We start from the raw sequence: 57,671 nt of genomic DNA, 5'->3' as shown, positions 1-57,671 counted from the left end.
CAAAGGCAGCCGCCTGACGGCTGAATTTGATATCAGCGCGGTGGTAAAGACCGGTGACAACCTGCTGTGCGTTCGCGTAATGCAATGGGCTGATTCCACTTACGTTGAAGACCAGGACATGTGGTGGTCGGCGGGAATTTTCCGCGACGTCTATCTGGTAGGCAAACAGGCGACCCATATTCAGGATTTTACCGTTCGCACCGAGTTCGATGATGACTATCGCGACGCCATCCTCACCTGCGACATTGCGCTGGAAAACCTGGGTTCCACGCCAGCGATGGCGTCACTCGAATACACCTTGTTTGACGGTGAGCAGGCGCTGCATAGCGGCGTGATTAACAATCTGGCAGTGGATCAACACACCCGCACCGCTTTTAATTTCAAGGTTAGCGCGCCGCAGCAGTGGTCAGCGGAATCGCCGTATCTTTATCATCTGGTGATGACGCTGAAAGATGCCAACGGCAATCTCCTTGAGGTCGTGCCACAGCGGGTCGGATTCCGCGATATCAAAGTTCGCGACGGTCTGTTTTACATCAATAACCGCTACGTGATGCTGCATGGCGTTAACCGTCACGATAACGATCATCTTAAAGGCCGCGCGGTTGGCATGGATCGCGTTGAAAAAGATCTGCTGTTAATGAAGCAGCACAACATCAATTCCGTGCGTACCGCCCATTACCCGAACGATCCGCGCTTCTATGAATTGTGCGATATCTACGGTCTGTTCGTGATGGCCGAAACCGACGTTGAATCTCACGGCTTCGCCAATATCGGCGATATCAGCCGGATAACCGACGATCCGCTGTGGGAAAACGTCTACGTTGAGCGCATCGTGCGCCACATCCATGCACAAAAAAACCACCCGTCGATCGTCATCTGGTCGCTCGGCAACGAATCCGGATACGGCTGTAACATCCGCGCCATGTATCACGCCGCGAAAGCGCTGGATGACACGCGTCTGATCCATTACGAAGAAGATCGTGACGCCGAAGTGGTGGATATCATCTCCACCATGTACACCCGTGTGCCGCTGATGAATGAGTTTGGCGAATATCCACATCCTAAGCCGCGCATCATCTGCGAATATGCTCACGCCATGGGCAACGGTCCCGGCGGGCTTACGGAATATCAGAACGTCTTTTATCAGCATGACTGCATTCAGGGACACTATGTCTGGGAGTGGTGCGATCACGGGATTCAGGCCAAAGATGACGACGGCAACGTCTGGTACAAATATGGCGGCGACTACGGCGACTATCCGAACAACTACAACTTCTGCCTTGATGGCCTGATTTATTCCGATCAAACCCCGGGGCCGGGTCTGCAGGAATACAAGCAGGTGATTGCGCCAGTAAAAGTACGCGCACAGGATCTGGCTCGCGGCGAGCTACGGGTAGAAAACAAACTGTGGTTTACCACGCTTGACGACTACACCTTGCATATTGAGGTTCGCGCCGAGGGAGATACGCTTTCTGCTCAGCAGATAAAACTGCGCGACGTCCCTCCTAACAGCGATACCCTCGTGCAATGCACACTGCCGGAGCTGGATGCGCGCGAAGCGTTCCTCAACGTCATCGTGACGAAGGATTCCCGCACGTTATACAGCGAAGCCGGGCACCACATCGCGACTTATCAGTTCCCGCTGAAGGCCAAAACGGCGGCTGCCGTACCGTTTAGCCTGAAAAACGCTACCCCTCTGACGCTGGAAGACAGCCGCCAGAGCTGCACCATACGCGGTTATAACTTCCTTCTGACCTTCTCAAAACTGAACGGTAAGCCCATTAGCTGGACCCTTAACGGTGAGGAGCTGATTACCCGCGAGCCGAAGATTAATTTCTTCAAACCAACCATTGATAACCACAAACAAGAGTTCGAAGGCCTTTGGCAACCAAATCATTTACAGATTATGCAGGAGCATCTGCGCGATTTTGCCATTGAGCAAACCGATGACGCGCTGTTGATAACCAGCCAGACGATTATCGCCCCGCCGGTATTTGATTTCGGTATGCGCTGTACCTACCGCTGGCGGATTGCCGCAGACGGTCAGTTGAACGTGGAGCTTTCCGGCCAGCCTTACGGCGAGTACCGGGACATTATTCCGTGCATCGGCTTCACGATGGGCATCAACGGCGATTTGGGGCAGGTGGCGTATTACGGACGTGGTCCCGGTGAAAACTATGCCGATAGCCAGCAGGCCAACATCATCGATTTCTGGCGCAGTAGCGTGGATGAGATGTTCGAAAACTATCCGTTCCCGCAAAACAACGGCAATCGTCAGGACGTGCGCTGGGCAACGCTAACCAACCGCCACGGCAACGGTCTGCTGGTGGTTCCGCAGCGCCCTGTCAACCTGAGCGCCTGGCGCTATACGCCAGAAAATATCTTTGCCGCACAGCACTGTAATGCGCTGCAGCGCAGCGATGACATCACCCTGAATCTGGACCACCAGGTGCTGGGCTTAGGCTCCAACTCGTGGGGAAGCGAGGTGCTTGATTCCTGGCGCGTCTGGTTCCGTTCGTTCAGCTACGGCTTCACGTTGTTGCCGGTTTCCGGTAGCGAATCTAGCGCTCAAACCGCCGCCAGCCGCGTCTTTGGTACCGGGTTCTTTTCCACGAATTTGCACAGTGAGAATACAAAATGAGGATCATCGACAACTTAGCGCAGTTCCAACAAATTTACGCATCCGGGAAGAAGTGGCAGCGCTGCGTCGAAGCGATTGAAAATATTGATAATATTCAACCAGGCGTCGCCCACTCTATCGGTGATTCCCTGAGCTATCGCGTGGAGACAGACTCCGCGACCGATGCGCTGTTTACCGGTCATCGTCGTTATTTTGAGATCCATTACTACCTGCAAGGACAGCAAAAAATAGAGTATGCCGCCAAAGAGGATCTCCAGGTGGTTGAATATTATCGCGATGAAACCGATCGCGAATATCTGAAAGGCTGTGGAAAAACCGTAGAAGTGCGCGAAGGACAAATGGTTATTTGTGACAACCATGAAGCCTATCGTTTTATTTGTAATAACGCAGTGAAGAAAGTCGTACTCAAAGTCACCATCGAAGATGGTTATTTTCATAATAAATAAAAACACAGGCGGCGCCGACGTTGCGCCGCCAGTACCCTATAATAATCAGGAATCGGAGATGTGCTATGTCTGATACCAAACGTAATACCATCGGCAAGTTCGGCTTACTTTCACTCACCTTTGCCGCGGTTTATAGTTTTAATAACGTTATCAACAATAATATTGAGCTGGGTCTGGCATCCGCACCGATGTTTTTCCTCGCGACGATCTTCTACTTTATTCCGTTCTGCTTAATCATCGCTGAATTTGTTTCGCTGAATAAAAACTCCGAAGCCGGTGTCTATGCATGGGTGAAAAGTTCGCTGGGCGGACGTTGGGCATTTATTACCGCCTACACCTATTGGTTCGTTAACCTGTTCTTTTTTACCTCGCTGTTACCCCGTGTTATCGCCTACGCCTCATATGCTTTTTTAGGCTACGAATACATTCTGACGCCGTTCGCAACCACTGTATTAAGTATGGTGCTGTTTGCCTTCTCCACCTGGGTTTCGACCAACGGCGCAAAAATGTTAGGACCGATTACTTCGGTCACCTCCACATTGATGCTGCTGCTGACCCTGTCCTACATCCTGCTGGCGGGTACTGCGCTGGTTGGCGGCGTACAGCCTGCTGACCCTATCACCGTAGACGCAATGATCCCGAATTTTAACTGGGCCTTCCTCGGTATCACCACCTGGATCTTTATGGCGGCAGGCGGTGCGGAGTCAGTGGCAGTGTACGTCAACGACGTCAAGGGCGGGTCAAAATCGTTCGTGAAGGTCATTATCATTGCCGGGATTTTTATCGGCGTGCTCTATTCCATCTCCTCGGTACTGATCAACGTCTTCGTGAGCAGCAAAGAGCTGAAATTTACCGGTGGTTCGGTACAGGTATTCCACGGCCTGGCGGCATACTTTGGCCTGCCGGAACTGATCGTTAACCGCTTTGTTGGCCTGGTCTCCTTTACCGCGATGTTCGGCTCTCTGCTGATGTGGACCGCAACGCCGGTGAAAATTTTCTTCTCTGAAATTCCGGCGGGAATTTTCGGTAAAAAAACCGTCGAACTGAATGAAAACGGCGTTCCGGCCCGCGCAGCCTGGATTCAGTTCCTGATTGTTATCCCGCTGATGATTATCCCAACGCTCGGCTCCAATACCGTGCAGGATTTAATGAACACCATCATCAACATGACCGCCGCCGCATCGATGCTGCCGCCGCTGTTTATTATGCTGGCTTACCTGAATCTGCGCGCAAAACTGGACCACTTACCGCGCGACTTCCGTATGGGTTCGCAAAAAACCGGCATTATTGTGGTATCGATGCTGATTGTCCTTTTCACCATCGGGTTTATTGCCTCGACCTTCCCGACCGGTGGTAACATCATGACCATTATTTTCTATAACGTCGGGGGGATTGTTATTTTCCTCGGTTTTGCCTGGTGGAAATACAGTAAATACATCAAAGGGCTAACCAAAGAAGAAAAAGCTATTGAGGCGGCTCCCGCGTCAGATATTAATTAAAATATCAATAACGATTAGAGCTGTCTGTTTTCTTGCTCACCTGAAATACAATGTGAAATTAAATATACAGACTTGCAGGGCATTTATTGCCCTGCAAGTCTGTTGTGTATTTTCATTATTTGCAGCAAAGATTCGTCCACCAGCGGCCGCAACGTGTGAATCGCCCCCCTGCCAGAAGGAGGTTTAGCAACCCAGGACACTCTGCGGCATTTATTTAACCCCCAGATGCCGCCACAGTTTGTCCAGCGGCATTGTCGCCAGCGCCACACACTCATCCGCAGCGCCGTACCAGACGTGCAGCGTCTCATCGCGGATCAGCGCCCCACAGGTGAACACCACATTGCCGAAGAAGCCTTCGCGCTCGTAGGGCGCATCTGGCTCCAGCAACGGTACCGGTGATTTCGCCAAAATATGGGTCGGATCGTTGAGATCCAGCAGCAGCGCGCCAAGGCAGTAGCGCTGATCGGCATCCACACCGTGGTAGATCTCCAGCCAGCCGCGATCGGTTTTTAATACCGGCGCGCCGCCGCCTGATTTACGGCAGTCCCAGGCATCGCCGGACCGTCCCAGCAGGTGGCGATGGTTGCCCCAGTGCAACATATCCGGCGACTCGCAGATCCAGATTTCCGGATGACCGAAGTGGCACGGGGCCGGACGGGTCAGGGCGTGATATTTACCGGCGATCTTTTCCGGGAAAAAGCAGACGTCGCGGTTGTCCGGACAGAGGATCAACCCTTTTTTCTCCACCGTGACAAAATCTTTGGTCACCGCCAGCGCGGTAGAAATCCCCAGCGACGACACCGCCGAGTAGTTGATGTACGCGGTATCATCGATGCGGGTGATCCGCGCATCTTCGCAGCCGAACTCTTCATATTGCGTATCGGCGATGATAAACGGCTGGCTGTCAATCCGGAAGTTCACCCCGTCGCGACTGCGCGCCAGACGCAGATGCGACATGGAGGTCAGCCACACCCGCGCCGGATCGCTTTTCAGCACGATCACCCGCGGATCGCTGAAATCATAGCGTTCATCGCGACGATCGAAACTTGCGGTGGCCTGTACCCAGCCCGCATCGGTTTTTTCCAACAGCGGTACGACACGCTGCTGCGGGTCGGAATTGATCACGCTTTCCGCCACCCGCAGCAGCAAAACGATCTCCCCGTCACACTCCGTTACGCCAGCATTGAAAACACAATCGACCTTCCTGCCGGGCAGTGAAGGCGTCACGTCCGCCGGGGTAATCAACGGGTTTTTACTGTGCCTGTCCATGTACTCTCCTTTTGATCAAACATTGATTCTTACCAATCCATTGCGCGTCCTCTCCGTACAGCACTTCAGCCTCAATCTCCTGCCACGGATTGCGAACGGGCGCACCAAAGTTGATGGCGACCCAGACCTGCTCCGCCGCCGTCGAACGGGTAAACCAGACGCATTCGTCAGTGAGGTTAAGCGAGTCCTGCTGTCCCTGATGCAGCGCCGCAACGCGGCGGCGCAGGGCGATAAGCAGTCGGTACTGATGCCAGAACGATGTCTCATCCTGCTGCTGGCGCTCCGCGTTAATCAGGGCGATATCGCCGCCGACGGGCATCCACGGCGCGACGGTGGAAAATCCGCCAAAGGGGGCGTCGCGCCAGGGCAGCGGCGCGCGCGAACCATCCCGCGAATGTTCAATAGCCAGCGCCAGCGCCTGCTGTGGGCTGCTGCCTGCGGCAAGGGCGGTGCGGTAATGGGTTTTTCCCTGTATATCAAAAAGCTGCTCTGCCGTTTGCGGACGGTAGTCGGTCACCCCCAGCTCTTCGCCCTGGAAGATAAACGGCACGCCGCTCACCGTTAGCTGGAACGCCAACACCGCCAGCGCCCGCCCGGTATCGCGCTCGTTTTCGCCAAAGCGGCTGATCATCCGCGACATATCATGGCTGGAGAAAAACAGCGTCGGTAAACCCGACTGCGCAGCCAGCGTAGTTTTTAACTGGCTGAAAAGACGGGAAACATCAAAGGTTTTCTGGCTGCCGATATTAAAATTAAACACCACGTCCATCAGCTGCGGACTTTGATAGCGGCTGAGCACGTCAGGGTCTTCGCTGCCGATTTCGCCAATCAGGAAATAGTCACCCTGCGCCCGAACATGGGCACATAGCCGTTGCAGCGTCTCCGGGAGTCGCGGCTGATTAACGTCAAATTCATGGCGCTGCTCGCCGTTCTCTTCCGGGTTATCAGGCCCAATGCCGTCGGTAGTAAGAAAGTTGATGACGTCAAAGCGAAAGCCGTCCACCCCCTGCGTAACCCAGAAATCCACTACCCGGTAAATTTCCTGTTCCACCGCCGGGTTGGCCCAGTTGAGATCCACCTGGCCGGGCGCGAATTTATGGTAATAAAACTCGCCGGTGTCTGGCTCAGCGGTCCACGCGCTGCCGGAAAAGAAAGAACGCCAGTTATTCGGCTGGCGGCGAAAAAGGAAATAATCACGATAGCGGCTGTCCGGATTATTCCACGCATCGCAAAACCAGGGATGTTCTGAGGAGACGTGATTGACCACCAGATCGATAATCACCCGAATGCCTCTGGCGTGGCAGCCGTCAACCACCCGGCGAAAATCGTCGAGAGTGCCGAAACGGGCGTCAACGGCGCAGTAATCGCTGATATCGTAGCCGTTATCCACCAGCGGAGAGGGATAAAACGGCGTGATCCACACCGCGCCGATGCCCAGCGCCTGCAAATAATCCAGCCGGGAAATCAGGCCCGGAAAATCGCCCAGCCCGTCGTTATTGCCGTCGCAAAACGAAGGCAGATAAATTTGATAGCAGGTACACGCCTGCCACCACGGTTGCTTTTTCACCGTCACGTTCCTTATTTCAGTGATAACGACATGCCTTCGAGGAAGTATTTTCTGAACAGAATAAACAGGACAACGATTGGCAGCATCTGCACCACCGACCCCGCCAGCACCGGTCCCAGATAGATGCCATAGGATTTGCTGAAGGTGGCGAGCAGCACCGAAAACGGCATTTTGTCCACCTCGCGCATCACGATCAGCGGCCAGAGAAAGTTGTCCCATGAGCTGGAAAAGGTGAACAGCGCGACAATCGCCAGAATGGATTTATTCAGCGGCATCATCACATGCCGCAAGATCCCCCACAGGCTGGCGTGATCGAGCCTTGCGGCGTACAGGTAATCATTCGGCGTGCCTTTAAAGCTCTGCGAAACCATAAAAATGCCCCAGGCGCTCATCGCATACGGCAGGATCATCGCCCCGTAGCTGTTGATCAGCCCCAGTTCACGCATCAGGACAAACTGTGGAATGATGAACATAAAGACCGGGAAAACCATCTGCACAATCAACAGATTGCGAAACGCATTTTTGCCGCGAAACTCGGTTTTCGCGACGGCATATCCCACCAGCATTGAGGTCAGCGTGACGCAGACGGTAATGGTGAGCGACACGAACAGCGAGTTAACCAGGGTGCGCAAAAAAGGTTTGTCCGCCCGGTTGCTGTTATCGAACAGAAAAGCGTAGTTCTCCAGCGTCAGATGACCGGAAAACAGCCCGGTCGTGTAGATTTGCGCCGTCGGTTTCAACGAGGAGATCACCATCCAGATAAAAGGATAGAGCCAGGTGAGCGCCAGCAAAAACATCACGGCGTGAATGAGCAGCGTTAAGGGAGTCAGTTTCTTCATTCACACAATCTCGATATGTTTTTCGAATACTTTGCGGAAGACCCAGATGGCGAGGAAACTGCATGCCGCAACGATAATCGACATGGTCGCCGCCCAGGTTGGCTTCATTTTCTGGAACGCCACTTCATACATCACCACCATCGGACTGGTGGTGCTGTTGAGCGGTCCACCGCCGGTGATAAGATACGGCTCGGTAAAGATGCTGAACGCCACGGTAATCGCCAGCACCATCACCATCACGATTTGCGCGTTCATCATCGGCAGGGTAATCGCCCAACTTTGCTTAAACTTCCCGGTTTTATCCAACTGCGCCGCGCTGTAAATATCCGCGGGGATCGCCACCATCCCGGAATAGAGAATCAGCCCGTAATAACCAACGAATTTCCAGGTAACAATTAACGCAATGGATAACATGGCGCAGTCAGGGTTGGTAAACCAGGGTACAGAGATGCCGAAACTGGTCTGTAAAAATTGATTGACCGGCCCGTATTCGCTGAACAGTTTTGCAAAGACTATGGAATAGGCCACCCCCGAAGAGATATTCGCCAGTAAAAAGCTCAGGGCAATAAAACTTTTCCCGTACTTAATTTTTCGTAATCCCGCGGCAAACAGCAGCGAGGCAAGAAAGACAATCGGGATATACCACATTAAAAAACGGCACACGTTCCACATCGACTGCCAGAATAACGCGTCATGAAACACGCCAATGATATTCTGTAATCCGCTAAACGTCGGCGTGCCAATAAATTGCCAGTTCGTCACGCTAAGCACGACCAGCCAGCACAGCGGATAAAACCAGAACAGCAACGAATAACCGATCCACGTGGAGGCCAACAGGCCTCCGGTGCGGGATTCATATCCAGCCATTTTTTCCCCTTATTTCGCCAGCAATGTGTTAATTTCCTGCGCGGATTTATCGAGGGTGGCTGCCGGATCGGCGTGGTTGAAAATGACCTGCTCCAGCATCTGCGTCATGCTGCGCTGAATCTCCGTGGTTTGCGTAGTGGCCGCTGGCGGCAGCGCGACGTCCACGTAAGATGCGATCGCCTTCTCCAGCGGGTTTTTCTCAAAGTAATTCACAAACAGCGGATTACTCATTAAATCACTGCGTGCTGGCGGCATACCGGTCAACTCCAGCCAGCTCCGGTCGTGCTCGGCGTTGTTAAAGACCCACTGAATAAACGCCCACGCCTGCGCTTTGCGCTTGCTGGAACTGAAGATCACCACCCCTTTGCTGTCGCCGAACGTATACGGGTGCGCGTCGCCTTTCTCGGTGAGCATCGGCCCAATTTGCAGCGTTTTGAGGATCTCCGGATACTGCTTGTGATAGCGAGCGATATCCCACGGACCGCGCGCGGACGCCAGCACCTGCCCGGTCGCTAACGGATCGTCGGCGGCGGTGAAGTCGTAGCTGCTCCACTTGCTGTTAAAGACTTTCCCCATAAAGGTCAGTACCGCCTGTCCGGCAGGATCGGCAAACGTCGCCTGATGACCCGCGAGGTAAGGTTTACCACTGTTTTGTGCATAATAAAGCGGAATAAAATCGAACCAGCGTTCCCACCAGTTTTTCCCGGCGGTCATCTGGATAACATAGCCGTTATTATCCGCCGCCCGGCGCTCTGCCAGCTGATAAAGCTCATCATAACGGGTCGGAACATGATCAAAACCATACTGCTTGAGTAAATCGCCCCGCCACCACCAGACGATAGGATTAATATAGATTGGCAGAACGTGTTGCTCGCCGTTTAATTGCCAGGCAGGAATAATTTTGCCCATCTGTCGGTTATTAACGAGTTCATTAAAACCGCTCATTTTAGACAGGTCTTCAAGCTGACCAATTTCCACCAACTGGCTGGCAAAACCGATAAAGATATTACTGGAAATATCGGGTTCCGTGCCGGAAGCCAGCGCGTTCATTATTGCCTCTTCAGAACTGCTGGCGGCAGGAATGGGCGTAAATTCGACCGGGATATGCGCCGGGTCTTTATTCCATTCTTTAACCATAGTATTCCAGAAGGCTTCTTCATTTTCGTTTGGTGCCACCCACATTTTAATTGGCGTTTTTGCTGTCTCTGCGGATTTTTTATCATCCGGACCGCAGCCAGAAATACAAAATGCGAATAGTACACAGGCTGTTAATTTAGCTAATTTTACAACTCTCACGATAACTCTCCATTTACTTTCAATAAGTATTGATTTACCGCTACCCTGCTATTGAATGGAGCGTAAATTAACACCCCCTTTTTATGTTTAACGTTAAACAAATCACAAAACGATTTTTGTTTAACGTTAAAATTTGCATCAACGTTCAACGCAATGGACGATAGAAATAAATAATTCACGCCAATATATAAACCCAACAAATATATTAAAAATGAAAATAAACGTTAATGATAATAAAGATAAGAAACGTATTACGATAAAATCATTGGCCAAGATTATGGGTATTTCCCATACCACGGTGTCGAACGCATGGAATAATCCGGAAAAATTATCTCCGGAGCTGCGCCAGCGAATTTTGCAATATGCCAGCGAGCTTGGCTTTCAGGGACCGGACAAGCTGGCGCGCGCGCTGCGTACCGGTAAATCTGACACCATCGGCGTGATATTCAACGACTCTATGAGTTACGTGTTTATCGATCCCCACGACATTGCGCTGATGCGGGGGATCGCCGTCCAGTGTGAAGAACAAAACGTCAATCTGGTCTTGATCCCTTTGCGTAAGCGGCAACAGACGCCGCTCAACACCCTGGTTGATGGCTATATTCTCAACGCCACGCATAACAATGCGGCCATGATCCAGCACGCGCTGGCTCATGGGCGTCCGGTGGTCACGCTCGATTTTCAGTTTCCCGACCACAGCAGCGTCTCCATCGATAACGCCTGCGCCATGCGCGATATTGCCCGCTATCTGGCCGATAAAGGTCATCGACATTTCGGCGTCATCGCTTTTCCGTCACAGCCCTCGGCGCAGGGAATGTGCGATCTGACCGCCCCCGTCACCGGCGACAACCTGCTGATGCTCTCCCGCGTGAATGCCTGCCGGGAGGTTTTCCAGCAGCGCGGCTTCGCCCTTGATACGTGCTGGCTGTATCAAACCCGACACGATGAAGAACACGGCGAACAGGCGGCCAAAGCGTTACTGGAAACCCATCCGGAGATCACTGCGCTTATCTGCCTTTCCGATCGCTTCGCCGTCGGCGCGATCCAATACTGCCAACGGCAGCAGCTGGCGGTTCCGCAGCGGGTTGCCGTTACCGGTTTCGATAATCTCGCCGTTGAGGTGGCGGGAATACGCCTGACCACCATCGCGCAAGACGCGGAAAAGAAAGGGGAAATGGCCGTCAAATTGCTGCTCACCAGAGGACCGGTGACCCACTATGAATTGCCTTACCAGCTCATCATTCGGGAGTCAGCCTGACTCATTAATTACAGAAGAGTAGATTATGGATGAACTAACCTGTTTTAAAGCCTACGATATTCGCGGTGAGGTTGGCGTCAACCTGACGCCGGATATCGCCTTTCGCATCGGTCGCGCTTACGCCGCCTGGCGCCATCCGCGCCGGGTAGTGATCGGCGCCGACATTCGCCTTAGCTCGGAATCGTTAAAATCCGCCGTGACCGACGGGCTGATTTCCAGCGGCGTGGATGTTATCGACCTTGGTCTGTCAGGCACCGAAGAGATCTATTTCGCCACCCGGGAACTGCGTGCCGACGGCGGCATTCAGATTACCGCCAGCCATAATCCGGCGCAGTACAATGGTATGAAGCTGGTGCGCGAAGAGGCGCGTCCGATCAGTAACGACAACGGCCTGCTGGAGATAAAAGCGCTGGCGGAGCGCAATGACTTTGCTCCGATCGTCCATCGTGGCAGCCTCATCCCTTATGATAATCGCCCCGCCTGGATTGCCTGCCTGCTGCGCTTCCTTCAGCATCCGCCGACTCGCCCGTTACGTATTGTGACCAACGCCGGACATGGCACCGTCGGGCCTGCGCTTGACGCGATCGCCGACGGACTGGCCCGTGCGGGGGTTCAGATTGAGTTTATTCGCCTGCACCATCAGCCGGACGGTCATTTCCCGGCGGGCGTGCCCAATCCGATGCTGACGGAAAACCGCCTCATCACCCAGCAGGCGGTTATCGAGAATCAGGCTGATTTCGGCATCGCCTGGGACGGCGATTTCGATCGCTGCTTCTTCTTTGATGAGTGTGGCCGCTTTATTGAGAGCTACTACCTGGTTGGCCTGTTCGCCGAACACTTCCTGCAACGCTCCGCAGGCAGTCATATCATTCTGGACCCGCGCCTGACGTGGAATACGCTGGACGTTGTAACTCGCTGCGGCGGAATCCCGGTCATCAGCAAAACCGGGCATGCCTTTATCAAAGCGCGAATGCGCGAAGAGGACGCGGTCTACGGCGGAGAAATGAGCGGCCACCACTACTTCCGCGATTTTGGCTATTGCGACAGCGGGATGATCCCACTGGTATTGCTGCTGCAAATTATCGGCAGCGACAGCCGTCCGCTGTCGGCGTATATCGAACACGCCCAGGTGCGCTTTCCGGTTTCCGGCGAAATCAATCTGACGGTGGCCGATCCGCAATCGGTCATGCAATCCATCGCCGCTCACTATCTGCAAGCCGGCGGCCTGCGTGACGATTGCGATGGGTTGAGCATCGACTTCGTTGACTGGCGCTTCAACTTACGCGCCTCCAACACCGAGCCGCTGCTGCGCCTGAACGTGGAAACCCGCGCGGATACGGCACTGTTGGCGCGCAAAACCGATGAACTTTTAACGCTGATTGCAGCCTGGGATTCTGACAAGGAGAGGTTATGACCGCGCTAAGCCTGAGCAATATTCATAAAGCCTGGGGCAAGAACACCATCATTGAAAATCTGTCGCTGGAGATCGCCTCCGGGGAGTTCATTGTGCTGGTTGGCCCTTCCGGATGCGGGAAATCCACGCTGCTGCGGATCATCGCCGGACTGGAAATCCCCGACGGCGGTAAACTGGTGATGGGGGGAAAAGAGGTCACCAGGCTTGCGGCGGGCAAACGCAACCTGTCGATGGTGTTTCAGTCCTACGCCCTCTACCCGCATATGACCGTGAGGGAAAATCTGTCATTCGGTTTACGTAATATCAACACGCCCGCCGCCGAGATTGATAAGCGGGTCGCTCACGCCGCCAGCATGCTGAAGCTGGAAGAGATGCTGGACAGGCTGCCGCAGAATCTGTCCGGCGGGCAGCGCCAACGTGTGGCGATCGGGCGTTCTATTGTCCAGCAACCGGAACTGTTTCTGTTTGATGAACCGCTGTCTAACCTGGATGCCGCGTTGCGGGTCGGGATGCGCCAGGAGATCCAGCAACTGCATAACACCCTGAAAAACACCATGATTTATGTAACGCACGATCAGGTGGAGGCGATGACGCTGGCCGATCGCATCGTGGTGCTTTACAAGGGAAAAATTGAGCAGGTGGGCACGCCGCTGGAGCTGTATAACACCCCGGCAAACCTGTTTGTCGCTGAGTTTATCGGCACGCCGAAAATCAATGTTCTGCCAGCGGTATGGCGCGAAGGCGCGCTGCATATCGCCGATAACCTCGTCTTCCGCCTCACCCGTCAGCCCGCAGGCGTTAGCGACGGGGACAAACTGTTTGTCGCCATCCGCCCGGAGCATATGCAGTACCAGCAGACCGGGGATTTCACATTGCAAGGGCGTACCCGGCTGTGTGAATTACAGGGCGACTCCACGCTGGTGTGGTTGGATCTGGCCGGCCACCCCGTGTGCCTGAAGTCTTTTCAACAGCTTAGCTTCATGCCGGATACACCGCTTACGCTCACCGTACAAGAGTCGCACCTGCACCTCTTTGACGGCCTGGGTAAACGACTGGCGTTCTGACCCACTTGCCCTTGCGTCCGCAGGGGCATTTTTTGAATCCCATCACAATCACGGCATTCCCCTTTTCCCTTTTACGCGGCGACGGCTAAATTATTAACTCATCCGACCACATAACAATAATTTTACATACTGGACACCTTTATGAGCTATCCGTCGCTGTTCGCCCCGCTCGATTTAGGCTTCACCACGCTTAAAAACCGCGTGCTGATGGGTTCAATGCATACCGGGCTGGAGGAGTATCCCGACGGTGCAGAACGGCTGGCCGCGTTCTACGCCGAACGCGCCCGTCACGGCGTAGCGTTAATTGTGAGCGGAGGTATTGCGCCTGCGCTTTCCGGCGTGGGGATGGAAGGCGGCGCGATGCTGAACGACACCAGCCAGCTTGCACATCATCGCGTCATTACCGACGCGGTGCATGACGAAGGTGGCAAAATCGCCCTGCAAATCCTGCATACCGGGCGTTACAGCTACCAGCCGCATCTGGTGGCACCTTCTGCCATTCAGGCGCCAATCAACCGCTTTACGCCGCATGAGCTGACGCACGATGAGGTACTGCAGTTGATTGAAGATTTTGCCCACTGCGCTCAACTGGCGCGGGAAGCGGGCTATGATGGCGTCGAAGTGATGGGCTCGGAAGGCTATCTCATCAACGAATTCCTGACTCTGCGCACCAATCAGCGCAATGACGAGTGGGGTGGCGAGTATGCCAACCGCATGCGTTTTGCCGTGGAAGTGGTGCGCGCGGTACGCCAGCGTGCCGGTAATGACTTTATTATTATCTTCCGCCTGTCGATGCTCGATCTGGTGGAAAACGGCGGAACCTTCGACGAAACCGTCCAGCTGGCGCAAGCGATAGAAGCCGCAGGGGCGACCATTATTAACACCGGTATTGGCTGGCATGAGGCGCGTATTCCCACTATCGCCACCCCGGTGCCGCGCGGTGCGTTTAGTTGGGTGACACGTAAGCTGAAAGGGCATGTGACGATCCCACTGGTCACCACCAACCGCATTAACGATCCTCAAGTCGCCGATGACATTCTGGCCCGTGGCGATGCCGATATGGTGTCGATGGCCCGTCCGTTCCTCGCCGATGCCGAACTGCTGTCAAAAGCGCAAACCGGGCGAGCGGATGAGATCAATACCTGTATCGGCTGTAACCAGGCCTGCCTGGATAAGATCTTCGTCGGCAAAGTCACCTCTTGCCTGGTGAATCCGCGCGCCTGCCATGAGACCAAAATGCCGATCGTTGCCGCCACTGTGCCGAAAAATCTGGCGGTTGTCGGAGCAGGTCCTGCAGGCCTCGCCTTCGCCATAAATGCCGCCGCACGCGGTCATCACGTGACGTTGTTTGACGCGCATAGCGAGATTGGCGGGCAGTTTAATATCGCTAAGCAGATCCCCGGCAAAGAAGAATTTTATGAAACCCTGCGCTACTACCGCCGGATGATCGATGTGACTGGCGTGTCGCTGAAGCTGAATCACTTTGTCAGCGCACGCGATCTGTACCCCTTCGATGAAGTGATCCTCGCCAGCGGGATCGAGCCACGTATGCCACCGATCGAGGGGATCGCGCATCCTAAAGTGCTGAGCTATCTCGACGTCCTGCGCGATAAAATGCCGGTGGGCAAACGCGTGGCGATCGTTGGCTGCGGCGGGATCGGTTTTGATACCGCCATGTATTTGAGCCAGCCCGGTGAGCCCACCAGCCAAAACATTGCGGAATTCTGCGTGGAATGGGGGATCGACACCAGCCTGCAACAGCCTGGCGGCTTACGCCTGGAAGGCGCGCACTTATCCCGCAGCCCGCGCCAGATAGTGATGTTGCAGCGCAAAGCCAGCAAACCGGGACAAGGTTTAGGGAAAACGACGGGCTGGATCCATCGCGCCACCCTGCTCTCACGCGGCGTGAAAATGATCCCGGCAGTTAGCTATCAGAAAATTGATGATGATGGGTTACACGTCGTGTTGAACGGCGAACCGTTGATCTTTAACGTGGATAACGTGGTGATTTGCGCCGGACAAGAGCCGCGCCGTGAACTGGTTGATCCACTCCACGCAGCAGGTAAAACGGTGCATCTGATCGGCGGCTGCGATGTGGCGATGGAGCTGGATGCCCGACGCGCTATTGCCCAAGGGACGATGCTGGCGCTGGAAATTTAACAGTATGGATTTCGTAGGCCGGATAAGGCGGTCACGCCGCCATCCGGCACACACGATTAGCGGCGGCGACCGGTTTTGACCGCTTTTAGCACCACGAATTTATTATTGGTGGCGATGGTCACGCAGTTGCCGAAAATCTTTTTCAGCTTGTGGAAGTAGTCAAGGTGACGGTTAGCCACAATGTACAGCTCACCGTTGATTTTCAGGCAGCGGCGAGCGTGGTGGAACATCTCCCAAGCAATGTTATCCGTCAGCGCGTGCTTCTGGTGGAACGGTGGGTTACACAGCACGGCGTTAAAGCGGAACGGTTCGACGCCCGACAGCGCGTTGTTGATCATAAACTCACAGCGATCCAGCGCTTCAGGCATGTTACTTTCCACGTTCAAGCGGCTTGAAGCCACCGCCATCGGCGATTCATCAACAAATACCACGCTGGCTTCCGGGTTCTTCGCCAACAGCGTCATACCGATGACGCCGTTACCACAGCCGAGGTCAACAATCTCCCCTTCGAGGTTTTCCGGCAGATGCTCGATAAAAAAGCGCGCGCCGATATCCAGTCCGGTACGGGAGAAGACGTTGGCGTGGTTATGGATAGTCCATTCGGTACCTTCCAGCTTCCAGCTTAGCGTTTGCGAGGCAGCGGCCAACTCAGGTTTGCTGAACGTACAGTTGATTAAACGGGCTTTTTTCCACGCCAGCGTCGTGGTAGTTGGACCCAACACTTTTTCAAACAGCTCCAGCGTCGAAGTATGCACATCACGCGCTTTTGCCCCGGCGATGATACGCGTTTGCGGCGTTACCACTTCGCGCAGCGCGCGCAGTTGCTGCTCCAGCAGCGCCATGGTTTTTGGCAGCTTAATCAGCACCACGCCCGGCGCCTGCGGGTAGTCAGCCGTACTGTCGAGGAACTTGACGCTCGACTCGGCAATATCGTTGTGACGCAGGTTCTCGCGTGTGGCAAGCTCGCTGAGATAGGAGTCGCCGATGCTGTACGGCGAATGTTGCGCCAGCGCACAGCCCAGCGCGCCAAAGGTATCATTCAGGATTAGCACCGGGCCGCTAATCTCGGTATCGTCCAGCTGTTGCAGCAGATATTCATCTGCCGCTTCCCACGCCAGCAGCGGGTTAACGTCATCCGTTTCCGGGAAACGTTTAAGTGACAGCGAACGGAAACCGTTGTCTATGTGGCTCATCGGCCCTCCTGAATGGTAAAATTTCGGCGTATCCCTGAAAAGGGTGCGTGAGTATACACTTTTTATGATTGGCATGGGCAAAGATGAACCAACTAACTTATCTCCAGGGCTACCCGGAACATTTACTTTCTCAGGTGAGAACGCTGATTGCTGAACAGCGTCTGGGCGCAGTGCTGGAGAAGCGCTATCCGGGGACGCATGATTTCGCGACCGACAAAGCGCTCTGGCAATATACTCAGGATCTGAAAAATCAGTTCCTGCGTAATGCCCCGCCGCTGAATAAAGTCATGTATGACAGCAAGATACATGTTCTGAAGAATGCGCTGGGGCTGCATACCGCCGTATCTCGCGTGCAGGGCGGTAAGTTAAAAGCCAAAGCGGAGATCCGCGTTGCCACCGTGTTTCGCAATGCCCCTGAACCTTTTTTACGCATGATCGTCGTTCATGAACTGGCGCATCTGAAAGAAAAAGAGCACGACAAAGCGTTTTACCAGCTGTGTTGTCATATGGAGCCTCAGTATCATCAACTGGAGTTCGATACCCGCCTGTGGTTAACGCAACAATCGTTAAAGCAAACTGCGTAGTCGCGCACTGGCTTTGTCTTCAGAGCATGCTAAATTGACGAAAGGATCCCTTTTCGCAGCCTGAAGGCCATTATGATACGTTTCGCAGTAATTGGCACAAACTGGATCACCCGCCAGTTTGTCGATGCCGCCCATGAAACCGGCAAATATAAGTTAACCGCGGTCTATTCCCGTAGCCTCGAGCAGGCGCAGACCTTCGCCAACGATTACCCCGTCGAGCATCTGTTTACCTCGCTGGACGCGATGGCGCAAAGCGAGGCGATCGACGCCGTCTACATCGCCAGTCCAAACTCCCTGCACTTCCCGCAGACCGAGCTGTTTTTGCGGCACAAAAAGCATGTTATTTGCGAAAAGCCGCTGGCCTCAAACCTGGCGCAAGCCGAAGCCGCTATCGCCTGCGCGCGCGAAAATCAGGTCGTGCTGTTTGAAGCGTTTAAGACCGCCAGCTTGCCTAACTTCCTGCTGTTGCAGCAATCTCTACCCAAAGTCGGAAGAATCAGGAAAGCGTTTATTAATTACTGCCAGTACTCCTCGCGTTACCAGCGCTATCTGGACGGTGAAAATCCGAACACGTTTAATCCGGCGTTCTCAAATGGCTCGATCATGGATATCGGTTTTTACTGCCTGGCCTCAGCGGTTGCGCTGTGGGGTGAACCGCAAAGCGTTCAGGCCAGCGCCAGTCTGCTGGAAAGCGGCGTAGATGCCCACGGCGTGGTGGTGATGAATTACGGTGATTTCAGCGTCACACTCCAGCACTCAAAAGTAAGCGACTCGGTGTTAGCCAGTGAAATTCAGGGCGAGCAGGGATCGCTGGTGATCGAGCATATCTCCGAGTGTCAGAAAGTGTGCTTCGTTCCTCGCGGGGGGAAAACCCAGGATCTGACGACGCCTCAGCACATCAATACTATGCTGTATGAGGCAGAGGCTTTTGCTCATTTGGTTGAATCCGGCGAAGTGGATCACCCCGCACTGGCCGTCAGCCGTATCACCGCCAAACTGCAAACAGAGATTCGCCGCCAGACCGGCGTGATTTTCCCGGCAGATGAAGCGGTAACATCGCTGACTGCGTAAAGGTATGTAAAACGAATGTTGCAGGCCATTGACTGAATGCATGGCCTGTAATATTTTGTAACCCGCAAAGGGGAGTAACTTCGTTGTCGGTTGATCGTCATTACGATGTGTGAAAAACCACATCCGGTCGCCGGGCGATAACAAAGGAATACGCCATCGTATTCCTTTGTTGTTGTAAGTGAGACCTTGCCGAATGGCAAGGTCTATGCATAAAAAGCAGCGGCTAACGTCATTCGGCGTTGGCCGTTTTTTTTATGCATGGGGAAATACAATGAATACTGTCGGCACACCGTTGTTATGGGGTGGCTTCGCTGTCGTGGTGGTAATTATGCTGGCCATCGACCTGCTGTTGCAGGGTCGTCGTGGCGCGCATACGATGTCGATGAAGCAGGCTGCGGCCTGGTCAATCGTTTGGGTAACGCTGTCGTTACTGTTTAACGCCGTCTTCTGGTGGTACCTGGCACAAACCCAGGGCCGCGCCGTTGCCGACCCACAGGCGCTGGCTTTCCTTACCGGCTATTTGATCGAAAAATCGCTGGCAGTAGATAACGTCTTTGTCTGGTTGATGCTGTTCAGCTACTTCTCCGTACCGCCTGCGTTGCAGCGTCGGGTACTGGTGTATGGCGTGCTGGGAGCCATTGTTCTGCGTACGATCATGATCTTCGCCGGCAGTTGGCTTATCACCCAATTTGAGTGGCTGTTGTACGTGTTCGGTGCATTCCTGCTGTTTACCGGCGTGAAGATGGCGCTGGCGAAAGAAGATGCTTCCGGTATTGGCGACAGACCGTTAGTACGCTGGCTGCGCGGTCATTTGCGCATGACCGATACCATCGAAGATGAAAAATTCTTCGTGCGTAAAAACGGCCTGCTGTTTGTTACACCGCTGATGCTGGTGTTGATTCTGGTTGAGCTGAGCGACGTCATTTTCGCCGTCGACAGTATTCCGGCTATCTTTGCCGTCACTACCGACCCGTTCATCGTGTTGACCTCAAACCTGTTTGCTATTTTGGGTCTGCGCGCAATGTACTTCCTGCTGGCGGGCGTGGCGGAGCGTTTCTCCATGCTGAAGTACGGTTTGTCGGTCATTCTGGTGTTTATCGGTATTAAGATGCTGATCGTCGATTTCTATCATATCCCGATCGCTATCTCGTTAGGCGTGGTATTTGGCATTCTGTTTGTGACGCTGATTGTGAACGCCTGGGTCAACCACCAGCACGATAAAAAGCAGCAAATACAGTAAGTTTCATCTGCTAGCTGAAAAGCCCGACAGCACACTGCGTGCGTCGGGCTTTTTGTTTATCATGTCAAAATAATGTTAACTTAAAGTTATAAAATATGATCTCAACGCGAAATCCAGGATATTTCGCTTCCAGAACCCTGTTCTTTCCTTATACTCAGCCATGCAAACATTTGCCTCATCCTGAAAGATGCGTCTACAGAACGCACAAAGGCAGGGCAACAACACAATGAAAGGATTACTACATGACTACGCAACGTTCATCGGGGCTATTCTCGCGCCTGGCGCAAGGGAGCCTGGTTAAACAAATTTTGATCGGTTTGGTTCTGGGGATTTTACTGGCACTGGTGTCAAAACCTGCGGCAGAAGCCGTTGGTTTACTGGGTACTCTGTTCGTCGGCGCGTTAAAAGCCGTCGCGCCAATTCTGGTTCTGATGCTGGTAATGGCTTCTATCGCCAACCACCAGCACGGGCAAAAAACCAATATCCGCCCAATCCTGTTCCTCTACCTGCTCGGAACATTTTCCGCAGCGTTAGCGGCCGTTGTCTTCAGCTTCGCCTTCCCATCGACACTGCATCTTTCCAGCAGCGCCAGCGATATCGTACCGCCGTCCGGCATTATCGAAGTGATGCGTGGCCTGCTAATGAGCATGGTTTCTAACCCAATTGATGCACTGCTTAACGCCAACTACATCGGCATCCTGGTTTGGGCCGTCGGTCTGGGCTTTGCGCTGCGTCACGGTAATGAAACGACCAAAAATCTGGTCAACGATATGTCCAACGCTGTTACCTTTATGGTGAAGCTGGTGATTCGTTTCGCGCCGATCGGTATCTTCGGCCTGGTCTCCTCCACGCTGGCAACCACCGGTTTCGCCACGCTTTGGGGCTACGCACATCTGCTGACCGTGCTGGTAGGCTGTATGCTGCTGGTAGCGTTGGTGGTCAACCCGCTGCTGGTATTCTGGAAAATTCGCCGCAACCCATATCCGTTAGTGCTGGCCTGTCTGCGTGAAAGCGGCGTGTACGCCTTCTTTACCCGCAGCTCCGCGGCAAACATTCCGGTGAATATGGCGCTGTGTGAGAAGCTGAACCTGGATCGTGATACCTATTCGGTGTCTATCCCGCTGGGAGCTACCATCAATATGGCTGGCGCGGCGATCACCATTACCGTGTTGACGCTGGCGGCGGTCAATACGTTGGGTATTCCGGTCGATTTACCGACGGCGCTGTTACTGAGCGTGGTGGCTTCGCTGTGCGCCTGCGGCGCATCGGGCGTGGCGGGGGGTTCTCTGCTGCTGATCCCACTGGCATGTAATATGTTCGGTATCCCGAATGACATCGCCATGCAGGTCGTTGCCGTTGGCTTTATCATCGGCGTATTGCAGGATTCCTGTGAAACGGCGCTGAACTCTTCTACAGACGTCCTGTTTACCGCTGCGGCCTGCCAGGCTGAAGACGAACGTCTGGCAAATAACGCCCTGCGCGGCTAATCTCTGCCCCTCCGTCACCGGACGGAGGGGTTCTCTTCTTGTACGCTTTTTTCAATTTTGAATGGATCAATTCCGCGTTTTTGCATCCGCCGGAAGCGAATAATGTTCAGGCCGTTCATCACCAGAAAACTACCTTCGATCATCGTCCCACCAATCGATCCCAACCAGAAATTATGGATAACCCAACAGGCGGTTGCGCACCACATTACGCAGCGCACGGTCAGCCCCTGGCAGCGAAACAGCGCCCAGGTGCTGGCCAGCGTGCCAATAATCGGTAACAGCTCCATCGCATGCTGTAATTTCGCCAGCCCGAGAACCAGGGTGAGGATAATAAAAACGGTCATTACCCACAGTTTGCGGGTATGCATCGAGACGAGTGTGCGGATGGTGTTTAGCTCTGCACTCATTCCCGCAGGCCAGGCGCCCATCAGAAAAAAATGCACGCCAATGGTGGCGCTGTAGACGGCAAGTTGCAGCCGGAACCGGCGCTCATCTCGATTGAAAAAGGTGGTAATGCCGATCAAAAAGGCGATGACACCTACGCCCTGGGCCAGCCAATACGCGGTCATGGAAGATCCTTGTGAGGAAACGCAAAAACAAACGGCGCCCCATATTATGAAACGCCGTTTTTTAAAATCCACTCCATTTCGATTACCCAAAAGATTTCGTGCTACCGCAAGGCGGTAAGTTCAGACATCCCCGGGAGCTTACTGGAGTAAGTGACCGGGGTGAATGGACGCAGCCAACGCGGCTGTCACGCGAAAGTTGAAGGGTAATTACAATGTTACGCCGCTTTTAAAGATAGCCAGTTCCCGGAAATCGTTGCGCTCGTTGCAGGTTTGCTTGCCATTGGCGAACTCAACGATCGTATCGACAAACTCGCTCAGCAGCTGAGGCATCGCTTTACCGTGGATCAGCTGTCCGGCGTCAAAATCGATCCAGTGTTTTTTCTTGGCCGCCAACTCGCTGTTGGTCGCAATTTTCACCGTCGGCACAAAACCGCCGTACGGCGTACCGCGGCCGGTGCTGAACAGCACCATATGACAGCCCGCGCCCGCGAGGGCACTGGTAGCAACCGCATCGTTACCCGGCGCGCTCAGTAAGTTCAGGCCGTGTGTCTTCAGGCGTTCGCCGTAGCGCAGTACATCCACCACCTGGCTGGAGCCCGCTTTTTGCGTGCAACCCAGAGATTTATCTTCCAGCGTGGTGATCCCGCCCGCTTTGTTGCCCGGCGATGGATTCTCGTAAATCGGCTGGTCGTGAGCAATGAAGTACTGCTTAAAGTCATTGACCATGGTCACCAGCTTGCCGAAAGTTTCTTCGTCACGGCAGTGGTCCATCAGCAGCTGCTCGGCACCGAACATTTCCGGTACTTCAGTCAGCACGGTGGTGCCGCCGTTGGCAATCACGTAGTCGGAAAAACGCCCCAGCATCGGGTTGGCGGTAATACCGGACAGGCCGTCAGAGCCGCCGCATTCCAGACCAAACTTCAGCTCGCCCAGCTTACCCGGCTCACGCTTATCGTTACGCATCACGTTGTACAACTGATGGAGATGTTCAATCCCCGCTTCCACTTCGTCTTCCTGATGTTGGCAGACCATAAAGTGAACACGCTCAGGATCGTACTCGCCTAAAGTTTCGCGGAAGGCATCAACCTGGTTGTTTTCACAGCCCAGGCCGACCACCAGCACCGCACCCGCATTCGGGTGGCGCACCATATTTTGCAGCATGGTACGGGTGTTGATGTGGTCGTCACCCAGTTGCGAACAGCCGTAGGTGTGACTGAAAAGATGCACGCCGTCGATACCCTCGGCGTCGTTGGTCTCTTTCAGAAAGCGGTTCTGCATCTGACGCGCCATGGCGTTGACGCAGCCGACCGTCGGCAGGATCCACAGTTCGTTGCGCACGCCGACCTCGCCGTTAGCACGACGGTAGATCTGTACATCGCGATCGGCGGGTTGAACAAGCTCTGCCTGAAAATCAGGGTGGTAGCTATACGTGTCCAGGTCGCTCAGATTCGTGCGCGTGTTGTGAGCATGAATATGCTCACCCGCCGCCACGTCCACCAACGTATGACCGATTGGCAAACCGTATTTAATGACGTTTTCGCCTTGCGCAATATCGCATAAAGCGAATTTATGGCCACGAGAAACCGCTTGGCGCAGGATTACCGCTTGCCCATCAACGGTGACTTCGGTTCCTTCAGCCAAATCAGCGAGCGCTACCGCGACGTTATCCAGCGTATGGATCTTGATGTATTGCATACCTTCACCCAGGCCTTAGTTCAGTTCAATGGCGAAATAATCACGCGCATTGTTGAAGCAAATATTTCTGACCATTTCACCCAACAGCTGGATATCTGCCGGCGCTTCACCTGCAGCAACCCAACGGCCAATCATCTGGCACAGGATGCGACGGAAGTATTCATGGCGCGTGTATGACAGGAAGCTACGGCTATCGGTCAGCATGCCGACGAAACGGCTCAGCAGACCGAGCTGGGCCAGTTGCGTCATCTGACGTTCCATACCGTCTTTCTGATCGTTGAACCACCAGCCGGAACCGAACTGCATCTTGCCCGGCATACCTTCGCCCTGGAAGTTGCCGATCATGGTGCCCAGCACTTCGTTATCGCGCGGGTTCAGGCAGTAGAGAATGGTTTTCGGCAGCAGGTTCTGTTCGTTCTGCTTGCTCAGCAGTTTGGACAGCTCTTCGGCCATCGGGCGATCGTTGATGGAGTCGAAGCCGACATCCGCACCCAACAGTTTGAACTGACGCAGGTTGTTATTACGCAGCGCGCCGATGTGGTACTGCTGTACCCATTCACGACGCGCGTATTCCGCACCGAGGAACACCAGCACCGCGGTTTTAAACTGGGCAACTTCATGCTCGCTCAGCGTTTCACCCGCCAGGCGGCGTGACAGAATGCTATCCAGTTCAGATTCGTTAGATTCAGCAAACAGCACCACGTCCAGCGCGTGGTCAGAGACTTTACAGCCGTGAGCCGCAAAGTGATCCAGACGTTTGGTCAGCGCAGCTTGCAGGTCGCTGAAGCGGCGGATATCCGTGTCAGACACCTCACCGAGCTTCGCCATATAGTCATTAAAGGTCGCCTGCTCAATGTTAAAGGCTTTATCCGGACGCCAGCTCGGCAGCACTTTCACATCAAAGCTTGCGTCTTTAGCAACGGCCGCGTGATGCTCAAGAGAGTCGATTGGGTCATCGGTAGTACCGACCATTTTCACATTCATCTGCTGCATGATGCCGCGCGCGGAGAATTTGTCCTGCGCCAGCAGTTCATTGCACTGGTTCCAGATTTCGTCAGCCGTTGCCGGAGACAACAGCTTACCTGTAATACCAAACGGGCGACGTAATTCGAGGTGGGTCCAATGGTACAGCGGGTTACCGATTGTGTGCGGAACCGTGGCGGCCCAGGCGTCAAACTTCTCGCGATCGGACGCATCGCCGGTACACAGGCGCTCAGCGACGCCGTTAGTACGCATCGCACGCCACTTGTAGTGGTCACCCTTCAGCCAGATGTCATACAGGTTATTAAAACGGTAGTTTTCCGCGATTTGTTGCGGTGGCAAATGGCAGTGGTAGTCGAAGATTGGCTGGTCTTTGGCGTAATCATGATACAGACGGCGGGCAAATTCGGTGTCCAACAGGAAATCTTCAGTCATAAACGGGGTCATTATCGTCTTCCTCTCAGCGAGTGCGTCAGATTGCTTATGTTTTGATGTTGACAAAGTTATCACACCAATTTCCATACACTGAAGATATTTTCGTGAGTTAGATCAACAAATGGCGACAAAAAAATTACTCTCAAAGAGGTAAACCTCGCGCCAAGCCGCACCAGCACTGGCTTTGCTGAATCGAAATAATGACCACACGAAGATTCACACTTTTGTGATGGCACTCACCTTTTAAAGCTGTATGACAAGTTATCTTTTTGCCGTCGCGATACATAAGCCGACGGAATGCAAATTACCGATGTATCACCATCGGATTAACCGGTACGGAAACCGAATTAGCACAAATATTGACATGGCAGAGTTCGGGGAGTACCGGCTTTTTTTCGGTTACCCCCTCGTAAAAGAACATCCTCCTCCCTGAACTGGAAGATGACCGCTCGTTCGCGGACATAACAAAACGATGAGGTTTTACATGCGTAAAATTAAAGGGTTACGTTGGTACATGATCGCACTGGTGACGCTTGGCACCGTGCTGGGTTATCTGACACGTAACACTGTGGCGGCAGCTGCGCCAACTCTGATGGAAGAGTTACACATCTCCACCCAACAGTATTCCTATATCATCGCAGCGTATTCTGCTGCTTACACCGTAATGCAACCTGTTGCCGGCTATGTGCTCGATGTGCTCGGCACAAAAATTGGTTACGCGATGTTCGCCGTTCTGTGGGCCGTCTTCTGTGGCGCGACCGCACTGGCTGGTAGCTGGGGTGGACTGGCGCTGGCGCGAGGCGCAGTCGGTGCCGCTGAAGCTGCGATGATTCCTGCGGGTCTGAAAGCCAGCTCTGAATGGTTCCCGGCAAAAGAACGTTCAATCGCAGTGGGTTACTTTAACGTCGGTTCCTCTATCGGCGCGATGATTGCTCCGCCGCTGGTCGTCTGGGCTATCGTCATGCACAGCTGGCAGATGGCATTCATTATTTCTGGTGCCCTGAGCTTTATCTGGGCCATGTGCTGGTTGGTATTTTACAAACACCCACGCGACCAGAAAAAACTGTCTGATGAAGAACGTGATTACATTCTGAATGGTCAGGAATCACAGCATAAAAACAGCACCGCCAAGAAAATGTCTCTCGGTCAGATCCTGCGTAACCGCCAGTTCTGGGGCATCGCGCTGCCGCGTTTCCTAGCAGAGCCGGCCTGGGGTACCTTTAACGCCTGGATCCCGCTGTTCATGTTTAAAGTCTACGGCTTTAACCTGAAAGAGATTGCGATGTTTGCCTGGATGCCGATGCTGTTTGCTGACCTGGGCTGTATCGTAGGGGGTTACTTACCGCCGCTGTTCCAGCGCTGGTTCGGCGTTAACCTGATCGTTTCCCGTAAAATGGTCGTCACCATGGGCGCATTGCTGATGATTGGCCCAGGGATGATCGGTCTGTTCACCAGCCCGTACATTGCTATCGCCCTGCTGTGCGTCGGCGGCTTTGCTCACCAGGCGCTGTCCGGTGCGCTGATCACGCTCTCTTCTGACGTATTTGGTCGTAATGAAGTGGCAACCGCGAACGGTCTGACCGGTATGTCCGCCTGGCTTGCAAGTACGCTGTTTGCGCTGGTCGTTGGCGCGCTGGCTGACACCATCGGCTTCAGCCCGCTGTTCGCCGTACTGGCGGTATTCGACCTGCTCGGCGCGTTAGTCATCTGGACGGTATTGCAGAACAAATCGGCCAGCGAGGTAGAGTCAGCTTCGCAAACTGGCGATCCCGCTGCGCAAAGTTAACCAGACACGATTTAACAAGGTTATGTAATCTAAGCCGCCAGTCATCTGGCGGCTTTTTTATCGCCGCGAGTGGAGCCGTAATCGCAAAAGTGGTATAACAAATAGAGTCTGCCGTATCATGCCTGGAGCGCATATGGAAATCACCGAACCACGACGTTTGTACCAACAACTTGCCGCTGATCTGAAAGAACGCATTGAGCAGGGTGTCTACCTGGTGGGTGACAAACTCCCCGCCGAGCGCTTTATCGCCGATGAAAAAAATGTCAGCCGCACCGTGGTTCGTGAAGCGATTATCATGCTCGAGGTTGAGGGCTATGTTGAAGTGCGTAAAGGATCGGGGATCCACGTCATTTCAAACCAACCCAAACACTATGTCGCGCCAGATGAAAGTCTGGAATTCGCCAGCTACGGTCCATTTGAGCTGCTCCAGGCTCGCCAGCTCATAGAAAGCAACATTGCTGAGTTTGCCGCCACCCAGGTGACCAAACAGGACATCATGAAACTGATGGAAATTCAGGAGAAGTCGCGTAACGAAAAAAGCTTTCGTGACTCCGAGTGGGATCTCCTGTTCCATGTGCAGGTCGCGCTGGCAACACAGAACTCTGCCCTGGCCGCGATTGTTGAAAAAATGTGGACTCAGCGTATTCACAACCCCTACTGGAAGAAGCTGCACGACCACATCGACCTGCGTACGGTAGATAACTGGTGCGACGACCATGACCAGATCCTGCGGGCGCTGATTCGCAAAGATCCACACGCCGCCAAACTGGCGATGTGGCAGCATCTTGAGAACACAAAGCAGATGCTGTTTAACGAAACCAGCGATGATTTTGAATTCAACGCAGACCGTTATCTTTTTACCGATAATCCCGTCATTCATCTCGATACGGCAGCTAACGGCGCAAAATAAACAATCTTAACGATGCAGGCGCGACAAAGCGCCTGTTTCTGACGCTTGGTAAGCATTAGGTATAAAGTGTCAGCCTGTGTAAATCCTCTCGCCTCCCTCCATTGCGATAAGCAAAATCACAGGACAACACCCGTAATTTCTATAACGGACTACGTTGACCTTTGTTACAATTAGTTGTTATTTGAATTTTTGTGTTTGAGAGCTTGCTTACTTCACAACTTTACAGGGAATAGTTCAGGCCGTGAATTTGTGTCAGACCGCGATCCATGTAAAAAACACCAATAAAATTGCGGCGTTACAAACTCCAGAATACCGGCATGACGACAACCGATTCTCCAGGAATATTGAATGGAACTACTGACTCAATTACTGAATGCTTTATGGGCTCAGGATTTTGAAACGCTGGCCAATCCCTCCATGATTGGCATGCTCTATTTCGTACTGTTTACCATTTTGTTTCTGGAAAATGGACTGCTGCCAGCAGCCTTTTTACCTGGCGACAGTCTACTGGTACTGGTCGGCGTACTTATCGCTAAAGGCGCGATGGGTTTTCCGCAAACGGTACTGCTGCTCACCACCGCGGCCAGCCTGGGTTGCTGGCTCAGCTATATCCAGGGGAGATGGCTGGGAAATACCCGCACCGTTCAAAACTGGCTGTCTCATCTACCCGCGCACTACCATCAGCGCGCACATCATCTGTTCCATAAGCATGGCTTGTCTGCCCTGTTGGTCGGTCGCTTTATCGCGTTTGTCAGAACATTACTGCCGACCATCGCAGGATTGTCCGGTCTGAACAATGCGCGCTTTCAGTTCTTTAACTGGATGAGCGGACTGCTTTGGGTTCTGATTCTCACAACGCTTGGCTATCTGCTGGGCAAAACGCCAGTGTTTCTCAAATATGAAGATCAGCTGATGTCTTGTCTGATGCTGCTTCCCGTGGTGTTACTGGTGTTTGGTCTGGCAGGTTCCCTGGTTGTGCTTTGGAAAAAGAAATACGGGAACCGAGGGTAAATTATGCTGAAATCATGCATAACACTCCGACGACTGGCCTGGACGACTACTTTTATGCTGTTTATCGGCGCGCTGCTCCTGACCTGGTCGGTCATCCGCCAGCAGGAGTCAACGCTTGCCATTCGTGCTGTAAACCAGGGAGCCACCATGCCTGATGGCTTCTCTATCTGGCATCACCTGGACGCCAACGGCATTCGCTTTAAAAGCATTACTCCGCAAAATGACGCGCTGCTGATCACCTTTGATTCCAGCGCGCAAAGCGCAGCCGCAAAGGTCGTGCTGGACCGAACGTTACCGCACGGTTTCGTTATTGCTCAGCAGGATGATGATAATCAGGCGGTACAGTGGTTATCCCGCTTACGTGATACCCCGCACCGTTTTGGTTAATCTCCAGGAATCTGAATTAGATCACTCACTTTGGTGATTTCATCATTTAGCGCCTATGATTAATAAACTGGGTTTATGACCCATTGCTTTATTATTCTGGAGCATCGGCCAAAGCCACAAGGTCGAATCACAATGGAAGGTTCAAGAATGAAATACCGCATCGCTTTAGCAATTAGTCTTTTCGCTCTCAGTGCCGGCAGTTACGCCTCCACCCTCTGTCAGGAAAAAGAACAGGATATTCAGCGGGAGATAAGCTATGCCGAAAAGCACAACAATCAAAACCGCATCAATGGTCTGAACAAAGCGCTGAGCGAAGTTCGGGCAAATTGTACTGACAGCAAACTGCGCGCCGACCATCAGAAAAAAATCGCCGAGCAGAAAAATGAGATAGCCGAGCGTCAACGTGATTTGGCCGAGGCGAAGCAAAAAGGCGATGCGGATAAGATAGCCAAGCGCGAACATAAGCTTGCTGAAGCTCAGCAAGAGCTGAAAGAACTCGAGACACGCGATTACTAAGTACGGTAACTAGCCACTCAACTGGAGAAAACTATGTCGAAAGATAATGCTACGGAAAACCTGCGCGCTGAGCTGAAATCTCTTGCGGATACGCTTGAAGAAGTACTTAGCTCCTCTGGCGATAAGTCGAAGGAAGAGATGAGTAAAATTCGCAGCAAAGCCGAACATGCGTTACGCGAGAGCCGCCATCGTCTGAGCGAAACCAGCGATGTGATTGCCAAACAGACCCGTGAGGCCGCGGCAAAAGCCGATAACTACGTACGCGAAAACCCATGGACAGGCGTCGGCATTGGCGCTGCAGTCGGTGTGGTACTTGGTGTACTGCTGTCGCGCCGTTAATAATGGCAGACTCTCAACACGCACAAGGTCCAGGCAAAGGCGTACTGGGTATTGGACAGCGGATCCTGACGATTCTCGTTGAGATCGTAGAGACGCGGCTGCGGCTGGCCGTCGTTGAGCTGGAAGAGGAAAAAGCCAATCTCATCCAGATCCTGCTGATGCTTGGGCTGACCATGCTGTTCGCGGCGTTTGGTCTGATGAGCCTGATGGTGCTTATCATCTGGGCCATAGACCCGCAGTATCGCCTGAACGCCATGATTGCCACCACCGTTGTGCTGTTGCTTTTTGCGCTTATCGGCGGGCTATGGACGCTGAGTAAAGCGCGTAAAACAACGCTGCTACGCCATACGCGCAATGAACTCGCTAACGACAGGCAGGCCCTGGAGGATGATGCATAATGAGCAGTAAAGTCGAACGTCAACAACGTAAGGCGCAACTGCTTGGACAGATCCAGCAGCAACGGCTGGATCTGTCTGCCACTCGCCGCGACTGGCTGGAAGCCACCGAAGTTTACGATCGTGGCTGGAAGACGCTGCTGAACCTGCGTGGCTGGGTGTTGGTCGGAAGCAGTATTATGGCGGTTCGCACCATTCGTAACCCGAATCTGCTGGTACGCTGGGCTAAACGCGGCTTTAGCGTGTGGAGCATCTGGCGTCTGGTTAAATCGACCATCAGACAACAGCAACTGCGCGGCTAATCACCTCTTCTCCCCCTAACCTCAAATTTTTTGAAAATTTCTGACAGTTTTCCTTGCTAACAATTGTCATTAGCCACGTTTATGATTCTCTCCATCGACAGCAACGACGCACTCTGCGACGTCGTTGCACAAAAAAACACAATAAGCCGCCTGAGTGGTTTCCTGGAGAGTATGATGAAGAAATTAGAAGATGTTGGTGTACTGGTAGCGCGCATTCTGATGCCAATCCTGTTTATTACCGCAGGTTGGGGAAAAATCACCGGATATGCGGGTACCCAACAGTACATGGAAGCCATGGGCGTCCCAGGATTTATGTTACCGCTGGTTATCCTGCTTGAGTTTGGCGGCGGTCTGGCCATCCTGTTTGGTTTCCTGACTCGTACTACTGCGCTGTTCACCGCGGGCTTCACGCTGCTGACGGCGTTCCTCTTCCACAGCAACTTTGCGGAAGGTGTGAACTCTCTGATGTTTATGAAAAACCTGACCATCGCAGGCGGCTTCCTGCTGCTGGCTATCACCGGTCCGGGCGCATTCAGCATCGACCGTGTACTGAATAAAAAATGGTAAGCGAGCTATACTAAACGCATCAAAAAGCGAGGAGACATCTCCTCGCTTTTGCTATCTGAGGAGGCGAAAATCATGGGACAACTCATTGACGGCGTATGGCATGACACCTGGTATGACACCAAATCAACCGGGGGAAAATTTCAACGCTCTGCATCAGCTTTCCGTAACTGGCTCACCGCGGATGGCGCACCGGGTCCAACGGGCGAAGGGGGTTTCGCCGCCGAAAAAGACCGCTATCATCTCTACGTTTCTCTGGCCTGTCCGTGGGCGCATCGCACGCTGATCTTGCGTAAACTCAAAGGGCTGGAACCGTTTATTTCCGTTTCCGTTGTGCATCCGCTGATGCTGGAAAACGGCTGGACCTTTGACGATAACTTCCCGGCGGCAACCGGCGATACCCTGTATCAGCACGAATTTCTTTATCAACTTTATTTACACGCCGATCCGCACTACAGCGGTCGGGTGACCGTTCCGGTGCTGTGGGACAAAAAGAACCACACCATTGTCAGCAACGAATCTGCAGATATCATCCGTATGTTTAACACTGCGTTTGATGCGCTGGGCGCGAAAGCCGGGGATTACTATCCACCCGCTCTGCAAACTAAAATCGACGAGCTCAACGGCTGGATTTATGACAACGTCAATAACGGCGTGTATAAAGCCGGATTTGCCACCAGTCAGGAAGCCTACGACGACGCCGTAGAAAAAGTCTTTCAATCTCTGGCGCGACTGGAGCAGATCCTTGGGCAACATCGCTACCTGACCGGGGACCAGTTAACAGAGGCCGATATTCGCCTGTGGACCACGCTGGTGCGCTTTGATCCTGTGTATGTGACGCACTTCAAGTGCGACAAACACCGGATTAGCGACTATCTGAACCTGTACGGTTTCCTGCGCGATATCTACCAGATGCCAGGCATTGCGGAGACCGTTAATTTTGATCACATCCGCAATCACTACTTCCGTAGCCACAAAACCATTAACCCGACCGGCATTATTTCTGTCGGACCGTGGCAGGACCTCAACGAACCCCACGGGCGTGATGACCGTTTTGCCTGATTTACACGGGTCCCCTTTGGGGGCCAAATAATTAATACAGCAAATATTTACCAGCATTCCATTCACGGCTATTCTTAATTTGATTGCTTTAAAAACAAGTAATTGAATACAGAACGAGGCAAAAATGGATTGGTATTTAAACGTATTAAAGAACTACTTTGGTTTTGGGGGCCGCGCGCGTCGTAAAGAATACTGGATGTTTGTGCTGGTCAACATCATCTTTACGTTCGTGCTGGGCATTCTGGACAGAATGCTTGGCTGGGAACGCGCCGGAGGGGAAGGCATATTAACGACGATTTATGGGGTTCTGGTCTTTATCCCGTGGTGGGCGGTGCAGTTCCGGCGTTTACATGACACCGACCGCTCGGCCTGGTGGCTACTGGTGCTGCTGATCCCGATCGTAGGCTGGTTGGTAATCATCATTTTCAACTGTCAAAATGGTACTCAGGGGAGCAACCGCTTCGGCGCTGACCCCAAACAACTGTCCTGATGTAATACACCATCTTGTCGGCCGGATAAGGTGCATTTGCACCGCATCCGGCGTAACAGCCCTGCTATTTACCCGCAAATAGCTTGGGAATTTCCCGCAAACACCAGGATTTCGCTTCGCCCATGCTGTCTCGACGCCAGGCCATAATAATATCAATTTCGCTTGTCGATTCCGGGCTAACCACACGCAACCGACCCGCCGCAATGTCCTCTTCCACCAGCGGGTATGGCATCGTCGCCACGCCAAGACCGGCCAACAGCGCCTGGCGTTTATCTTCTATCGAACTCACCGTCAGACGCGGCTGTTTATCCAGCAGTTGAACCGTCAGCACCGGACGTTCGCGGGCCGTGTCCGCCACCGCGATTCCGCGGTACTTCACGCGGGTGACTTCCGATAACGGTTCCGGCTCCTGATGAATTGGATGATCCGGGGCCGCCACATATACGTTCATCAGCGAGTACAGCTTGCGCGAGTTGATTTCCGAAGATGAGCGAAAATGCATATCCGGCGCAATCACGATATCCGCCCGCCCCTGCTCCAGACGCTCCCACGCCCCGGCCAGAACTTCGGTAATAACGGAAAGCTGGGTATTGGCCTTCCCGGCAAGTCTGTCGATCAGCGGGAAAAACGCCGCCGTCGGCACCAGCGCTTCGGTGACGATGGTCAGATGCGTTTCCCAACCACGAGCCAGCGCTTCGGCATCGGTGGTCAGCTTATCCGCAGCTTCCAGCAGTACACGCCCACGTTCCAGCAGCATACGCCCGACGTTGGTGAATTTTGTGCGATGACCTGAACGGTCGAACAGCACGACGTCCAGCTCTTCCTCCAGCTTCTGCATGGTATAGCTGAGCGCGGAAGGAACGCGCCCCAGTTCGTCCGCTGCGGCGGCAAAGCTGCCACGCCGGTCTATTGCGTCCATGACGCGTAACGCCTCAAGCGTTAAAGCCCTTTCTTTGGCCATCTCGTTCTCATTCAGGAAATTTGAACATACCGGGCAGAATATCTGGCTAACAATGCAGCGTCTAGCCATTTAACATAAAAGGAAGTAAAGAGAGGTCAAGAACTATGATTACTACCCGTACAGCCAAACAATGCGGGCAAGCAGACTACGGCTGGCTGCAGGCCCGTTATACCTTCTCCTTTGGACACTATTTTGATCCTAAACTGCTGGGTTATGCCTCGCTGCGTGTTCTGAACCAGGAAGTTCTGGCACCGGGAGCCTCTTTCCAGCCACGTACCTATCCGAAGGTGGATATCGTCAATCTGATCCTCGAAGGGGAAGCGGAGTACCGCGACAGTGAAGGCAACCATATCCAGGCCAAGGCAGGAGAAGTTTTACTGCTCGCCACACAGCCGGGAATTAGCTACAGCGAACACAATATCAGCAAAGATAAACCGTTAACCCGAATGCAGCTCTGGCTGGATGCCTGCCCGCAGCGCGAAAACGCCTGCGTACAGAAAGCCACGCTGAGTGCCGGTAAGCATCAGTTGCTCGCCTCGCCGGATGGTGAACAAGGCAGCCTGCATCTGCGTCAACAGGTATGGGTGCACCACGTTGAACTGCAACAAGGTGAATCGCTGAGTTTTCAGTTACATGGGCCGCGGGCTTACTTACAGTCGATCCACGGCAGATTCCATGCGGTGACATCTGGCGCCGAAAAGGAAGCGCTCACCTGCGGCGATGGCGCATTTATTCGTGACGAAACTAACATAACGTTAGTCGCCGATACCGCGCTGCGCGCTTTGCTGATAGATTTGCCCGTATAGTCAGGGAAAACAATGGAGTACGACTATTGAGCAAGAAATCATCAAAAAAACGTCAGCCGCAGGTTGAGCCGAAAAAACAGGATACTGTGACCTTCGGCTATGAAGAAATGCTGACAGAGCTGGAAGCGATTGTGGCGGATGCCGAGCTACGGCTGGAAGACGAAGAAGCCGCCTGAAAAGGCGGCTTAGAGTTATGCCGGGGGCGATTCCGCCTTACCCGGCCTGCAGATTAATGTGCCTTACTGGCCATGATCTCAATGATCTGCTTGTCGGTTTCCTGCATCGAGCGACATGCCAGCGCACACAGGTTCGTGATCGATTGCTCCACGTTGTGCGCCACAATCCCTTCATTGCCGGTCACAGCGGTATCATCCAGCGCCATCAGCACCGCTTTCCACGCCGCAGATGCGCTGGTTGAAACTTTCATCGCGCAGCTGTTTGAGGCACCATCGCAAATCATTCCGCTCACGTCGCCAATCATGCTGCTGATTGCCATCGCGATGGTGTTGTAGCGACCATCAACAATCCACGCCATCCCCGCCGCGGCACCCATCGCCGCCGTGGTTGCCGCACACAGTGCAGACAAACGCGGAAGCTGATGATGGATGTAGATAGCGCTCAGGTGAGACAACATCAGCGCACGCGCCAATTTCTCTTCATCCGCACCAAAGTGCTCAGCCACCACCATTACCGGAACGGTCGCGGTAATCCCCTGATTTCCAGAGCCCGAGTTGCTCATTGCCGGAAGCGTCGCCCCGCCCATTCGCGCATCCGATGCCGCACTGGTGCGGATCAGAATAGAGGTGGAGAGATCGTTCGCCAGCAGGCCACGCGCGCACTGCTTCTCAAGCGTGGTTCCGATGTGCAAGCCCCAGTTACCGCGCAGCCCTTCCTGGGACAGCGCACCGTTCAGTTTCGCCGCATCGAGAATAAAGCGGATTGACTCAAACGGTACCGCGTTCACGAACGCCAGAATCTCTTCCAGCGACGTGTGGGATAATACCGCCAGCGGTGACTCCTGCTCCTCTTCCTGAGCGTTCTGTTCTGTCGTGAACACCACGCCCTTATTGGTCTCAATGTGCACAATGTTGGTATGACCACCAACAATCGTCACGCACGCCCATCCTTCAGCGCTATAAACCTTCGCACGGGAGAAAAGAATGTCCTCGCATGGCTCCTGCAGCATCACCGCGACCTTCCCGGCGGTAAGCATCGCTTTCGCATCGGCAATCGCTTGAGGCGAGGCGTCTTTCAGTACCTCTAAACCGGCGTGGGCATTTCCCCCCAGCGCACCCAGTGCCGCCGCGACAGGCAGCCCAACCATTCCGGTACCCGGCACGGTAACGCCCATGCCGTTTTTCATCAGGTTCGGTGAGACCCACGCATCAATGCGTTCAACCGCGCCGTCCAGCTCAGAGGAGGCGACCGCTGCCGCCAGAGCCAGAGAGATAGGTTCCGTGCAGCCCAGCGCAGGCTTAACTTCTTCCTGCACCGCGCGGATAAAACTATCCCATAATGGATTCAATGTAGTCTCAAACATAACAACAACCTTTGCTCAGATATCTCAGGAAAATGCCAGGACCGGAGAAACGCACAGCAACAGGCCCGTGACAATAATCAGATACAGGGAAGCGCCTTTGTATTTGTGCAGTGCAGGAACTTTGTAGACCAACCAGGCCGGGATCAGACATCCCACCATGCCGAAGATAGGGCTACAAATAGAAGTGAAGCTCAGTACCGGCGCATTGAGCACAATGGCTCCCCACGCCAGCAAGATAGCGAAAACCATAATGCCGCGCTGAACCAGGGTCTCATTGATTTTCTCGGCTGGCATTTTGCGGCGCAGCACGTTCATCACGATCCCTTGAGTGGCTTCACGGAACCCTAAGTAAACGCCGAAGAAAGCGGTCATTACGGCAAAGATGTTCAGAATAACGCTGACGATTTTCACCCAGCCAGCACCCGCGCCGCTGATAAACTGCGCGGCAATCGCCAGAGCGGAAATGTTCTGCTCATAAGCTTTAACCGCTTCGTCATGGCCCATCGCCAGCGTGAAGGAAACGGCGTAGAAAAAGACGGTCACAAACAGAATACCGAACGCAATATTCATGGCTCGCAGGGCTTTATGGCGTGCCACTTCAATGGATTTATTGCGAGAACGATAGGAGATAACCATCGGGCTTAAGGTCTGAATAAACAGAATCGAGGTCAGGGTAAACGGCAGCGTGATAATCGCGTTTTTGATCAGCAGCGCCATCGGCGGCAGTGAACCTACGTTATATAAATGCCACATCCCAACCATCGACACGCCAAGCGCCGCCACCACCAGCAGCTTGGTCAGTACCATACCGGTGGAGATTTTAAACAGCAGTTTTTCCCCGCGGGACGAGATAGCCACCAGGATGCAAATCAGCACCAGGCCATAGAACGGGCTGTCGGACAGTAAACCTTCAGTAACGCCAAAAGTATGCAGGTAGGAGGCGCTATCGTTGGTGATGGCGGTGGAATAGACGAACATCCAGATAACCAGCATCACAAAATACAACGCACCTAACAGGATGCCCCAGTTCTTACCCAGATAGCCGCTGATTACGCTCGGGTAGTCTTTACACTCTGGGGACTCAGCCAGCGTATTAATAAACAGACGCTGGAACAGATACATGGCTGGGTAACCGATGATAGAGGAGAGCAAAAACACCCACAGCCCCATCAAACCCACCTGGACGGGAAGAAAAACAATCCCCGCACCAATTGCCATACCGATACTCATAATGACCCAGCCGGTGTCCATGCTGTCGAATTTAATGGCTTCGCGCCATTCACTTTCGGTCATTCCCGCCCGACGTGCCGGAGCAGATGCGTCGAGTATTACGCTGTTATTCGTTGCCGTTTCCATAATTTTCCGCTCAATGTGTAGGTAGAGGTTTTTATATTTTTTTCGTACTGCCTCAATGCGATACGCAGTACTACGGTGCAGGTGAGCTATTGGAGTAATGAGGAAATCATACGCGCAGGATCAGAGAAAAACTTCACAAACAAACCCCTGTAATTTCTAAAAGTTAAGAAATATTTTCTCTTTTATTTCCATATAAAGAATTGAATTTCTATATTTGAAGCAGATCACAACAAAAAAGGCGCACTAACGTGCACCTTTTTTTATCATGCCATATTGATTAATTTATTGCCGGATAGCGCTGCGCTGACCAGGCACGGCTTTTACCTCAGGTACAAACCACTTTAATTGCCAACCCACCGCGTGAGGTTTCACGGTATTTGTCGTTCATATCTTTGCCCGTTTCATACATGGTCTCGATCACTTTATCGAGCGAAACGCGTGGTTCTGACGTTCGACGTAGCGCCATGCGCGCGGCGTTGACGGCTTTTACTGCGTTGATCGCATTACGTTCAATGCACGGTATTTGCACCTGTCCGGCTACCGGATCGCAGGTCAGCCCCAGGTTATGCTCCATGGCGATTTCCGCTGCAATGCAGACCTGCGACGGGCTACCGCCCAGCAGTTCTGTCAGCCCGGCAGCCGCCATTGAACAGGCTACGCCAATCTCACCCTGGCAGCCCACCTCAGCACCAGAAATAGAGGCGTTCATCTTATACAGCGCGCCTATCGCCCCCGCGGCCAGCAAATAGCGGGCAATGGAGTTCGCATTCACCGGACGGCGGAACTTGTCGTAATAGGCCAATACGGCGGGAATAATCCCACATGCACCGTTGGTCGGCGCCGTCACAACCCGGCACCCGGCGGCGTTTTCTTCGCTCACGGCCAGCGCGAACATGTTGATCCAGTCAATAACGTTCATCGGGTCGCTGGACAGATTATCGCTGGAAACCAGCAACCGGCGTAACGCCACGGCGCGACGCGGAACGTTAAGCGGCCCCGGCAAGACGCCTTCGGTGTTCATGCCGCGCTCAATCCCGGCGTGCATGACGTCCCAAATGGCGGCAAAGCCAGCATCGATTTCCTCTTTGCTGCGCATCGCCAGCTCGTTTTGCATCATCAAGCCGGAAACAGACAGCCCATTGCGCTCGCACAGTTTCAGCAGTTCGCTGGCGGAATGAAAATTGTAGGGCACGTGTGCTTCAACATCATGCACCTGCCCAAATTGCTCCTCTTCAATGATAAAACCACCGCCGACGGAGTAATAGGTTTTGCTTAATAGCCTCTCGGTGCCGTTCCACGCGGTGATACGCATGCCATTTTCATGGCGTGGCAGGGTTTCGGTATGAAAAAGAATATTTTCATCTGGAGAGAAATCGACAACATGCGCGCCCTCAGCAACCGGCAAACGTCCGGTACGGGCCACTTCCTGAGTAAAACCAGCGATTGAGTCTATATTAACGTTTTGCGGACTGTTACCGGCCAGCCCCATCATGATCGCGACATCTGTCGCATGACCTTTCCCGGTCAGGGAAAGCGATCCGTAAAGATCGACCACAATATGCGTGGCTCTGGGGAGTTCTCCGCTGCTGACCAACAGATCGATAAAGCTTTTACCTGCGTTCATTGGCCCCACGGTATGGGAGCTGGAAGGTCCAATGCCAATCTTGAAAATATCGAATGCGCTAATCATATCCACACCCTCGGATTGCCGTTCAGTGAAGACCAGGTTTCACACTCATTAAGGATCGGGGCGATCCTGAGATCGCCCCGCAAGGGATTACAGCGTGTCGCCACGTACGGCGATGGCTTCAATCTCCAGCTTCACATCCTTTGGTAAGCGGGCGACCTGTACGCAACTGCGCGTGGGGTAGATAGCCTGATGCTCATCAAAGAACTGCTGGTACACCTGGTTAATGGTGGCGAAGTCGTTCAGGTCGGATACGAAAACGGTAGTCTTCACGATATCGCTCACTTTCAAACCTGCGGACTCGACGATCGCTTTCACGTTTTCCAGGCTTTGACGTGCCTGATCGGCCACGTTTTCTGCCACTTCACCGGTCTGTGGACACACCGGGATTTGACCTGACGTCAACACCATGCTGCCCAGATCCACCCCCTGTACGTAAGGCCCAATCGCCCCTGGCGCACATTCGGTTGCAATAACTTTTCTCATAATCCCTCCGGCGTCAGAGCGCCTGGGTGAAAGTACGTGAAATAACATCCTGCTGCTGTTCACGGGTCAACGCGTTGAAGCGCACCGCATAGCCAGACACGCGGATCGTCAGGTTCGGATAGTTTTCCGGGTGCTCAATGGCATCCATCAACATTTCACGGTTCATAACGTTAACGTTCAGATGCTGCCCACCTTCCACATGCGCTTCATGGTGGAAGTAACCGTCCAGCAGACCAACCAGGTTGGTTTTACGCACCCCATCTTCTTTGCCCAGTGCAGCCGGCACAATGGAGAAGGTGTACGAGATACCGTCTTTGGCATAGGTAAACGGCAGTTTGGCCACCGAGGTTAATGACGCAACCGCGCCTTTACGATCGCGGCCGTGCATCGGGTTAGCCCCCGGCGCAAACGGCGTACCTGCGCGACGTCCGTCCGGTGTGTTACCGGTTTTCTGTCCGTACACCACGTTGGAGGTGATGGTCAGAATGGACTGCGTCGGCACCGCGTTACGGTAGGTTGGCAACACCTTAATTTTCTTCATGAAACGTTCGACCAGGTCGCAGGCAATGCTGTCTACTCGCTCGTCGTTGTTGCCGTATTGCGGATAGTCGCCTTCGATTTCGAAATCGACAGCCAGACCGTTTTCATCACGAATCGGTTTCACGCGGGCGTATTTGATAGCCGACAGAGAATCCGCCGCCACGGACAGACCCGCCATACCACAAGCCATCGTGCGATAGACATCACGATCGTGCAGCGCCATCAACGAAGCTTCATAGCTGTACTTGTCGTGCATATAGTGGATGATGTTCAGCGCGCTGATGTACTGCACGGCCAGCCAGTCCATAAAGTGGTCCAGGCTCTCCATCACCGTATCGTAATCCAGCACGTCATCCATCAGCGGTGCCGTTTTCGGCCCAACCTGAATTTTCAGCTTCTCATCCACGCCGCCGTTGATTGCGTACAGCAACGTTTTGGCGAGGTTGGCACGCGCACCGAAGAACTGCATTTGTTTGCCGATAACCATCGGGCTTACGCAGCAGGCAATGGCATAGTCATCGCTGTCAAAGTCGGCACGCATCAAATCGTCGTTTTCATACTGCAAAGACGAGGTGATGATAGACACCTGGGCGGCGTACTTTTTGAAGGCAATCGGCAGCGCTTCAGACCACAGCACCGTCAGGTTCGGCTCAGGCGCCGGTCCCATAGTGTGCAGCGTATGCAGGTAGCGGAACGAGTTTTTCGTTACCAGCGTGCGGCCATCCAGCCCCATGCCGCCGATAACTTCAGTCGCCCAGATAGGGTCGCCTGAGAACAGGGTGTCGAATTCCGGCGTGCGCAGGAAGCGCACCATACGGATCTTCATAATGAAGTGGTCGATCAGCTCCTGCGCCTGCTGCTCGTTTAAAATTTCCGCTTTGAAATCGCGCTCAATGTAGATGTCGAGGAACGATGCGGTACGGCCCAGCGACATTGCGCCGCCGTTCTGAGATTTCACCGCAGCCAGGTAAGCAAAGTAAACCCACTGCACCGCTTCCTGCGCATTACGCGCCGGGCGGGAGATATCGCAGCCGTACTTCGCTGCCATTTCCTGCATCTGCAGCAGGGCGCGACGGTGCTCAGACAGCTCTTCGCGCAGGCGAATCGTGGCTTCAAGATTCTGGCCCCACTCCAGGTTCGACTGGAGATCGGCAAACTGCAGTTCACGCTCGCGTACCAGGTAGCGGATACCGTACAACGCGACGCGACGATAGTCGCCGATGATACGACCACGGCCATAGCCGTCCGGCAGACCGGTCAGCACGCCGGATTTACGGCAGCGCAGCATATCCGGAGAGTAGGCGTCGAATACGCCCTGGTTATGGGTTTTACGCAGTTCAGTAAACTGGTATTCAAAATCAGCATCCATCTCACGACCATAAGCATCAAAAGAGCTTTTGATCATGTTGATGCCGCCAAACGGATGCAGAGCACGCTTGAGCGGCTTATCCGTTTGCAGACCAACGATTTTTTCCAGTTCTTGTTCAATATAACCCGCATCATGTGCGGTTATCGTGGTGGCAATATTGGTATCGAAATCAACCGGCGCGTGCGTCGAGTTTTCAATACGGATGCCCGCCATGACTTTTTCCCACAATGCAGTGGTCGCTGGCGTTGCTTCGGCGAGGAAAGATTCATCCCCTTCATAAGGCGTATAGTTGTGCTGAATAAAATCACGGACATTAATTTCTTCTTTCCAGTCCGTACCTTTAAAGCCATTCCAGGCTTCGGCATACAGCATATCGCTGGTATCGATATTTACCTTCATGAAAAATAATCTCTCTGCTGAAAATTAATTATGCAAATTCTACTGGTATATTAATTTTGCCTAACGCAATGGCATCACGCGCAATCATTTTCTCTTCATTTGTGGGAATAACCGCACAAATAACACGAGCATCTTTATTAGAGATAATTCTTTCGCCATGGGAATTTGGCAGGCTATTCATCTCGCTGTCGATATTCACCCCTAAAACGGCGAGATGTTCAATAACCAGACGACGAATTAATACCGAGTTCTCACCTATTCCACCGGTGAAAATAATCCCATCAAGACGATGCAGCGAAGCGGCATGTCCGGCGATATGGCGCGCGATACGATGCACAAACGTTTTAATCGCCAACTGCGCACGCTCATGTCCCTCGTGCCAGGCTTTTTCTAACGTACGTAAGTCAGAGGACAAACCGGAAATACCCAGTAAACCGGACTCTTTATTCACAACGCGCTCAAGGTCGCTCAGCGTCTGGTTGGTTTCGCTGGCAATCCACGCCATGGCGCCGAAATCGACGTCACCGCTGCGTGTGCCCATCATCAGCCCTTCCAACGGCGTCATGCCCATTGAGGTATCAACGCTCTGCCCGTTACGCACCGCGCAGATTGACGCGCCGTTCCCCAGGTGAGCCACAACCAGACCGGAGTCATCACTCTGCAGCTCAAGAAGCTCATGCGCTCGCTGAGATACATAGCGGTGCGACGTGCCGTGGAAGCCATAACGACGAACGCCTAACTCCTCAAAATATTTCCACGGTAGACCGTAAAGATAGGCCTCTGGGGCCATCGTCTGGTGGAAGCTGGTATCAAATACCGCAACCTGCTGCACGCCTGGGAAAAGGTGCTGTGCGGATTCAATCCCACTGAGGTTCGCATAATTATGTAACGGTGCTAAAGGCGATACCCGGCGAATATTATCGATAACGTCGTCAGTAATAATTGCTGATTCGGTAAAGATATTTCCACCGTGGGCAATGCGGTGGCCAATTAAGGCCACGCTGTCCATTAAATTACGTTTTTCCAGTTCAACGGCGATTGCTTTTAATGCGTCTTCGTAGCTGTGGTGAGCCAGCTTAGCTGGCTCTCCTCCATTAATTGCTATGAACGCATTTTCAGAGTTAATACCGTCCGCGATTCCCGCCATTAAAACTTCACAGTTCGCTGCATCCAGCACTGAGAATTTAATGGAAGACGAACCACAGTTAATAACCAGTACTACCGGAAACTCATTCATTTCACTACTCCGCTCATCCTGAGCTTAAGGATTAAAACAGTTTGTAGACAATGTTCAGGATAGTCAGCAGACCAATCACGGTAACAAACACGTTATCCAGACGGCCACGGTATTTCGCCAGTGACGGCGCTTTACGGATGGCATACATCGGCAGCAGGCAGAGCAGAGAGGCAATAATCGGCGCGCCCATTGCTTCAATCAGGTCCAGGATGTTCGGGTTGGCGTAAGCCACAACCCAGGTGGAGCCCATGATGAAGATCATGCTGATGGTATTAAGTTTGCCAGCGGAAACCTTAGTTTTATCGCCTTTGTAACCAAACTTCAGTACCAGACCGTTCAGACCTTCCAGCGTGCCCAGGTAGTGGCCGAAGAAAGATTTGAAGATAGCAACCAGTGCGATGATTGAAGCGCCGTACTCCAGAACGGTCGCGAAGGTGGACTTCGAACCGGACAGTGAAGCGAAGTGGTTCGCCAGGTAAGACAGTACTGGAATGTTCTGCGCTTTCGCATCCGCCATGTTTGCCGGAGAGAGCGTGAACAGGCAGCTAAAGGCAAAGAACATCACCACGGCAACCATCAGCATACTGGCGCGGGAGATGATTTTTGAACATTTCTGCTCGGTAAATTCGCGACCGTAATCTTTCTCATACTCTTCACGTTTAGAGACCACGAAGGAAGAAACGATAGGTGAGAAGTTGAAAGAGAACACCATGATGGAAATACCCAGCCACACGGTAACCAGGATGCCGTCATGGCCAGTCAGAGCGATATTGCTGAGATCAACCTGATCGATAACCGCAGAGTTCCAGTAAGGAATCAGAGACAGAGAGATCAGCACCAGGCTGGCAATAAACGGCCATACCAGGTAGCTCATCACTTTAACCATCAGATCCTTACCAAACCAGATGACGAATGCCATCAACAGCAGCAGGAACAGTGCCACGAAGCCACGGTTTAACGCTGGCATCTGCAACTGGTTTTCCCAAAAGGTCATAAAGGTGTTGGTAATGGTGACGCCATAAATCCACAGCAGCGGACAAATCGCAAAGAAGTAGAGGAACGTGATAACCACGCCGCCCGTTTTACCAAAGTGCTCTTCAACCGTTTCTGTGATGTTACCGGAAGGGTTAGAGCCGGAAAGACACAGGCGTGCCAGCGCACGGTGGCAATAGAAGGCGATGGGGTATGCTAACACCAGCATTATCAGAATGGGGATCAGTCCGCCAAAACCTGCGCGGATAGGGAAGAACAGCACCCCGGCGCCGATGGCTGTACCAAATAAACCCAGTGTCCAGGTGGTGTCCGATTTGCGCCAGGACGACTGTTTTGTCTGGCTGGATACAATGCTATCAGTAGTACTCATATCCTATCCTCAACGAAGTATATTAAGCGTCAACTAAACCAGTAATTTGAGATACACGAGAAAGGTCGATATTACCGCCAGAAATAATGCTGACTGTTTTTCTGTTCTGGATATAGCTATCTAATTTCCCGCTTAATAATGCTGCGCAAGCCAGCGCGCCGGCACCTTCAGTCACAACTTTATTTCGCTGAATTAATGCCACCATGCTGTTGCGAATTTCATCTTCGCTGACCAGGACAATGTCATCCACCAACTCACGAACAATTTCATACGTTAAAGTACCCGGGCGGGAAACGTCACAACCATCCGCCAGGGTGCCGGTCGTTCGGTGCGTGGTTATTTCTCCAGCGTGGAAAGAAGCCGCCATGCCATGAACATTTTCAGACTGTACGCCAATAATTTTAATAGTCGGGTTAATAGATTTAATTGCCACTGCAATACCAGCAATCAGTCCGCCACCGCCAATTGGCACAATCACGTTATCGACATCGTACAGATCTTCCAGAATTTCCAGACCAATAGTGCCCTGACCAGCAATCACTTTCGGGTCATCATAGGGTGGAATAAAGATACGGCCTTCAGTTTCCACAATCTCGCTAACCTTAGCGATGGTGTCGTTGAAGTTGTCGCCGTGCAGCACAACCTCTGCGGAATAATCGCAGGTTGCAGCAACTTTAGACTTCGGCGCGCCTTTCGGCATGACCACTTTGCCGTCGATTCCGAGCATGGCGCAGGAGAGAGAAACCCCTTGCGCATGGTTACCTGCAGAGCAAGCCACCACGCCCTTACATCTTTCAGCTTCGGTTAATGAACTGAGCTTGTTAAACGCACCACGGATTTTAAATGAACCGGTACGCTGCATATTTTCAAACTTGAGGAAAATTTCCCCTTTGCAACGTTCACTAAAATAGTTAGAGCGAGGCATTCCCGTTTTATAAATTTTCCCCGCCAGTCTTTTTTTCGCTTCGAGGATATCTTCAATTGCAACTGGGAGATCGTATGTAATGTGCATTAGAACCTCTTACTAGGGTATTAAAGTAAATAGATAGCCGTGACCATTGTCAGAAATAGACAGATGGCGTTGATTTCGTGTTAAAACAAATTCAATCTTTAATCAATTTCAATTAATTGCCTTCGTCTCCGACAATTATATGATGAATACTCTTTGGCTAATTCCACCAAAATAGATGCTGCTTTTTTAATTCGATAATTTTTCGACCATACGGCGGCATAACGCGCGACGGGTAAGGTTTCTTCTACCGGGATAGTAATAAACTGGTTTGAGCCAAATGGTGTGGTCATATCGCAGGGAATTACTGTTAAGAAATCAGCATTGAGAACAAGATTATAAATCGTAACGACGGAGTCTGTTTTAACGATGTTTTCACTGCTGATGCCATTATTTTGTAACGTGGTTAGAAGTTCACTGTAGTACCCCATATTCGTTTGTGGCAACACCCACTGTTCGTTTTTCAACGCGCTCAGCGAGGTGATGCCGGTGCATGTTCGGGACTTGCTGGCAACCAGGATGAAGTCTGACTCAAAGAGCGGTTCAACATGCAGATCGTGCAGTTTCATCTCATCACTTAGCGTACCGATCGCGAAGTCCAGACGCCCGTCACGAATCGCAGGTAAGAACGAGGAGAGCTGAGCTTCATACATGGAAACCTGCGCTTTCGGGAACACTTCTTTGAATTTTTTAATCATGCCGGACATGATGGTGAAGGCAATCAGTGAAGGAAAGCCAAACGACACATCAACGACCGCATTGCTCGTCATGCTGTTCATCTCATCAACCATGTTCTTCATTTCACGGGTAATAGATTCAGACCATGAGAGCATAACCTGACCTGCCTGAGTTAATGTCACACCAGTATTTTTGCGTACGACTAACTCAATACCGAAATAAGCTTCTACATCATTAATGATTTTGCTGACAGCCGGTTGAGTTAAACCTAATTCTTTTGCAGCTGAGCCGATAGAACCACTTCTAATGACTTCCTGAAAGACCACTAAGTGCTGTGTTTTAGGGAGTGTAATAGTATTCATATCGACCTGCGCTAATTACTTTGTTGACGGCAGGAAGTGTACCAAATTAAGCGAACGAGGATATGTGCTACCACTCACAAATCCCCTTGACTTACATTTTGTAAGACTATTATTTAAATTGAAATCACTTAATAATCATATAGATATGAAATATCGATCTCACTTTATCCTGACTTTAATCAAAAAAAGATGGGGGGATAACGATTTTTTATGGCTATAACAACACCATTTTCCCTGCTATTTCTTAAAACCACGAAAGGCTATATTTCAATCAATTACAGAGTAATTACCAGGCAAAACAGCGCTTAAATTTAATAAGCAACTTATCAAATATAATTATATTTTATCGTTTATAGTGGTCAAATAACGTTATGCATCACGTTTTTTAGCCTTATTTGTTTGTAAAGAAACATTGCATTTATTAATATTTAAACCAAAACATACAAATAATCATCACATGCAACATTGCATTAACAGTAGTTTTGTACAATTTATCAGCCAGTAATTTTGTGATGGCGATCGATTGCGTTCGATTATTCTCGATAAAAACGTATCGCGCAGCGTTTTGTGCTAGTCATCACAAAAAAGGAAATATCCCGCAAGACATTCCCTTAGATAAAAGAAGTTCAGCGCGTAAATAAAGGTCAAATAACGATGAGATGAATGGGAAATAAAGGCCAGATTCGTGGTGAACCAACTACAACACGACAGGAAAAACGTCTGCCGGATGGCAGTGTAAACGTCTTATCCGGTCTATAAAGCAAAAAACCTCGCCGAAGCGGGGTTTTTATAAAGAGTGAAGTTGACCGATAAGCCGCGTTCTTTTGAGTATAGCGCCGTGGACAGTCTGCCTACAAAGCAAAAACCCCGCCGAAGCGGGGTTTTATAAGGAGGTGAAGCTGACCGATAAGCCGGGTTCTGTCGTGGACAGTCATTCATCTAGGCCAGCAATCGCTCACTGGCTCAAGCAGCCTACCCGGGTTCAGTACGGGCCGTACCTTGTGAACCCCTATTTGGCCTTGCTCCGGGTGGAGTTTACCGTGCCACGGACTGTTACCAGCCGCGCGGTGCGCTCTTACCGCACCCTTTCACCCTTACCTGATCCCACTTGCGTGGGCCATCGGCGGTTTGCTCTCTGTTGCACTGGTCGTGGGTTTCCCCCCCAGGCGTTACCTGGCACCCTGCCCTATGGAGCCCGGACTTTCCTCCCCTCCGCCCGTCTCCCCCGAAGAGGACGACGACGAAGCGGCGACTGTCTGGTCAGCTTCGGCGCGCAGTATAGAGGGTTTGCGGGGCATTGTCACCCCGCACTGCGCATTCCTATCGCCAACGTGGCGGCGATGTTTCTTGAAGCGCGATAAATATTATCAAATGCCCCACGAAAGGCCTCTTCCAGCGTGCTGATGGTGGTTAATACGCTAAACACCGCATCGATACCATATTGATGCACCACCTCCACATCGCGCGTCAGGCTGCCGCCAATACCAATTACCGGCTTGTGGTACTTCTTCGCGACATTCGCCACACCCACCGGCACTTTGCCGTGAATGCTCTGGCTGTCAATCCGCCCTTCTCCGGTCACCACCAGCGTACAGTCATGAATATGCTCTTCCAGATTGAGCGCCTGGGTCACAATCTCAATACCACTGCGCAACTCCGCACCTAAAAAAGCCATTAACGCGGCGCCCATTCCGCCTGCCGCACCAGAGCCAGGAACGTCTTTCACATCAACCCGCAGCGATTTTTTAATGATGTCGGCATAGTGAGACAGATTGCGGTCCAGTTCGATAATGCGTTCTTCCGTCGCCCCTTTCTGCGGGCCAAAAATGCGCGAAGCGCCAGTATCGCCGGTGAGTGGATTGGTTACATCGCAGGCCACGCGAATTGAGCAGGTTTTTAAGCGCGGATCCAGGCCCGTTATATCGATGGTGTTCAGACTCTCCAGGCTTCCACCACCGTTGCCAATCTCTGTCCCGTTGGCGTCGCAGAGTTTCGCCCCCAGCGCCTGCACCATACCCGCGCCGCCGTCGTTGGTCGCACTACCGCCAATACCAATAATGATGCTCTGCGCGCCGCTATCCAGCGCCTGCAAAATCAACTCCCCGGTGCCACGCGACGTGGTGACTAACGGGTTACGCTTTTCAGGAGGAACTAACGCCAGACCGCTGGCTGCCGCCATTTCGATAAACGCGGTTTTACCATCTCCAGACATGCCCCAGCAGGCATTCACTTTTTCGCCCAGCGGCCCTGTCACCCACGCTGAATGTTCACTCCCCTGCGTAGCGGCAATCATGGCTTCGACCGTTCCTTCACCACCATCGGCAACCGGGACAGAAACATATTGCGCATCGGGGAAAATTTCCCGAAATCCTTTTTCTATTGCCTGAGCTACCTCGGTGGCAGAAAGGCTTTCTTTATAAGAGTCTGGGGCAATTACGATTTTCATAGTTATGTAGCCTGACAGTGCCGCGCAAGGCAAGAAATACAGGGCGCGCATCCGCGCCCTTCTTGTTAGCGAGTGACTTCCACTTTCGCCAGTTTTTCGTAGTAGCATGCGAGTGCGCTATGATCGGCGGTGCCCAGCCCATCAGCGCGTAGCGCCTGCATCATCTCCATGACTGCAGCAGTCAGCGGTAACTGAGCGCCAACGCCATGAGAGGTATCCAGCGCGTTCGCCAGATCTTTAATATGCAGGTCGATACGGAAACCCGGCTTAAAGTTTCTGTCCATAACCATCGGCGCTTTCGCATCCAGTACGGTGCTTCCCGCCAGCCCACCACGGATCGCCTGATACACCAGATCCGGGTTTACGCCCGCTTTTGTCGCCAGCGTCAGCGCTTCGGACATTGCCGCAATGTTCAGCGCCACAATCACCTGATTCGCCAGCTTGGTGACGTTACCCGCGCCGATATCACCGGTATGTACCACGGAACCTGCCATCGCCTTCATCAGATCGTAATATTTGTCAAAAATCGCTTTATCACCGCCAACCATCACCGACAGAGTACCGTCGATAGCTTTCGGTTCGCCGCCGCTTACCGGCGCGTCCAGCATTTCCACGCCTTTCGCTTTCAGCGCGTCGCTGATTTCACGGCTGGCTAACGGCGCGATGGAGCTCATGTCGATCAGCACTGTCCCCGGTTTCGCCCCTTCAATAATGCCGCCCTCTCCCAGCGCCACTTCTTTCACATGCGGAGAATTCGGCAGCATGGTGATGATCACATCGCACTGCTCGGCAATATCTTTCGCCGTGGCGGCGGTTTCTGCGCCTGCGGCAATCACTTCCGCAATGGATTCCGGGTTACGGTCAGCAACCACCAGCGAGTAACCTGCCTTGAGGAGGTTTTTACTCATTGGTTTACCCATAATACCGAGGCCAATAAAACCAACTTTCATTGTCATGTCTTTATCTCTCTCTACTGTCGAGGGGGTTATTTCTTAAAAGAATCAGCCAATTTTTGCGTGGCTGAACGGAACACGCCAAGATCGCTGCCAACGGCAACAAACGTCGCGCCCCACTCCAGATAACGACGCGCATCCGCCTCTACCGGGGCCAGAATGCCGCTTGGTTTGCCGTGTGCTTTCGCGCGGGCAAAAATGTGCTGGATAGCTTTCTGCACATCAGGATGTGACGCATTGCCGAGGTGGCCTAACGCCGCAGCCAGATCGCTTGGGCCGACGAAGACCCCGTCGACGCCTTCTGTCGCCGCGATTGCGTCAACGTTATCAACGCCCTGCTGACTTTCGATCTGCACGATGATGGTGATGTTCTTATTCGACTGCGCAAAATAGTCCGGTACGGTGCCAAACATATTGGCGCGATGGGATACGGACACGCCGCGAATACCTTCCGGCGGATAGCGGGTCGACGCCACGGCGTTCACCGCCTCTTCTTCCGTCTCCACGAACGGGATCAGGAAATTGTAAAATCCGATATCCAGCAGGCGTTTGATAATTACCGGCTCGTTGGTCGGTACGCGCACTACCGGCGCGCTGGCGCTGCCTTTCAGCGCCATCAATTGCGGGATAAACGTCGATATGTCGTTCGGCGCGTGTTCGCCGTCCAGCACCAGCCAGTCAAAACCCGCCAGGCCTAAAACTTCGGTACTGATTGGGCTGGCTAATGCAGACCAGCAGCCAATCTGAATCTGTTGCGCCGCGAGAGCCGCTTTAAACTTATTCGGAAAAATCGTGTTATTCATCGCTTACACCTTTGTTTATTTCTGCAATTCCATACGTTTAATGTCACCGACAATAAACAGGTAGCAAACCATTGCCATCAGCGCCGAGCACCCTACAAACATCAGCGCAGCATTAAATGAGTGCAGCTCGCTCACCAGATACCCAATCACCAGCGGGGTGACGATGGAAGCCACATTGCCAAATACGTTAAATACCCCACCGCACAGACCGACAATCTCTTTCGGCGCAGTATCGGAAATCACCGGCCATCCCAGCGCCCCGAAGCCTTTACCGAAGAACGCCAGCGCCATCAGCGCCACCACCAGGGTGGTGTTATCGGTGTAGTTACACAGAATAATGGTCGAGGCGAGCAGCATTCCGAGCACAATCGGCAGCTTACGTGCCAGAGTGATGCTGAGGCCACGTTTAATCAGATAATCAGAGAACACGCCGCCGAGTACGCCACCGGCAAATCCGCACAGCGCAGGGATCGAAGCCACCAGGCCCACTTTCAGGATCGACATGCCTTTTTCCTGTACCAGGTAAATCGGGAACCAGGTGAGGAAAAACCAGGTAATTGTGTTGATAAAATACTGTCCGAAGAACACGCCGAGCATCATACGGTTAGTGAGCAACTGCTTGATATAATGCAATTTAGGACCGCCTGACTTCACATCACCCGGCTTTTTATGGTCCATATCCACGACCGCGCCGTTTTCAGAGATAAACTTCAGCTCTTCTTGCGACATACGCGGGTGATCGGTTGGGTTATGAATAAACTTTACCCACAGCCCGGTGAGCACAAAACCAATCACGCCCATCACGGTAAAGACATGTTCCCAGCCCCAGGCGAAGGTCAGCCAGCCCAGCAGCGGCGAAAACAGCGCCAGAGAGAAATACTGTGCGGAGTTAAAAATTGCGGACGCCGTACCGCGCTCTTTCGTCGGGAACCAGGCCGCCACGATACGGGCATTCGCCGGGAAGGACGGCGCTTCCGAGAAGCCCAGCATAAAGCGCATGATGAACATTGAAATACCCGCCCAGGCCAGCGGGAACATGTCTACAAAGCCCTGCAGGAAGGTAAACAGCGACCAGAAGAACAGGCTGTAGGTGTAGACTTTCTTTGAACCGAACTTATCCAGCAGCCAGCCGCCGGGGATTTGCATTAACAGGTAAGCCCAGCCGAAAGCGGAGAAAATGTACCCCATTGAGATGGCACTGAGCTGTAACTCTTTCGCCACTTCCGTGCCGGCAATTGACAGCGTTGCACGGTCCGCATAGTTAACGGCTGTAACGATAAATATTATCAGCAATATTAAGTAACGGGTGTGCGTGCCTTTCTTTTTCTCGACAACTGTATCCAGAATCATTCTAATTACCTCGGGTACATTAAATTTTTATTATTATTGGGTAGATATTCCTGGTGATAAATTACTGATAATAAGAACGCATAATAATTTATCAGACGCTATGAAACCGTGATTTAGTATAATCAGCAGCGCAACGTTAATCATTGTGTAAACGCTCATTAAACATGCGTTATTAAAATAATGTTTTGGGCATATGCACACATGCATGGGCGCTAATGCACACATTTACGTATTGCTACCCCTGGTGGGGCGGCCTTGCTGAGTTTAAGTGATCATCATCACATTCTTGGCGATAAACTCCTGACATTCTTATTTCACGATACCGAATCTTTATTACTTATAATTAGATTCAAAATATAAATATCCACACTATTATCACCACCTTGTTGGAGAATACTGGACAATGGCCGACATCGAAATCAGACAAGAATCGCCAACGGCGTTTTATATTAAAGTTCACGAAACAGATAATGTGGCGATAATTGTCAATGACAATGGTCTGAAAGCTGGGACGCGTTTTCCAGACGGACTGGAACTCATTGAACATATTCCCCAGGGACATAAAGTGGCGCTCTTGGATATTCCTGTTCGCGGCGAAATCGTGCGTTATGGCGAAGTGATAGGCTATGCCGTTCGCGATATCCCACGCGGCAGCTGGATTGATGAATCAATGGTTGAGCTACCCAAGGCCCCGCCGCTGGAGACGCTGCCGCTGGCAACCAAAGTGCCAGAGCCGCTGCCGCCTCTTGAGGGTTACACCTTCGAAGGTTATCGCAATGCGGACGGTAGTGTCGGCACCAAGAATCTGCTCGGTATTTCCACCAGCGTGCACTGCGTGGCGGGCGTGGTGGATTATGTGGTGAAAATCATTGAGCGCGATCTGCTGCCCAAATACCCGTACGTTGACGGCGTGGTCGGACTCAATCATCTGTACGGCTGCGGCGTGGCGATTAATGCCCCAGCCGCCATCGTGCCGATTCGTACCATTCACAATATTGCGCTAAACCCGAACTTTGGCGGTGAAGTGATGGTCATTGGCCTCGGCTGCGAAAAACTGCAGCCAGAGCGCCTGCTGGAAGGCACGCACGACGTGAAAAGTATTCCGGTCGAAAGCGCGAGCATCGTCAGCCTGCAGGATGAAAAACACGTTGGCTTTCAATCGATGGTTGCCGATATTTTGCAGGTGGCCGAACGCCATCTGGCAAAACTCAATCAACGCCAGCGTGAAACCTGCCCGGCGTCAGAACTGGTGGTCGGCATGCAGTGCGGCGGCAGCGATGCGTTTTCCGGCGTGACGGCCAACCCGGCGGTCGGTTATGCCTCCGACCTGTTAGTACGCTGCGGTGCCACCGTAATGTTCTCTGAGGTTACCGAAGTGCGCGATGCCATCCATCTTCTGACCCCACGTGCGATTAACGAAGAAGTAGGTAAACGCCTGCTTGAAGAGATGGCCTGGTACGATAACTACCTTGATATGGGCAAAACGGATCGCAGCGCCAACCCTTCTCCAGGCAACAAGAAAGGCGGTCTGGCAAACGTGGTGGAAAAAGCGCTGGGTTCTATTGCCAAGTCTGGCAAGAGCGCGATTGTCGAAGTCTTGTCGCCGGGCCAACGCCCAACCAAACGCGGCCTGATTTACGCGGCTACACCCGCCAGTGATTTTGTCTGCGGTACGCAGCAGGTCGCTTCCGGGATCACCGTGCAGGTGTTCACCACCGGTCGCGGTACGCCGTACGGCCTGATGGCCGTGCCGGTGATAAAAATGGCGACCCGTACCGAGCTGGCCAACCGTTGGTTTGACCTGATGGACATCAACGCAGGCACCATCGCCACCGGCGAAGAAACCATTGAAGACGTGGGTCTGAAACTGTTCGAGTTTATTCTCGACGTCGCCAGCGGGCGTAAGAAAACCTTCTCGGATCAATGGGGACTGCATAACCAACTGGCGGTGTTTAACCCGGCGCCAGTGACCTGATTCCTGAAAGCTAAATTCGATTACAGGTCGGGGAGTTCGCAAACTTCCCGACTTTTTTATCAGATACTCACCAGAACAACCTCAATCCCATGTTTACGTAAACCTTCCAGACTATCCTCTGGAATACCTTCATCAACAATAATCATATCAATCCGCTGGGTATCAATGATCTTATGCAGGCTGGAGCGGTTAAACTTCGTCGAGTCAGTAACGACAATGATACGCTCAGCCACTTCACACATCCGACGGTTGAGACGCGCTTCATCTTCGTTGTGTGTGCTAACACCACGCTCTAAATCGATAGCATCAACGCCAAGAAACAGCATGTCGAAGTGATAATTTTGTAGCGATTGCTCTGCCTGATCGCCATAAAATGATTGCGACTGACGACGCAAATGGCCGCCGGTCATCAGCAGCTCAACCCCTTCGGCTTCCAGTAACGCATTGGCGACATTCATACCGTTGGTCATAGCAATGACGTTGGTTTGCTGGCGCATCAGGCGGGCAATTTCATACGTCGTGGTACCGGAGTCGAGAATCACGCGGTGCCCCGGTTTGATCAACTCCGCGGCGGCTCTGGCAATACTGCGTTTTACCGCCGTATTGAGTGAGCTCTTATCTTCAACAGAAGGCTCCACAACAAGCGTATTGCTTTCGCAAATCAGCGCTCCACCATAGGCGCGTACCGCAATCCCCTGTTTTTCCAGAAAGGCGAGGTCGTTACGAATAGTGACCGTGGAGACGCCAAAAAATAAAGAAAGATCGTTAACCTGAACGCTTCCCTGCTGCCGTAATCGCTGGATGATCTGCTCACGTCTTTCGCTAGTGCCGATAACGCGCTTGTCTGCAGAGGACTCGGTGTTACTCATATGAAATCCTTTAGTTGAATCTTTCGTTTTATTTCGTTTTGTCTATTAACGCCTTTCTTTTACGTGAATGCAAGCCCCGTAAACGGGTAAGAGCCAGACAGACTTACGCTGAAACCTTTCATTGCGTTTCTTTTGTGAAACAGATCGGAAAACCATTATCTTTCGTTTTATTTTTATACCACCATGATGCAGTATTAAATGAAACAAAACGAAAGAATGATGTCGCAGTTATCTGACCTGGAGAGGAAAGTGAAACATCTAACTAAAATGGTCGAGCAGCATAAATGGGGGAAGGCAAACGGGATTTATGCCGTTTGTTCCGCACATCCAATCGTACTGGAAGCCGCAATACGCTACGCCCATGCCAATCATACACCGCTGTTGATCGAAGCAACCTCTAATCAGGTTGACCAGTTTGGCGGCTATACGGGGATGACACCAGCCGATTTTCGCAGTTTTGTCTGCCGTTTAGCCGACTCGCTTAATTTTTCTCAGGATATGCTGATTTTCGGCGGGGACCATCTTGGGCCAAACCGTTGGCAAAATCTGCCAGCAGAAGAGGCAATGGCCAACGCTGACGATCTGATCAAGAGCTATGTCGCCGCAGGCTTTAAAAAGATCCACCTCGATTGCAGCATGTCGTGTACTAACGACCCGGTTCCCCTGACTGATGAAATCGTCGCCGAGCGCGCCGCACGCCTGGCAAAAGTAGCCGAAGAAACCTGTATGGCACATTTTGGTGAGTCTGACCTGGTCTATGTGATCGGCACAGAAGTTCCGGTTCCTGGTGGCGCTCACGAAGCGTTAACCGAACTGGCGGTAACAACGCCGGATGCCGCACGTGCAACGTTACAGGCCCATTATCACGCCTTTGAAAAACGCGGGCTGGAAGGTATCTGGCCACGTATTATCGCCCTGGTGGTACAACCTGGCGTTGAATTCGACCACACACACATCATTGATTATCAACCGCAGAAAGCCGTGGCACTCAGCAAAATGGTGGAAGACTACGACACGCTGGTTTTTGAAGCGCATTCTACCGATTACCAAACGCCACACTCCTTGCGCCAACTGGTGATAGATCACTTCGCCATTCTGAAAGTGGGACCCGCGCTGACCTTCGCCCTACGTGAAGCACTGTTTTCGTTAGCCGCTATTGAAGAAGAATTGCTGCCAGCAAAAGCCAGTTCAGGCCTGCGACATGTACTGGAAAGCGTGATGCTTGATCGACCAGAATACTGGCAGAGCCACTATCACGGCGATGGCAACGCGCGCCGTTTGGCCCGCGGTTATAGCTACTCCGATCGGGTTCGTTACTACTGGCCGGACAACCAGATTGATGAAGCATTCGAACGTCTGGTGCGTAATCTGGCGGATGACCCCATTCCACTGCCGCTAATTAGCCAGTATTTACCCTTGCAGTACGTAAAAGTGCGCGGGGGAGATCTCAACGCCACACCGCGAGAACTCATCATTAACCATATTCAGGACATACTGCAGCAATATCACTGCGCCTGCCTGGGTGCGCCAGATCGTAACGAATAACAAAAAAGAGAAAAATACCATGCCAAACATTGTATTAAGTCGCATTGATGAACGTCTGATTCACGGTCAAGTTGGTGTGCAATGGGTCGGATTTGCGGGGGCAAATCTGGTGCTGGTCGCTAATGATGAAGTGGCTGAAGACCCAGTACAGCAAAACCTGATGGAAATGGTACTGGCAGAAGGGATCGCCGTACGCTTCTGGTCACTACAAAAAGTGATCGACAATATTCACCGTGCCGCCGATCGCCAGAAAATTCTGCTGGTTTGCAAATCGCCTGCGGATTTCTTCCGTCTGGTTGAAGGCGGTGTTCCTGTTAACCGTATCAACGTTGGCAATATGCACTATGCCAACGGCAAGCAACAAATCGCCAAAACGGTTTCTGTAGACGCTGCCGATATTACGGCGTTCAACGGGCTAAAAGCCGCTGGGGTGGAGTGCTTCGTTCAGGGCGTTCCAACAGAAGCCGCCCAGGACCTCTATAAACTTCTCTGAGGTATTCACAATGGAAATTAGTCTGTTGCAGGCTTTTGCGTTGGGTATTCTCGCCTTTATTGCAGGCCTGGATATGTTCAACGGGTTAACGCACATGCACCGCCCGG

Annotated in this window: 52 protein-coding genes and 1 other RNA gene (2 of these 53 running past the window's edge); 28 read left to right on the top strand and 25 right to left on the bottom strand. The window is 52.6% G+C overall.

What is annotated here, in order from left to right:
• The 3 genes from ebgA to HV345_RS03115 all read left to right on the top strand — a co-directional run.
• A protein-coding gene (gene ebgA, locus HV345_RS03125) for a beta-galactosidase subunit alpha (RefSeq protein WP_181636237.1) crosses the window boundary here: on the top strand, positions 1–2,641 show its 3' portion. The gene continues 452 nt to the left of window position 1, outside the view; the window shows 2,641 of its 3,093 coding nt (coding positions 453–3,093); its start codon lies off the left edge, out of view; it ends in the stop codon at positions 2,639–2,641.
• Positions 2,638–3,087, top strand: coding sequence for a beta-galactosidase subunit beta (locus HV345_RS03120; protein WP_016154597.1), 450 nt, complete (start codon positions 2,638–2,640; stop codon positions 3,085–3,087). The genes ebgA and HV345_RS03120 overlap by 4 nt, the downstream gene beginning before the upstream one ends.
• A 65-nt stretch (positions 3,088–3,152) precedes the next feature.
• Entirely contained in the window at positions 3,153–4,586 is a 1,434-nt protein-coding gene (locus HV345_RS03115) for an amino acid permease (protein WP_016154598.1), read from the top strand.
• Between the two features lie 210 nt (positions 4,587–4,796).
• Here the strand turns inward: HV345_RS03115 and HV345_RS03110 are convergent, their stop codons facing one another.
• Genes HV345_RS03110 through HV345_RS03090 form a run of 5 tightly spaced genes read right to left on the bottom strand, consistent with a single transcriptional unit; the run spans position 4,797 to position 10,424 of the window.
• Positions 4,797–5,855, bottom strand: a complete 1,059-nt coding sequence (locus tag HV345_RS03110; RefSeq protein WP_047499179.1) for a glycoside hydrolase family 130 protein — start codon at positions 5,853–5,855, stop codon at positions 4,797–4,799.
• A complete protein-coding gene (locus HV345_RS03105) occupies positions 5,839–7,422 on the bottom strand; it encodes an alpha-glucosidase (protein ID WP_181636236.1) in 1,584 nt (527 codons plus the stop codon). Before HV345_RS03105 ends, HV345_RS03110 begins: the two co-directional genes overlap by 17 nt.
• A gap of 11 nt (positions 7,423–7,433) precedes the next feature.
• The gene (locus HV345_RS03100; protein ID WP_016154601.1) at positions 7,434–8,261 is read right to left on the bottom strand and encodes a carbohydrate ABC transporter permease; all 828 of its coding nucleotides are present in this window, start codon (positions 8,259–8,261) and stop codon (positions 7,434–7,436) included.
• Positions 8,262–9,128, bottom strand: coding sequence for a carbohydrate ABC transporter permease (locus HV345_RS03095; RefSeq protein ID WP_181626906.1), 867 nt, complete (start codon positions 9,126–9,128; stop codon positions 8,262–8,264).
• A gap of 9 nt (positions 9,129–9,137) precedes the next feature.
• On the bottom strand, positions 9,138–10,424 hold the full coding sequence (locus HV345_RS03090; protein ID WP_181636235.1) for an ABC transporter substrate-binding protein: 1,287 nt from the start codon (positions 10,422–10,424) through the stop codon (positions 9,138–9,140).
• A gap of 211 nt (positions 10,425–10,635) precedes the next feature.
• Here HV345_RS03090 and HV345_RS03085 point away from each other — a divergent pair, with 211 nt between their 5' ends.
• The 4 genes from HV345_RS03085 (at position 10,636) to HV345_RS03070 (ending at position 16,320) form a co-directional block, all read left to right on the top strand.
• A complete protein-coding gene (locus HV345_RS03085) occupies positions 10,636–11,682 on the top strand; it encodes a LacI family DNA-binding transcriptional regulator (RefSeq protein WP_181636234.1) in 1,047 nt (348 codons plus the stop codon).
• A 25-nt stretch (positions 11,683–11,707) separates the two neighbouring features.
• On the top strand, positions 11,708–13,096 hold the full coding sequence (locus HV345_RS03080; RefSeq protein ID WP_047414090.1) for a phosphomannomutase/phosphoglucomutase: 1,389 nt from the start codon (positions 11,708–11,710) through the stop codon (positions 13,094–13,096).
• On the top strand, positions 13,093–14,160 hold the full coding sequence (locus HV345_RS03075; RefSeq protein ID WP_049040409.1) for an ABC transporter ATP-binding protein: 1,068 nt from the start codon (positions 13,093–13,095) through the stop codon (positions 14,158–14,160). Before HV345_RS03080 ends, HV345_RS03075 begins: the two co-directional genes overlap by 4 nt.
• Before the next feature lie 141 nt (positions 14,161–14,301).
• Entirely contained in the window at positions 14,302–16,320 is a 2,019-nt protein-coding gene (locus HV345_RS03070; RefSeq protein WP_181636233.1) for an FAD-dependent oxidoreductase, read from the top strand.
• Between the two features lie 56 nt (positions 16,321–16,376).
• Here HV345_RS03070 and rlmG read toward each other — a convergent pair whose 3' ends face one another.
• The gene (gene rlmG / locus HV345_RS03065; RefSeq protein WP_016157532.1) at positions 16,377–17,513 is read right to left on the bottom strand and encodes a 23S rRNA (guanine(1835)-N(2))-methyltransferase RlmG; all 1,137 of its coding nucleotides are present in this window, start codon (positions 17,511–17,513) and stop codon (positions 16,377–16,379) included.
• A gap of 83 nt (positions 17,514–17,596) precedes the next feature.
• On the opposite strand from rlmG, the gene HV345_RS03060 reads away from it, so the two are divergent.
• From HV345_RS03060 to sstT, 4 genes are all read left to right on the top strand, one after another.
• Positions 17,597–18,097 carry a M48 family metallopeptidase gene (locus HV345_RS03060; RefSeq protein ID WP_016154609.1) on the top strand — a complete coding sequence of 167 codons (501 nt, stop codon included), beginning with the start codon at positions 17,597–17,599 and terminating at the stop codon, positions 18,095–18,097.
• 72 nt (positions 18,098–18,169) lie between these two features.
• Positions 18,170–19,168, top strand: a complete 999-nt coding sequence (locus tag HV345_RS03055; protein WP_181636232.1) for a Gfo/Idh/MocA family protein — start codon at positions 18,170–18,172, stop codon at positions 19,166–19,168.
• 271 nt (positions 19,169–19,439) lie between these two features.
• On the top strand, positions 19,440–20,408 hold the full coding sequence (locus HV345_RS03050) for a TerC family protein (protein ID WP_016154611.1): 969 nt from the start codon (positions 19,440–19,442) through the stop codon (positions 20,406–20,408).
• Positions 20,409–20,650: 242 nt separating this feature from the next.
• A complete protein-coding gene (gene sstT / locus HV345_RS03045) occupies positions 20,651–21,895 on the top strand; it encodes a serine/threonine transporter SstT (protein ID WP_016154612.1) in 1,245 nt (414 codons plus the stop codon).
• Between the two features lie 14 nt (positions 21,896–21,909).
• On the opposite strand, the gene HV345_RS03040 is transcribed toward sstT, so the two are convergent.
• The 3 genes from HV345_RS03040 to uxaC form a co-directional block, all read right to left on the bottom strand.
• The gene (locus HV345_RS03040) at positions 21,910–22,464 is read right to left on the bottom strand and encodes a YgjV family protein (RefSeq protein WP_016154613.1); all 555 of its coding nucleotides are present in this window, start codon (positions 22,462–22,464) and stop codon (positions 21,910–21,912) included.
• Positions 22,465–22,671: 207 nt separating this feature from the next.
• Positions 22,672–24,159: a UxaA family hydrolase gene (locus HV345_RS03035; RefSeq protein ID WP_016157534.1), complete on the bottom strand. Its 1,488-nt coding sequence runs from the start codon at positions 24,157–24,159 to the stop codon at positions 22,672–22,674.
• 15 nt (positions 24,160–24,174) lie between these two features.
• On the bottom strand, positions 24,175–25,587 hold the full coding sequence (gene uxaC / locus HV345_RS03030; RefSeq protein WP_053389275.1) for a glucuronate isomerase: 1,413 nt from the start codon (positions 25,585–25,587) through the stop codon (positions 24,175–24,177).
• A 472-nt stretch (positions 25,588–26,059) separates the two neighbouring features.
• Between uxaC and HV345_RS03025 the strand changes: the two genes are divergently transcribed.
• The 11 genes from HV345_RS03025 to HV345_RS02975 all read left to right on the top strand — a co-directional run bounded on the left by HV345_RS03025 (position 26,060) and on the right by HV345_RS02975 (position 33,337).
• Positions 26,060–27,361 carry an MFS transporter gene (locus tag HV345_RS03025; protein WP_016154616.1) on the top strand — a complete coding sequence of 434 codons (1,302 nt, stop codon included), beginning with the start codon at positions 26,060–26,062 and terminating at the stop codon, positions 27,359–27,361.
• 133 nt (positions 27,362–27,494) lie between these two features.
• Entirely contained in the window at positions 27,495–28,271 is a 777-nt protein-coding gene (gene exuR, locus HV345_RS03020) for a transcriptional regulator ExuR (protein ID WP_016157536.1), read from the top strand.
• 348 nt (positions 28,272–28,619) lie between these two features.
• Positions 28,620–29,282 carry a DedA family general envelope maintenance protein YqjA gene (yqjA, locus tag HV345_RS03015; protein ID WP_003024820.1) on the top strand — a complete coding sequence of 221 codons (663 nt, stop codon included), beginning with the start codon at positions 28,620–28,622 and terminating at the stop codon, positions 29,280–29,282.
• Between the two features lie 18 nt (positions 29,283–29,300).
• Positions 29,301–29,669, top strand: a complete 369-nt coding sequence (gene mzrA / locus HV345_RS03010) for an EnvZ/OmpR regulon moderator MzrA (RefSeq protein ID WP_029139667.1) — start codon at positions 29,301–29,303, stop codon at positions 29,667–29,669.
• Between the two features lie 147 nt (positions 29,670–29,816).
• Entirely contained in the window at positions 29,817–30,185 is a 369-nt protein-coding gene (locus HV345_RS03005) for a DUF1090 domain-containing protein (RefSeq protein ID WP_016154619.1), read from the top strand.
• Between the two features lie 33 nt (positions 30,186–30,218).
• Complete coding sequence (locus HV345_RS03000) at positions 30,219–30,524, top strand: YqjD family protein (protein WP_003024832.1); 306 nt, start codon at positions 30,219–30,221, stop codon at positions 30,522–30,524.
• A 2-nt stretch (positions 30,525–30,526) separates the two neighbouring features.
• Positions 30,527–30,922, top strand: a complete 396-nt coding sequence (locus HV345_RS02995; protein ID WP_049268716.1) for a phage holin family protein — start codon at positions 30,527–30,529, stop codon at positions 30,920–30,922.
• Positions 30,922–31,221, top strand: a complete 300-nt coding sequence (locus tag HV345_RS02990) for a YqjK-like family protein (RefSeq protein ID WP_003024845.1) — start codon at positions 30,922–30,924, stop codon at positions 31,219–31,221. Before HV345_RS02995 ends, HV345_RS02990 begins: the two co-directional genes overlap by 1 nt.
• 174 nt (positions 31,222–31,395) lie before the next feature.
• Positions 31,396–31,788, top strand: coding sequence for a DoxX family protein (locus HV345_RS02985; protein ID WP_003024847.1), 393 nt, complete (start codon positions 31,396–31,398; stop codon positions 31,786–31,788).
• 72 nt (positions 31,789–31,860) lie between these two features.
• Entirely contained in the window at positions 31,861–32,847 is a 987-nt protein-coding gene (gene yqjG / locus HV345_RS02980; protein WP_016154622.1) for a glutathionyl-hydroquinone reductase YqjG, read from the top strand.
• A gap of 124 nt (positions 32,848–32,971) precedes the next feature.
• Positions 32,972–33,337, top strand: a complete 366-nt coding sequence (locus HV345_RS02975) for a DUF805 domain-containing protein (protein WP_016154623.1) — start codon at positions 32,972–32,974, stop codon at positions 33,335–33,337.
• Between the two features lie 64 nt (positions 33,338–33,401).
• On the opposite strand, the gene yhaJ is transcribed toward HV345_RS02975, so the two are convergent.
• Positions 33,402–34,298: a DNA-binding transcriptional regulator YhaJ gene (gene yhaJ, locus HV345_RS02970; RefSeq protein ID WP_016154624.1), complete on the bottom strand. Its 897-nt coding sequence runs from the start codon at positions 34,296–34,298 to the stop codon at positions 33,402–33,404.
• A gap of 104 nt (positions 34,299–34,402) precedes the next feature.
• Between yhaJ and HV345_RS02965 the strand changes: the two genes are divergently transcribed.
• Both HV345_RS02965 and HV345_RS02960 read left to right on the top strand, forming a co-directional pair.
• Complete coding sequence (locus HV345_RS02965) at positions 34,403–35,104, top strand: pirin family protein (RefSeq protein ID WP_016157539.1); 702 nt, start codon at positions 34,403–34,405, stop codon at positions 35,102–35,104.
• Positions 35,105–35,130: 26 nt separating this feature from the next.
• Positions 35,131–35,280, top strand: coding sequence for a hypothetical protein (locus HV345_RS02960; protein ID WP_016157540.1), 150 nt, complete (start codon positions 35,131–35,133; stop codon positions 35,278–35,280).
• Positions 35,281–35,333: 53 nt separating this feature from the next.
• Here HV345_RS02960 and HV345_RS02955 read toward each other — a convergent pair whose 3' ends face one another.
• The 14 genes from HV345_RS02955 to garP all read right to left on the bottom strand — a co-directional run bounded on the left by HV345_RS02955 (position 35,334) and on the right by garP (position 52,682).
• Positions 35,334–36,644, bottom strand: a complete 1,311-nt coding sequence (locus HV345_RS02955) for a serine dehydratase subunit alpha family protein (protein WP_016154627.1) — start codon at positions 36,642–36,644, stop codon at positions 35,334–35,336.
• Between the two features lie 24 nt (positions 36,645–36,668).
• Entirely contained in the window at positions 36,669–38,000 is a 1,332-nt protein-coding gene (locus HV345_RS02950) for an amino acid permease (RefSeq protein ID WP_181636231.1), read from the bottom strand.
• A 325-nt stretch (positions 38,001–38,325) separates the two neighbouring features.
• Positions 38,326–39,690, bottom strand: a complete 1,365-nt coding sequence (gene tdcG, locus HV345_RS02945) for an L-serine ammonia-lyase (protein ID WP_016154629.1) — start codon at positions 39,688–39,690, stop codon at positions 38,326–38,328.
• 87 nt (positions 39,691–39,777) lie between these two features.
• Positions 39,778–40,173 (bottom strand): enamine/imine deaminase, encoded by a 396-nt coding sequence (locus HV345_RS02940; protein WP_016157544.1) that lies wholly within the window; start codon positions 40,171–40,173, stop codon positions 39,778–39,780.
• Positions 40,174–40,186: 13 nt separating this feature from the next.
• Positions 40,187–42,481: a formate C-acetyltransferase gene (pflB, locus tag HV345_RS02935; RefSeq protein ID WP_181636230.1), complete on the bottom strand. Its 2,295-nt coding sequence runs from the start codon at positions 42,479–42,481 to the stop codon at positions 40,187–40,189.
• Between the two features lie 28 nt (positions 42,482–42,509).
• A complete protein-coding gene (gene tdcD, locus HV345_RS02930) occupies positions 42,510–43,718 on the bottom strand; it encodes a propionate kinase (RefSeq protein WP_016154632.1) in 1,209 nt (402 codons plus the stop codon).
• A gap of 31 nt (positions 43,719–43,749) precedes the next feature.
• Positions 43,750–45,081, bottom strand: coding sequence for a threonine/serine transporter TdcC (tdcC, locus tag HV345_RS02925; RefSeq protein ID WP_016154633.1), 1,332 nt, complete (start codon positions 45,079–45,081; stop codon positions 43,750–43,752).
• Positions 45,082–45,103: 22 nt separating this feature from the next.
• Complete coding sequence (tdcB, locus tag HV345_RS02920) at positions 45,104–46,093, bottom strand: bifunctional threonine ammonia-lyase/L-serine ammonia-lyase TdcB (protein ID WP_003828594.1); 990 nt, start codon at positions 46,091–46,093, stop codon at positions 45,104–45,106.
• 98 nt (positions 46,094–46,191) lie between these two features.
• On the bottom strand, positions 46,192–47,130 hold the full coding sequence (tdcA, locus tag HV345_RS02915; RefSeq protein ID WP_003828596.1) for a transcriptional regulator TdcA: 939 nt from the start codon (positions 47,128–47,130) through the stop codon (positions 46,192–46,194).
• An 891-nt stretch (positions 47,131–48,021) separates the two neighbouring features.
• Positions 48,022–48,398, bottom strand: an RNA gene (gene rnpB, locus HV345_RS02910) — RNase P RNA component class A.
• A gap of 32 nt (positions 48,399–48,430) precedes the next feature.
• Positions 48,431–49,576, bottom strand: a complete 1,146-nt coding sequence (gene garK / locus HV345_RS02905) for a glycerate 2-kinase (protein ID WP_047358544.1) — start codon at positions 49,574–49,576, stop codon at positions 48,431–48,433.
• A 65-nt stretch (positions 49,577–49,641) separates the two neighbouring features.
• Positions 49,642–50,532, bottom strand: coding sequence for a 2-hydroxy-3-oxopropionate reductase (gene garR / locus HV345_RS02900; protein WP_181636229.1), 891 nt, complete (start codon positions 50,530–50,532; stop codon positions 49,642–49,644).
• Positions 50,533–50,561: 29 nt separating this feature from the next.
• The gene (garL, locus tag HV345_RS02895; protein WP_005131731.1) at positions 50,562–51,332 is read right to left on the bottom strand and encodes a 2-dehydro-3-deoxyglucarate aldolase; all 771 of its coding nucleotides are present in this window, start codon (positions 51,330–51,332) and stop codon (positions 50,562–50,564) included.
• Between the two features lie 15 nt (positions 51,333–51,347).
• Positions 51,348–52,682, bottom strand: coding sequence for a galactarate/glucarate/glycerate transporter GarP (gene garP, locus HV345_RS02890; RefSeq protein WP_065554768.1), 1,335 nt, complete (start codon positions 52,680–52,682; stop codon positions 51,348–51,350).
• A gap of 403 nt (positions 52,683–53,085) precedes the next feature.
• Between garP and garD the strand changes: the two genes are divergently transcribed.
• A complete protein-coding gene (garD, locus tag HV345_RS02885; RefSeq protein ID WP_181636228.1) occupies positions 53,086–54,657 on the top strand; it encodes a galactarate dehydratase in 1,572 nt (523 codons plus the stop codon).
• A 59-nt stretch (positions 54,658–54,716) separates the two neighbouring features.
• Here the strand turns inward: garD and HV345_RS02880 are convergent, their stop codons facing one another.
• Positions 54,717–55,526: a DeoR family transcriptional regulator gene (locus HV345_RS02880; protein WP_181636227.1), complete on the bottom strand. Its 810-nt coding sequence runs from the start codon at positions 55,524–55,526 to the stop codon at positions 54,717–54,719.
• A gap of 267 nt (positions 55,527–55,793) precedes the next feature.
• On the opposite strand from HV345_RS02880, the gene kbaZ reads away from it, so the two are divergent.
• The 3 genes in view from kbaZ to agaW are tightly spaced (at most 19 nt apart) and all read left to right on the top strand, a layout consistent with a single transcriptional unit that may run on beyond the window.
• Positions 55,794–57,071 carry a tagatose-bisphosphate aldolase subunit KbaZ gene (gene kbaZ / locus HV345_RS02875; protein WP_232585341.1) on the top strand — a complete coding sequence of 426 codons (1,278 nt, stop codon included), beginning with the start codon at positions 55,794–55,796 and terminating at the stop codon, positions 57,069–57,071.
• 19 nt (positions 57,072–57,090) lie between these two features.
• A complete protein-coding gene (agaV, locus tag HV345_RS02870) occupies positions 57,091–57,564 on the top strand; it encodes a PTS N-acetylgalactosamine transporter subunit IIB (protein WP_016157550.1) in 474 nt (157 codons plus the stop codon).
• A 10-nt stretch (positions 57,565–57,574) separates the two neighbouring features.
• Positions 57,575–57,671: the 5' end (the start) of a PTS N-acetylgalactosamine transporter subunit IIC gene (agaW, locus tag HV345_RS02865; RefSeq protein WP_181636226.1), read on the top strand. The gene runs 683 nt beyond the window's last position; only the first 97 of its 780 coding nucleotides appear in the window; its start codon is at positions 57,575–57,577; the stop codon falls past the right edge of the window.

It is taken from the genome of Citrobacter sp. RHBSTW-00986, assembly GCF_013783065.1.
In the GTDB taxonomy this organism is placed as follows: Bacteria; Pseudomonadota; Gammaproteobacteria; order Enterobacterales; family Enterobacteriaceae; genus Citrobacter; species Citrobacter braakii.
The sequence above is the reverse complement of the archived record's forward strand: the minus strand, read 5'-3'. Positions and strand labels throughout refer to the sequence as shown.

Excerpts from the sequence above, each read along its gene's own strand:
- tdcB (WP_003828594.1), bottom strand. The coding sequence starts at position 46,093 with ATGCACATTACATACGATCTCCCAGTTGCAATTGAAGATATCCTCGAA.
- garD (WP_181636228.1), top strand. The coding sequence starts at position 53,086 with ATGGCCGACATCGAAATCAGACAAGAATCGCCAACGGCGTTTTATATT.
- garR (WP_181636229.1), bottom strand. The coding sequence starts at position 50,532 with ATGACAATGAAAGTTGGTTTTATTGGCCTCGGTATTATGGGTAAACCA.
- HV345_RS02955 (WP_016154627.1), bottom strand. The coding sequence starts at position 36,644 with ATGTTTGAGACTACATTGAATCCATTATGGGATAGTTTTATCCGCGCG.
- HV345_RS02950 (WP_181636231.1), bottom strand. The coding sequence starts at position 38,000 with ATGGAAACGGCAACGAATAACAGCGTAATACTCGACGCATCTGCTCCG.
- HV345_RS02880 (WP_181636227.1), bottom strand. The coding sequence starts at position 55,526 with ATGAGTAACACCGAGTCCTCTGCAGACAAGCGCGTTATCGGCACTAGC.
- HV345_RS03000 (WP_003024832.1), top strand. The coding sequence starts at position 30,219 with ATGTCGAAAGATAATGCTACGGAAAACCTGCGCGCTGAGCTGAAATCT.
- HV345_RS03025 (WP_016154616.1), top strand. The coding sequence starts at position 26,060 with ATGCGTAAAATTAAAGGGTTACGTTGGTACATGATCGCACTGGTGACG.
- HV345_RS02995 (WP_049268716.1), top strand. The coding sequence starts at position 30,527 with ATGGCAGACTCTCAACACGCACAAGGTCCAGGCAAAGGCGTACTGGGT.
- HV345_RS02975 (WP_016154623.1), top strand. The coding sequence starts at position 32,972 with ATGGATTGGTATTTAAACGTATTAAAGAACTACTTTGGTTTTGGGGGC.
- HV345_RS03050 (WP_016154611.1), top strand. The coding sequence starts at position 19,440 with ATGAATACTGTCGGCACACCGTTGTTATGGGGTGGCTTCGCTGTCGTG.
- HV345_RS03100 (WP_016154601.1), bottom strand. The coding sequence starts at position 8,261 with ATGAAGAAACTGACTCCCTTAACGCTGCTCATTCACGCCGTGATGTTT.
- HV345_RS03110 (WP_047499179.1), bottom strand. The coding sequence starts at position 5,855 with ATGGACAGGCACAGTAAAAACCCGTTGATTACCCCGGCGGACGTGACG.
- HV345_RS03040 (WP_016154613.1), bottom strand. The coding sequence starts at position 22,464 with ATGACCGCGTATTGGCTGGCCCAGGGCGTAGGTGTCATCGCCTTTTTG.
- HV345_RS02965 (WP_016157539.1), top strand. The coding sequence starts at position 34,403 with ATGATTACTACCCGTACAGCCAAACAATGCGGGCAAGCAGACTACGGC.
- HV345_RS02985 (WP_003024847.1), top strand. The coding sequence starts at position 31,396 with ATGAAGAAATTAGAAGATGTTGGTGTACTGGTAGCGCGCATTCTGATG.
- HV345_RS03120 (WP_016154597.1), top strand. The coding sequence starts at position 2,638 with ATGAGGATCATCGACAACTTAGCGCAGTTCCAACAAATTTACGCATCC.
- HV345_RS03035 (WP_016157534.1), bottom strand. The coding sequence starts at position 24,159 with ATGCAATACATCAAGATCCATACGCTGGATAACGTCGCGGTAGCGCTC.
- tdcD (WP_016154632.1), bottom strand. The coding sequence starts at position 43,718 with ATGAATGAGTTTCCGGTAGTACTGGTTATTAACTGTGGTTCGTCTTCC.
- HV345_RS03055 (WP_181636232.1), top strand. The coding sequence starts at position 18,170 with ATGATACGTTTCGCAGTAATTGGCACAAACTGGATCACCCGCCAGTTT.
- yhaJ (WP_016154624.1), bottom strand. The coding sequence starts at position 34,298 with ATGGCCAAAGAAAGGGCTTTAACGCTTGAGGCGTTACGCGTCATGGAC.
- HV345_RS03005 (WP_016154619.1), top strand. The coding sequence starts at position 29,817 with ATGAAATACCGCATCGCTTTAGCAATTAGTCTTTTCGCTCTCAGTGCC.
- pflB (WP_181636230.1), bottom strand. The coding sequence starts at position 42,481 with ATGAAGGTAAATATCGATACCAGCGATATGCTGTATGCCGAAGCCTGG.
- HV345_RS03085 (WP_181636234.1), top strand. The coding sequence starts at position 10,636 with ATGAAAATAAACGTTAATGATAATAAAGATAAGAAACGTATTACGATA.
- sstT (WP_016154612.1), top strand. The coding sequence starts at position 20,651 with ATGACTACGCAACGTTCATCGGGGCTATTCTCGCGCCTGGCGCAAGGG.
- garL (WP_005131731.1), bottom strand. The coding sequence starts at position 51,332 with ATGAATAACACGATTTTTCCGAATAAGTTTAAAGCGGCTCTCGCGGCG.
- HV345_RS02990 (WP_003024845.1), top strand. The coding sequence starts at position 30,922 with ATGAGCAGTAAAGTCGAACGTCAACAACGTAAGGCGCAACTGCTTGGA.
- tdcA (WP_003828596.1), bottom strand. The coding sequence starts at position 47,130 with ATGAATACTATTACACTCCCTAAAACACAGCACTTAGTGGTCTTTCAG.
- HV345_RS03060 (WP_016154609.1), top strand. The coding sequence starts at position 17,597 with ATGAACCAACTAACTTATCTCCAGGGCTACCCGGAACATTTACTTTCT.
- HV345_RS03115 (WP_016154598.1), top strand. The coding sequence starts at position 3,153 with ATGTCTGATACCAAACGTAATACCATCGGCAAGTTCGGCTTACTTTCA.
- HV345_RS03075 (WP_049040409.1), top strand. The coding sequence starts at position 13,093 with ATGACCGCGCTAAGCCTGAGCAATATTCATAAAGCCTGGGGCAAGAAC.
- exuR (WP_016157536.1), top strand. The coding sequence starts at position 27,495 with ATGGAAATCACCGAACCACGACGTTTGTACCAACAACTTGCCGCTGAT.
- garP (WP_065554768.1), bottom strand. The coding sequence starts at position 52,682 with ATGATTCTGGATACAGTTGTCGAGAAAAAGAAAGGCACGCACACCCGT.
- HV345_RS03095 (WP_181626906.1), bottom strand. The coding sequence starts at position 9,128 with ATGGCTGGATATGAATCCCGCACCGGAGGCCTGTTGGCCTCCACGTGG.
- kbaZ (WP_232585341.1), top strand. The coding sequence starts at position 55,794 with ATGGTCGAGCAGCATAAATGGGGGAAGGCAAACGGGATTTATGCCGTT.
- uxaC (WP_053389275.1), bottom strand. The coding sequence starts at position 25,587 with ATGACCCCGTTTATGACTGAAGATTTCCTGTTGGACACCGAATTTGCC.
- garK (WP_047358544.1), bottom strand. The coding sequence starts at position 49,576 with ATGAAAATCGTAATTGCCCCAGACTCTTATAAAGAAAGCCTTTCTGCC.
- tdcG (WP_016154629.1), bottom strand. The coding sequence starts at position 39,690 with ATGATTAGCGCATTCGATATTTTCAAGATTGGCATTGGACCTTCCAGC.
- yqjA (WP_003024820.1), top strand. The coding sequence starts at position 28,620 with ATGGAACTACTGACTCAATTACTGAATGCTTTATGGGCTCAGGATTTT.
- tdcC (WP_016154633.1), bottom strand. The coding sequence starts at position 45,081 with ATGAGTACTACTGATAGCATTGTATCCAGCCAGACAAAACAGTCGTCC.
- HV345_RS02940 (WP_016157544.1), bottom strand. The coding sequence starts at position 40,173 with ATGAGAAAAGTTATTGCAACCGAATGTGCGCCAGGGGCGATTGGGCCT.
- yqjG (WP_016154622.1), top strand. The coding sequence starts at position 31,861 with ATGGGACAACTCATTGACGGCGTATGGCATGACACCTGGTATGACACC.
- agaV (WP_016157550.1), top strand. The coding sequence starts at position 57,091 with ATGCCAAACATTGTATTAAGTCGCATTGATGAACGTCTGATTCACGGT.
- HV345_RS03070 (WP_181636233.1), top strand. The coding sequence starts at position 14,302 with ATGAGCTATCCGTCGCTGTTCGCCCCGCTCGATTTAGGCTTCACCACG.
- rlmG (WP_016157532.1), bottom strand. The coding sequence starts at position 17,513 with ATGAGCCACATAGACAACGGTTTCCGTTCGCTGTCACTTAAACGTTTC.
- HV345_RS03080 (WP_047414090.1), top strand. The coding sequence starts at position 11,708 with ATGGATGAACTAACCTGTTTTAAAGCCTACGATATTCGCGGTGAGGTT.